This window comes from Micromonospora trifolii, assembly GCF_022229005.1.
In the GTDB taxonomy this organism is placed as follows: Bacteria; Actinomycetota; Actinomycetes; order Mycobacteriales; family Micromonosporaceae; genus Micromonospora; species Micromonospora trifolii.
The window spans coordinates 1-57,671 of sequence record NZ_JAKKFD010000028.1; the positions used below are offsets into that span (position 1 = coordinate 1).

51 protein-coding genes (1 of these 51 running past the window's edge) are annotated in these 57,671 nt (G+C 71.8%); 40 read left to right on the plus strand and 11 right to left on the minus strand.

Translation table 11 applies throughout. The annotated features are described in order from the left end of the window. The coding region (locus NIE79_RS18650; RefSeq protein WP_238679786.1) for a TetR/AcrR family transcriptional regulator at nucleotides 1-570 on the plus strand (570 nt) is incomplete at its 5' end. A 46-nt stretch (nucleotides 571-616) separates the two neighbouring features. On the opposite strand, the gene NIE79_RS18655 is transcribed toward NIE79_RS18650, so the two are convergent. The 3 genes from NIE79_RS18655 to NIE79_RS18665 form a co-directional block, all read right to left on the minus strand. Next, nucleotides 617-2,536 (minus strand): helix-turn-helix domain-containing protein, encoded by a 1,920-nt coding sequence (locus tag NIE79_RS18655; RefSeq protein ID WP_145795539.1) that lies wholly within the window; start codon nucleotides 2,534-2,536, stop codon nucleotides 617-619. A 14-nt stretch (nucleotides 2,537-2,550) separates the two neighbouring features. Beyond that, on the minus strand, nucleotides 2,551-3,333 hold the full coding sequence (locus NIE79_RS18660; protein ID WP_238679787.1) for a 3-hydroxybutyrate dehydrogenase: 783 nt from the start codon (nucleotides 3,331-3,333) through the stop codon (nucleotides 2,551-2,553). A gap of 320 nt (nucleotides 3,334-3,653) precedes the next feature. Further along, nucleotides 3,654-3,884: a hypothetical protein gene (locus NIE79_RS18665; protein ID WP_238679788.1), complete on the minus strand. Its 231-nt coding sequence runs from the start codon at nucleotides 3,882-3,884 to the stop codon at nucleotides 3,654-3,656. A gap of 31 nt (nucleotides 3,885-3,915) precedes the next feature. On the opposite strand from NIE79_RS18665, the gene ruvC reads away from it, so the two are divergent. The 8 genes from ruvC (at nucleotide 3,916) to NIE79_RS18705 (ending at nucleotide 13,367) form a co-directional block, all read left to right on the plus strand. After that, nucleotides 3,916-4,443 (plus strand): crossover junction endodeoxyribonuclease RuvC, encoded by a 528-nt coding sequence (gene ruvC / locus NIE79_RS18670; protein ID WP_112584546.1) that lies wholly within the window; start codon nucleotides 3,916-3,918, stop codon nucleotides 4,441-4,443. Continuing rightward, nucleotides 4,440-5,042 (plus strand): Holliday junction branch migration protein RuvA, encoded by a 603-nt coding sequence (ruvA, locus tag NIE79_RS18675; protein ID WP_091401818.1) that lies wholly within the window; start codon nucleotides 4,440-4,442, stop codon nucleotides 5,040-5,042. Before ruvC ends, ruvA begins: the two co-directional genes overlap by 4 nt. A gap of 34 nt (nucleotides 5,043-5,076) precedes the next feature. Next, entirely contained in the window at nucleotides 5,077-6,144 is a 1,068-nt protein-coding gene (ruvB, locus tag NIE79_RS18680) for a Holliday junction branch migration DNA helicase RuvB (protein ID WP_238679789.1), read from the plus strand. Between the two features lie 121 nt (nucleotides 6,145-6,265). Beyond that, the gene (yajC, locus tag NIE79_RS18685; RefSeq protein WP_238679790.1) at nucleotides 6,266-6,622 is read left to right on the plus strand and encodes a preprotein translocase subunit YajC; all 357 of its coding nucleotides are present in this window, start codon (nucleotides 6,266-6,268) and stop codon (nucleotides 6,620-6,622) included. Nucleotides 6,623-6,899: 277 nt separating this feature from the next. Beyond that, nucleotides 6,900-8,801 carry a protein translocase subunit SecD gene (secD, locus tag NIE79_RS18690; protein ID WP_238679791.1) on the plus strand — a complete coding sequence of 634 codons (1,902 nt, stop codon included), beginning with the start codon at nucleotides 6,900-6,902 and terminating at the stop codon, nucleotides 8,799-8,801. A gap of 1 nt (nucleotide 8,802) precedes the next feature. Beyond that, nucleotides 8,803-10,002 (plus strand): protein translocase subunit SecF, encoded by a 1,200-nt coding sequence (gene secF / locus NIE79_RS18695; RefSeq protein WP_238679792.1) that lies wholly within the window; start codon nucleotides 8,803-8,805, stop codon nucleotides 10,000-10,002. Nucleotides 10,003-10,080: 78 nt separating this feature from the next. After that, a complete protein-coding gene (locus tag NIE79_RS18700; protein WP_238679793.1) occupies nucleotides 10,081-10,647 on the plus strand; it encodes an adenine phosphoribosyltransferase in 567 nt (188 codons plus the stop codon). A gap of 197 nt (nucleotides 10,648-10,844) precedes the next feature. Continuing rightward, nucleotides 10,845-13,367, plus strand: a complete 2,523-nt coding sequence (locus tag NIE79_RS18705; protein ID WP_238679794.1) for a RelA/SpoT family protein — start codon at nucleotides 10,845-10,847, stop codon at nucleotides 13,365-13,367. Nucleotides 13,368-13,464: 97 nt separating this feature from the next. Here the strand turns inward: NIE79_RS18705 and NIE79_RS18710 are convergent, their stop codons facing one another. Together NIE79_RS18710 and NIE79_RS18715 are read right to left on the minus strand one after the other, a co-directional pair. Continuing rightward, complete coding sequence (locus NIE79_RS18710; protein WP_238679795.1) at nucleotides 13,465-14,307, minus strand: peptidylprolyl isomerase; 843 nt, start codon at nucleotides 14,305-14,307, stop codon at nucleotides 13,465-13,467. 57 nt (nucleotides 14,308-14,364) lie between these two features. After that, the gene (locus NIE79_RS18715; RefSeq protein ID WP_238679796.1) at nucleotides 14,365-15,249 is read right to left on the minus strand and encodes a peptidylprolyl isomerase; all 885 of its coding nucleotides are present in this window, start codon (nucleotides 15,247-15,249) and stop codon (nucleotides 14,365-14,367) included. Between the two features lie 270 nt (nucleotides 15,250-15,519). On the opposite strand from NIE79_RS18715, the gene NIE79_RS18720 reads away from it, so the two are divergent. From NIE79_RS18720 to NIE79_RS18730, 3 genes are all read left to right on the plus strand, one after another. Next, on the plus strand, nucleotides 15,520-16,230 hold the full coding sequence (locus NIE79_RS18720) for an MBL fold metallo-hydrolase (protein WP_030488361.1): 711 nt from the start codon (nucleotides 15,520-15,522) through the stop codon (nucleotides 16,228-16,230). 73 nt (nucleotides 16,231-16,303) lie between these two features. After that, nucleotides 16,304-17,632: a histidine--tRNA ligase gene (gene hisS / locus NIE79_RS18725; protein ID WP_238679797.1), complete on the plus strand. Its 1,329-nt coding sequence runs from the start codon at nucleotides 16,304-16,306 to the stop codon at nucleotides 17,630-17,632. A gap of 71 nt (nucleotides 17,633-17,703) precedes the next feature. Then, complete coding sequence (locus tag NIE79_RS18730; RefSeq protein WP_238679798.1) at nucleotides 17,704-18,645, plus strand: acyl-ACP desaturase; 942 nt, start codon at nucleotides 17,704-17,706, stop codon at nucleotides 18,643-18,645. A gap of 122 nt (nucleotides 18,646-18,767) precedes the next feature. On the opposite strand, the gene NIE79_RS18735 is transcribed toward NIE79_RS18730, so the two are convergent. Then, complete coding sequence (locus tag NIE79_RS18735) at nucleotides 18,768-19,274, minus strand: PaaI family thioesterase (RefSeq protein ID WP_238679799.1); 507 nt, start codon at nucleotides 19,272-19,274, stop codon at nucleotides 18,768-18,770. Nucleotides 19,275-19,329: 55 nt separating this feature from the next. On the opposite strand from NIE79_RS18735, the gene NIE79_RS18740 reads away from it, so the two are divergent. After that, nucleotides 19,330-19,806 (plus strand): winged helix-turn-helix transcriptional regulator, encoded by a 477-nt coding sequence (locus tag NIE79_RS18740; RefSeq protein ID WP_112677957.1) that lies wholly within the window; start codon nucleotides 19,330-19,332, stop codon nucleotides 19,804-19,806. A gap of 370 nt (nucleotides 19,807-20,176) precedes the next feature. Continuing rightward, nucleotides 20,177-21,223, plus strand: a complete 1,047-nt coding sequence (locus NIE79_RS18745) for a S1 family peptidase (RefSeq protein ID WP_238679800.1) — start codon at nucleotides 20,177-20,179, stop codon at nucleotides 21,221-21,223. A gap of 96 nt (nucleotides 21,224-21,319) precedes the next feature. Here the strand turns inward: NIE79_RS18745 and NIE79_RS18750 are convergent, their stop codons facing one another. Together NIE79_RS18750 and NIE79_RS18755 are read right to left on the minus strand one after the other, a co-directional pair. Beyond that, the gene (locus tag NIE79_RS18750; RefSeq protein WP_238679801.1) at nucleotides 21,320-21,943 is read right to left on the minus strand and encodes a DUF998 domain-containing protein; all 624 of its coding nucleotides are present in this window, start codon (nucleotides 21,941-21,943) and stop codon (nucleotides 21,320-21,322) included. Nucleotides 21,944-22,067: 124 nt separating this feature from the next. After that, nucleotides 22,068-22,799 (minus strand): DUF998 domain-containing protein, encoded by a 732-nt coding sequence (locus NIE79_RS18755; RefSeq protein ID WP_238679802.1) that lies wholly within the window; start codon nucleotides 22,797-22,799, stop codon nucleotides 22,068-22,070. A gap of 154 nt (nucleotides 22,800-22,953) precedes the next feature. Between NIE79_RS18755 and aspS the strand changes: the two genes are divergently transcribed. From aspS to NIE79_RS18775, 4 genes are all read left to right on the plus strand, one after another. After that, entirely contained in the window at nucleotides 22,954-24,759 is a 1,806-nt protein-coding gene (aspS, locus tag NIE79_RS18760) for an aspartate--tRNA ligase (RefSeq protein ID WP_238679803.1), read from the plus strand. A gap of 107 nt (nucleotides 24,760-24,866) precedes the next feature. After that, a complete protein-coding gene (locus tag NIE79_RS18765) occupies nucleotides 24,867-25,730 on the plus strand; it encodes an SDR family oxidoreductase (protein ID WP_238679804.1) in 864 nt (287 codons plus the stop codon). 98 nt (nucleotides 25,731-25,828) lie between these two features. Further along, a complete protein-coding gene (locus tag NIE79_RS18770; protein WP_238679805.1) occupies nucleotides 25,829-26,425 on the plus strand; it encodes an ArsR/SmtB family transcription factor in 597 nt (198 codons plus the stop codon). After that, nucleotides 26,422-27,717: an MFS transporter gene (locus tag NIE79_RS18775; RefSeq protein ID WP_372471655.1), complete on the plus strand. Its 1,296-nt coding sequence runs from the start codon at nucleotides 26,422-26,424 to the stop codon at nucleotides 27,715-27,717. Before NIE79_RS18770 ends, NIE79_RS18775 begins: the two co-directional genes overlap by 4 nt. A 4-nt stretch (nucleotides 27,718-27,721) precedes the next feature. Here NIE79_RS18775 and NIE79_RS18780 read toward each other — a convergent pair whose 3' ends face one another. After that, nucleotides 27,722-28,462, minus strand: coding sequence for a GNAT family N-acetyltransferase (locus NIE79_RS18780; protein ID WP_238679806.1), 741 nt, complete (start codon nucleotides 28,460-28,462; stop codon nucleotides 27,722-27,724). 141 nt (nucleotides 28,463-28,603) lie between these two features. Between NIE79_RS18780 and NIE79_RS18785 the strand changes: the two genes are divergently transcribed. The 8 genes from NIE79_RS18785 (at nucleotide 28,604) to mltG (ending at nucleotide 38,992) form a co-directional block, all read left to right on the plus strand. Then, the gene (locus tag NIE79_RS18785) at nucleotides 28,604-28,825 is read left to right on the plus strand and encodes a hypothetical protein (protein ID WP_030335598.1); all 222 of its coding nucleotides are present in this window, start codon (nucleotides 28,604-28,606) and stop codon (nucleotides 28,823-28,825) included. A gap of 74 nt (nucleotides 28,826-28,899) precedes the next feature. Beyond that, entirely contained in the window at nucleotides 28,900-30,438 is a 1,539-nt protein-coding gene (locus tag NIE79_RS18790) for a replication-associated recombination protein A (RefSeq protein WP_238679807.1), read from the plus strand. Between the two features lie 2,501 nt (nucleotides 30,439-32,939). After that, nucleotides 32,940-33,635: a hypothetical protein gene (locus NIE79_RS18795; RefSeq protein WP_238679842.1), complete on the plus strand. Its 696-nt coding sequence runs from the start codon at nucleotides 32,940-32,942 to the stop codon at nucleotides 33,633-33,635. A gap of 149 nt (nucleotides 33,636-33,784) precedes the next feature. After that, nucleotides 33,785-34,249, plus strand: coding sequence for a DUF948 domain-containing protein (locus NIE79_RS18800; RefSeq protein ID WP_238679808.1), 465 nt, complete (start codon nucleotides 33,785-33,787; stop codon nucleotides 34,247-34,249). Between the two features lie 29 nt (nucleotides 34,250-34,278). Further along, on the plus strand, nucleotides 34,279-34,584 hold the full coding sequence (locus NIE79_RS18805; RefSeq protein WP_091401860.1) for a hypothetical protein: 306 nt from the start codon (nucleotides 34,279-34,281) through the stop codon (nucleotides 34,582-34,584). Beyond that, nucleotides 34,581-37,259, plus strand: a complete 2,679-nt coding sequence (gene alaS, locus NIE79_RS18810; RefSeq protein WP_238679809.1) for an alanine--tRNA ligase — start codon at nucleotides 34,581-34,583, stop codon at nucleotides 37,257-37,259. The genes NIE79_RS18805 and alaS overlap by 4 nt, the downstream gene beginning before the upstream one ends. A 72-nt stretch (nucleotides 37,260-37,331) precedes the next feature. Further along, the gene (ruvX, locus tag NIE79_RS18815; protein WP_238679810.1) at nucleotides 37,332-37,790 is read left to right on the plus strand and encodes a Holliday junction resolvase RuvX; all 459 of its coding nucleotides are present in this window, start codon (nucleotides 37,332-37,334) and stop codon (nucleotides 37,788-37,790) included. Further along, the gene (gene mltG, locus NIE79_RS18820) at nucleotides 37,790-38,992 is read left to right on the plus strand and encodes an endolytic transglycosylase MltG (protein WP_238679811.1); all 1,203 of its coding nucleotides are present in this window, start codon (nucleotides 37,790-37,792) and stop codon (nucleotides 38,990-38,992) included. Before ruvX ends, mltG begins: the two co-directional genes overlap by 1 nt. 111 nt (nucleotides 38,993-39,103) lie before the next feature. On the opposite strand, the gene NIE79_RS18825 is transcribed toward mltG, so the two are convergent. Next, nucleotides 39,104-39,535: a peptidoglycan-binding domain-containing protein gene (locus NIE79_RS18825; RefSeq protein WP_238679812.1), complete on the minus strand. Its 432-nt coding sequence runs from the start codon at nucleotides 39,533-39,535 to the stop codon at nucleotides 39,104-39,106. A 231-nt stretch (nucleotides 39,536-39,766) separates the two neighbouring features. On the opposite strand from NIE79_RS18825, the gene NIE79_RS18830 reads away from it, so the two are divergent. The 14 genes from NIE79_RS18830 (at nucleotide 39,767) to NIE79_RS18895 (ending at nucleotide 56,882) form a co-directional block, all read left to right on the plus strand. Beyond that, the gene (locus NIE79_RS18830) at nucleotides 39,767-40,612 is read left to right on the plus strand and encodes a shikimate dehydrogenase (protein WP_238679813.1); all 846 of its coding nucleotides are present in this window, start codon (nucleotides 39,767-39,769) and stop codon (nucleotides 40,610-40,612) included. Between the two features lie 940 nt (nucleotides 40,613-41,552). Continuing rightward, complete coding sequence (locus NIE79_RS18835; RefSeq protein ID WP_238679814.1) at nucleotides 41,553-43,259, plus strand: glycosyl hydrolase; 1,707 nt, start codon at nucleotides 41,553-41,555, stop codon at nucleotides 43,257-43,259. A gap of 222 nt (nucleotides 43,260-43,481) precedes the next feature. Further along, on the plus strand, nucleotides 43,482-45,419 hold the full coding sequence (locus NIE79_RS18840) for a hypothetical protein (RefSeq protein WP_238679815.1): 1,938 nt from the start codon (nucleotides 43,482-43,484) through the stop codon (nucleotides 45,417-45,419). Nucleotides 45,420-45,546: 127 nt separating this feature from the next. Continuing rightward, nucleotides 45,547-46,065, plus strand: coding sequence for an acyltransferase (locus tag NIE79_RS18845; RefSeq protein WP_181518689.1), 519 nt, complete (start codon nucleotides 45,547-45,549; stop codon nucleotides 46,063-46,065). Next, nucleotides 46,058-47,656: a lipopolysaccharide biosynthesis protein gene (locus tag NIE79_RS18850; RefSeq protein ID WP_238679816.1), complete on the plus strand. Its 1,599-nt coding sequence runs from the start codon at nucleotides 46,058-46,060 to the stop codon at nucleotides 47,654-47,656. Before NIE79_RS18845 ends, NIE79_RS18850 begins: the two co-directional genes overlap by 8 nt. Nucleotides 47,657-47,724: 68 nt before the next feature. After that, nucleotides 47,725-49,017 carry an O-antigen ligase family protein gene (locus NIE79_RS18855; protein ID WP_238679843.1) on the plus strand — a complete coding sequence of 431 codons (1,293 nt, stop codon included), beginning with the start codon at nucleotides 47,725-47,727 and terminating at the stop codon, nucleotides 49,015-49,017. 56 nt (nucleotides 49,018-49,073) lie between these two features. Next, nucleotides 49,074-50,651: a lipopolysaccharide biosynthesis protein gene (locus NIE79_RS18860; protein WP_238679844.1), complete on the plus strand. Its 1,578-nt coding sequence runs from the start codon at nucleotides 49,074-49,076 to the stop codon at nucleotides 50,649-50,651. Between the two features lie 8 nt (nucleotides 50,652-50,659). Continuing rightward, the gene (locus tag NIE79_RS18865; RefSeq protein ID WP_238679845.1) at nucleotides 50,660-51,562 is read left to right on the plus strand and encodes a sulfotransferase domain-containing protein; all 903 of its coding nucleotides are present in this window, start codon (nucleotides 50,660-50,662) and stop codon (nucleotides 51,560-51,562) included. Further along, a complete protein-coding gene (locus tag NIE79_RS18870; protein ID WP_238679817.1) occupies nucleotides 51,559-52,821 on the plus strand; it encodes a hypothetical protein in 1,263 nt (420 codons plus the stop codon). The genes NIE79_RS18865 and NIE79_RS18870 overlap by 4 nt, the downstream gene beginning before the upstream one ends. A gap of 214 nt (nucleotides 52,822-53,035) precedes the next feature. Then, entirely contained in the window at nucleotides 53,036-53,515 is a 480-nt protein-coding gene (locus tag NIE79_RS18875) for a glycosyltransferase family 28 protein (RefSeq protein WP_238679818.1), read from the plus strand. Next, nucleotides 53,512-54,186 (plus strand): glycosyltransferase, encoded by a 675-nt coding sequence (locus NIE79_RS18880; protein ID WP_238679819.1) that lies wholly within the window; start codon nucleotides 53,512-53,514, stop codon nucleotides 54,184-54,186. Before NIE79_RS18875 ends, NIE79_RS18880 begins: the two co-directional genes overlap by 4 nt. Next, on the plus strand, nucleotides 54,183-55,106 hold the full coding sequence (locus tag NIE79_RS18885) for a glycosyltransferase family 2 protein (protein ID WP_238679820.1): 924 nt from the start codon (nucleotides 54,183-54,185) through the stop codon (nucleotides 55,104-55,106). The genes NIE79_RS18880 and NIE79_RS18885 overlap by 4 nt, the downstream gene beginning before the upstream one ends. Nucleotides 55,107-55,200: 94 nt before the next feature. Next, entirely contained in the window at nucleotides 55,201-56,379 is a 1,179-nt protein-coding gene (aroC, locus tag NIE79_RS18890; RefSeq protein ID WP_091401884.1) for a chorismate synthase, read from the plus strand. Continuing rightward, on the plus strand, nucleotides 56,379-56,882 hold the full coding sequence (locus NIE79_RS18895) for a shikimate kinase (RefSeq protein WP_238679821.1): 504 nt from the start codon (nucleotides 56,379-56,381) through the stop codon (nucleotides 56,880-56,882). Before aroC ends, NIE79_RS18895 begins: the two co-directional genes overlap by 1 nt. Nucleotides 56,883-56,984: 102 nt before the next feature. Here the strand turns inward: NIE79_RS18895 and NIE79_RS18900 are convergent, their stop codons facing one another. Next, nucleotides 56,985-57,671 carry the 3' portion of an alpha/beta fold hydrolase gene (locus NIE79_RS18900; RefSeq protein WP_238679822.1) on the minus strand. 42 nt of this gene lie beyond the right edge of the window, so only the last 687 of its 729 coding nucleotides appear in the window; its start codon lies off the right edge, out of view — the gene reads right to left on this strand; the stop codon is at nucleotides 56,985-56,987.

Here is a 57,671-nt window from a genome sequence, read left to right on the forward strand (position 1 = left end):
CCCGGGCGACCGCGGAGCATCCGCGCCGACGAGGCGATCATCGAGGCCACCCTCGACCTGCTCGCCGAGGGCAGCACCATCGAGGCGCTCTCGATCGAGGCGATCGCCACCCGCGCCGGGGTCGGCAAGGCCACCATCTACCGGCGCTGGGCCGGCAAGGACGCGTTGCTGCTGGACGCGTTGCGCCGCCTCAAGGGCGTCATGGCGCAGCCCGCGGGCCACTCCGTCCGCGACGACCTGGTGCTGCTGGTCGGCGCGATCGGCAAGAACGTCGACCCGCGGGCGGCCAAGATCATGCCCTGCCTGGCGCCCGCTGTGAACCGCAGCGCCGACCAGTTCCAGCTCTACCAGAACATCATCTCGCCGAGGCGGCAGCTGATGCGCGAGGTGCTGCGGCGCGGCATCGACGAGGGGGTGCTCCGCGCCGACATCGACGTCGAGGTGACGATGGCGCTGCTCACCGGGCCGATGCTGATCCAGCGGGTGCTCCAGTGGAATCCGGACCTGGACGAGCAGTCCCTGCCCGAACGGGTCGTCGACGCCGTGCTGGAGGGCATCCGGTCCCGCTGACGCCGAGCGCTCGGCCAGCGGCCCTCGTGCCGCTGGCCGGCGTCGGTCAGCCGGCCGGTGCGCGCAGTCGGTGCAGGCGCAACGCGAGCTGCACCTCCAGCGCCCGCTCGGGTCGCTGCCAGTCGACGCCGAGCAGCTGCCCGACCCGCTCCAACCGCTGGGTCACAGTGTTGACGTGCACGTGCAGTTGCTCGGCGGCCCGGGCCAGGCTGCCACCCACCCCGAAGTACGCCTCCAGCGTCTTCACCAGAGCCGTGCCGCGCCGCGCGTCGTAGTCGAGCACCGGCCCGACGGTGGCGCTGAGGAACTCGGTCACGTCCTTCTCGCCCCGGTCACCGACAGTGCCCAGCAACAAACCGACGAAGCCCAACTCCACTGTGCTCGCACCCTGCCCGGCGCGGCCCAGCGCGCCCAGCGCCGTCAGGCACCGGTCCGCCTCCTGAAACGTCCCGGCCAGCGCCGCCGGCGTGTTCGACGGGCCACTCGCCCCGGCGGTCACCGGACGACCGGTCACCCGGGACAGGTCCCGGGCCACCGCGCGGGCGCTGCCGCCCGCGTCCAACCCCGGCAGCATCAGCACCACCCGGCCGTCGCGCGCCGCGGCCAGTCCACCACGCGCCGAGGCGTACGTGGTGGCCCAGGAGAGCACCCGCTGGCGCGCCGAGCCGGTCGCGGCGATCGCGTCGTCGCCCACCGCCACCAGCACGTGCGGGGCGTCCAGGTCCACCCCGAGCCGACGGGCCCGACTGCGCAGCGCGTCGGTGTCGCGCAGCGGGCGGGCGATCAGGTCGTCCAGCAACTCGCCACGCACCCGCCCCTCCGCCTCCGCTACCGTCCGGCGGAACAGCAGCAGCAGTGCGGTCACCAACGCGGCCCGCTCCAGGATGCGCTGGTCGGCGTCGACCAACTCGTCGTCCGGGCGCAGCACCAGAGCGCCCAGGTTCTCCGCGCCGGCCACCACCGCCGCGTACCAGAGCGGACCCCGGCGCACGCTGCGCCCCTCGGTCCGGGACGCGGCCACCGCCTCGACGATGTCCGCGCGGTCCGGCTCCTCGATCTCACCCACCCGGGCCAGCAGGCGGCCCTCGGCGTCCAGCGCCAGCAGCGCGCCGCCCAGCACCTCGGTCACCGCCGCCGCCACGTCCTCCACACCGCCGCCGCGCAGCACCAGCGCCGTCATCCGGTCGTGTGCCGCAGCGGCCCGCTCGACCGAGCTGCTGTGCGCCCGGATGGTGGTGTTCGCCGCCGACAACTCGGCCAACGCCGAACGGGTCTCGGTCAGCAGCCGGGCCGTGTCGATCGCCACCGCGGCGTGCGCGGCCAGTGACACCAGCAGCGCCACCTCCTCCCGGACGAACGGCCGGGCCGAACGGTTGGCCGCGTAGAGCACGCCGATCGACGTCGAGCCGAGCCGCAGCGGCACCCCCAGGATCGCCACCAGCCCCTCCTCGCCCACCCCGGCGTCGATCTCGCCGGTGTGGTGGAAGCGCGCGTCCTCGCCGTAGTTCGCTGTGACGTACGGGGCGCCGGACTGTGCCACCAGGCCACCGAGGCCGGCGCCCATCGGCAGGCGCAGCCGCTGGAAACGCGCCGAGACCGACCCGTCGGTCACCCGCATGTACGTGTCGCCCCGCTCGTCGTCGTTGAGCGTCATGTACGCCACGTCCGCGCCGAGCAGATGACGGGCCCTGTGCACGATCGCCCGCAACACGTCGTCCAGGTCGCGCAACCCGGCCAGGTCGCTGACAGTGTCGTACAGGCCGGACAGCTCGCTCTCCCGGCGGCGCCGGCGCTCCAGCAGCGCGCGCACCCGCAACGCCACCGACTTGGCCTGCTCCAGCTCGGCCAGCCGGTCCGGCGGCAGCCCGGCGGCCCGCGCGGCCACCAGCGGTCCCTCGAACTCGACCGCCGCGGCCTCTCGGGCGAGCAGCTCCAGGAACTCCACCGGCGAAGACATGGTCGACATTGTGCTCAGCCCCACTAGTTGGCCGTCCAGCCCCCGTCGAGGGCGATCGACGCCCCGGTGATGAACGCCGCCGGCGGCGAGCAGAGGTACGCCAGCAGCTCGGCCACCTCCTCCGGCTCGATCAACCGTTTGATCGCGGCCCGGGCCAGCATGATCTTCTCGATCACCTCGGCCTCGTCGATGCCGTGACTGGCCGCCTGGTCGGCGATCTGGCTCTCCACCAGGGCGGTACGCACGTACGCCGGGTTGATGCAGTTGGCGGTGACCCCGTGCGCGGCGCCCTCCAACGCGACAACCTTCGACAACCCCTCCAGCGCGTGCTTGGCCGAGACGTAGGCCGCCTTGTACGGCGAGGCGCGCAACCCGTGCACCGAGGAGATGTTGACGATCCGCCCCCAGCCCCGGGCGTACATGTGCGGCAGCGCCCGGCGGATCAGCAGGAACGGCGCCTCCACCATCACCCGCTGGATGTACTCGAACCGCTCGATCGGAAAGTCCTGCAACGGCGCGACGTGCTGGAGCCCGGCGTTGTTCACCACGATGTCCACGTCGACGTCGAGCGAATCCACCGCCGCGGCGTCGGACAGGTCCACGCCCTCGGCCCGGCCACCGGCCTCGGCGGCCACCGCCTTGGCCGCCTCCAGGTTGCGGTCCACCACGATCACCTTGGCGCCGGCCGCGCCCAGCCGCAGGGCACACGCCCGCCCGATACCGCCGCCGCCCCCGGTGACCAGGGCGGTCCGACCGGAGAGGTCGACCTGCACGACGTGGGGGACCACCACGGGTTCTGCCGTCATGGCGCAAGAAGTTACGAGCTGTGTGCTCCCCGGCACATGGGCCAGCGACACATACTCCGTACCAAAGCTGTGTGGTCCCACCCGCCCCTCCCGCCCGTTCCCACCCCGCCGCCGCCCCGCCGCACCCTGCCTCGTGCGTCGCCGGCGCCGCGTGCCGCGCCTCGCGCCGCGTGCCGCGCCGCGTGCCGCAAGATCGCGCAACATCCTGGATGTAGTGGCATCCCGACTCGTCGTGGCCACTACATCCAGGATCGAGCGTGACCATGACGGCAGTGGGCGCCCCGAAGGCCGCTCCCGGTCGGTCGGCACGGTGGTCGTCGTCAAGATCCGCGCAATATCAGGGATGTTGCTGTCTCTCGCGTGTCGGAGGCAGCAACATCCGGGAAGTTGCGCAGATCTTGGGCGAGGGCGAGGGCGAGGGCGAGGGCGAGGGCGAGGGCGAGGGCGAGGGCGAGGGCGAGGGCGAGGGCGAGGGCGAGGGCGAGGGCGAGGATGCGGAAGGCGTGTCCCGTGGGGCTGGTGGGAAGGGCGCCGGTTAGGGTGTCGAACACACGTACTGCTGACGGCTGGGGAGGGGGCGGCGTGCGCGTGCTCGGTGTGGACCCGGGGTTGACCCGATGTGGGGTGGGCGTGGTCGAGGGTGTGCCCGGCCGGCCCTGCACCCTGGTCGCCTACTACGTGGTCTACACCGACCCGGCCGACGACCTGGCGCTGCGCCTGCTGCACCTGGACCGGTCGCTGAACAAACTGGTCGCCGAGCATCAACCGGAGAGCGTCGCCGTCGAGCGGGTGTTCAGCCAGCACAACGTTCGTACCGTGATGGGCACCGCGCAGGCCAGTGGCATCGCCGTGCTGGCCGGAGCGCGGGCCGGGCTGCCGGTGCAGACGTACACCCCGAGTGAGGTGAAGGCGGCCGTGACCGGGTCCGGTCAAGCCGACAAGGCGCAGATGACAGCGATGGTGACCCGGCTGTTGCGGCTGGCCGAGCCGCCGAAGCCGGCGGACGCCGCCGACGCGCTGGCCCTGGCCATCTGCCACGTGTGGCGCGGCGGGACCCGTTCCAAGCTGGCCGCCGCGGCCGACCGGGCACGACGAGGAGGAGCACGATGATCGCCAGCGTGCGCGGCACGGTGACCGCGACGGGCCCGGACCAGGCGGTGATCGAGGTCGGTGGGGTCGGGCTCGCCGTGCACTGCGCCCCGGGGACCCTCGCGGAGCTGCGGGTCGGCCAGGTCGCCCGGCTCGCCACCAGCCTGATCGTGCGGGAAGATTCGCTGACTCTCTACGGCTTCGCCGACGACGACGCCAAGTCGCTGTTCGAGCTGCTCCAGACCGCCAGTGGGGTCGGCCCGCGACTGGCCCAGGCGGTGCTGGCGGTGCACACCCCGGACGCGGTCCGCAAGGCGATCGCCAACGCCGACACGGCTGCCCTGACCCGCGTACCCGGGATTGGTAAGAAGGGTGCGGAACGTCTGGTGCTGGAGCTGCGTGACCGGATCGGCCCGGTGCCGATCGGTGCCGACGGGGTGGCCGGGGTGACCCGCGGCAGCTGGCCCGACCAGGTCCGCCAGGCGTTGGTGGGGCTGGGCTGGACGGCCGGTCAGGCCGATCAGGCGGTGGCTGCGGTGGCGGAGTCGATCGAGGGTGAGACGCCGCCGGTGCCGGTCCTGCTCAAGCAGGCCATCCGACTGCTGGGCCGCACCCGATGACCGTCCGGGCCGCCCGGGCGACGCGGGCCGCGCGATGAGCGAGACCGAGGGGCTGGTCTCGGCGTACGTCAGCGACGCCGACCGGGACGCGGAGGCCACGGTACGGCCGAGGCGGCTGGCCGAGTTCATCGCCCAGGACCGGGTGCGCGACCAGCTCGACCTGTTGTTGCAGGGCGCCATGCGGCGGGGGTCGCCGCCGGATCACATTCTGCTCTCCGGTCCACCCGGGTTGGGCAAGACGAGTCTTGCCAACATCGTCGCCGCCGAGTTGGGCGCGGGTATTCGGGTGACCAGCGGCCCGGCGATCGAGCGTTCCGGGGATCTGGCGGCGATCCTGACCAGCCTCGCCGAGGGCGACGTGCTCTTCATCGACGAGATCCATCGGATCGCGCGGCCGGCCGAGGAGCTGCTGTACAGCGCGATGGAGGACTTCCGGGTCGACGTGGTGGTGGGTAAGGGGCCGGGGGCGACGGCGATTCCGCTGGACGTCGAGCCGTTCACACTGGTCGGGGCGACGACGCGTTCGGGCCTGTTGACCGGGCCGATGCGGGACCGGTTCGGCTTCGTCGCGCACCTCGACTTCTACGCGCCGGCGGATCTGGAGACGCTGCTGCACCGTTCGGCGCGGATCCTGGGGGTGCCGATCACTCCGGAGGGCGCGATCGAGATCGCCGGTCGGTCCCGGGGCACGCCGCGGATCGCGAACCGGCTGCTGCGCCGGGTCCGCGACTACGCCGAGGTCCGGGCGAACGGGGTGGTCGATCTCGACACCGCCCGCGCGGCCCTGGTCGTGTACGACGTGGACGCGTTGGGCCTGGACCGGTTGGACCGTGCGGTGTTGAGCGCGTTGGTCGACTCGTTCCGGGGCGGCCCGGTCGGGTTGTCCACCCTGGCCGTGGCGGTGGGGGAGCAGCCGGACACGGTCGAGGAGGTCTGCGAGCCGTTCCTGGTGCGGGCTGGGCTGTTGGCCCGTACGCCCAGGGGTCGGGTGGCGACCGAGGCCGCCTGGCGGCATCTGGGGCGCACACCGCCGAATGGTACATTTGGTATGGATAGTCCACCTGTGCCCGACTTGTTCTCCTTGGATGTCGATCAGCCGTGATGTGAACGTGATCTGTGCCGCATTCGGCGTTCTCAGGTGCAGGGTTTAGACTTCGCCGCGGTCTGTACAGGACGTGAGAATCCGCCTCCGCTCCGGCACCCACGTGCCGGGCAGGTGGCCAATGGGAAGGTCAGTAACCGTGCATTTGGCAGCAGCGGGTGGCGGGGCCGGCGGTTTCACGCCGATCCTGATGATCGCCCTGCTCTTTGGCGTCATGTACTTCATGATGATCCGGCCCCAGCAGAAGCGCCGCAAAGAGGCGGAGTCGATGCAGTCCAATCTCGGCCCCGGCGACGAGGTCGTGACCATCGGTGGGCTCTACGGCACGGTCACCGGCATCGAGGACGACACCGTCCTGATCGAGGTCGCCCCGGGCGTGCAGACCCGCTACGCCCGCCCGGCCATCGCGCGGGTGGTCACCCGCGCGGAGCTGCCGAGCGAGCCGGTCACCGAGGACGCGGACACCGTCAAGGACTGACCCCTCCCCTCGGGAGCGGCGAGTCCGGCGTACGGCCGGTCGGCCGGCTTCCGGGTCGTGGCGCCCCGACGGGGCAGCGGACGAGACGTGAAAACTGGATAGTTGGGTCGACGCCGGGCGTCGGCACGTTCCCGTGACCGTCGGCGTTCCGCGCCGGGGTGCCTGGTCCTCGTGTCGACATTCCGTCGGCTCAAGGCAGACCCGTCGGGCGGGACCCCCGGCCCGACACCGCCGCCGCTGCGACAGCGGCGCGACCGTACAGGGAGACAGGACAGCCGTGGCACCACCTCAGGGACAGATGCGCCCCGGGCGGCAGCTCGCCGTGCTCGGGTTCATCTTCGTGGTCCTCTATCTTTTGGTGTTCTTCGCCGGCGCCAGCGGCAGCTGGAAGGACCGGCTCGAGCCCAAGCTCGGCCTGGACCTCATCGGCGGCACGCGGGTGACACTGGAGGCGACCAACAGCGTCGACGGCAAGCCCCCGACGGCGGAGAACCTCGAGGAGGCCCGCGAGATCATCGAGAGCCGGGTCAACGCGTTCGGCGTTGCCGAGGCCGAGGTGGTCACCGAGGGCAACCGCAACATCGTCATCTCCCTGCCCGGTGAGAACCGGAACCTCGACGACGTGGGCGAAGCGGCCGAGCTGCGCTTCCGCAAGGTGCTCAAGGGCGCCGACGGCAGCGGGACGGCCGCCGTGCCGCCCGCCGCCACGCCGGCCCCGTCCGGTAGCGCCGCCCCGACCGGCGCCGCGACCCCGACCCCGACGGGCAGCGCGTCGCCGAAGGTGACCTCGTCGCCCAGCGGCGGTCAGGGCGGAATGGCCCCGGCGTCGCCCAGCGCCACGCCGACCCCCTCCGCGTCCGCCACGGCCTCGCCGAGCGCCGCCGCGCCCAGCGCCAGCGCCGAGCCGGTGCCGGCCAGCATCGAGGAGCAGCGCAAGGCCATCGAGCAGAAGATCGGCGCCGCCGCGTGGCAGGCCGCCAACGGGCTGCAGGCCCCGGCCGACCTGACCGCCGACCCGTCGCTGGCCGAGAAGCTCAAGCCGTTCGGCACGCTGTCTCCGCAGGAGGTCGCGGTGCTGCCGGCGCAGATGCAGTTCAACGTGCCGACGATCGGCTGCACGCAGCTCGACCAGCGCCCCCCGGCATCGATCTCCGACCCGAAGCAGCAGGTGGTCTCCTGCGAGGACGGGGCGTCGAAGTACCTGCTCGACCAGGCCAAGGTCGAGGGCACCGACGTGTCCGACGCCGACGCGGTGCTCGACCAGACCAACGCCTGGGTGGTCAGCCTGGACTTCACCGGCGACGGCCAGGGCAAGTGGACCTCGCTGACCCGTGAGGCGTTCAACAACGAGGGCCAGGCCTGCGACGCGACCGCGCTGGGTCAGGACGGCAAGTGCCGGGTGGCCGTCGTGCTGGACAACAAGATCGTCTCCTCCCCGGAGATCCAGGGCGTGCTGACCGGCAACTCCCAGATCACCGGCACCTTCACCCAGAAGGACGCCAGCACCCTCGCCGGTCAGCTCCGCTACGGTGCGCTGCCGGTGACCTTCGAGCAGCAGGAGGCGCAGAACGTCACCGCCACGCTGGGTGCCAGCCACCTGCGCGCCGGTCTGCTCGCGGCCGGCATCGGCATGCTGCTGGTCATCATCTACGCGTTCTTCTACTACCGGCTGCTCGGCTCGGTGATCTTCCTGAGCCTCATCCTCTCCGCGCTGCTGGTCTTCGGCGCGCTGGTGGTGCTCGGCCGGCAGATCGGCTTCACGCTCACCCTCGCCGGCATCGCCGGAATGATCGTCTCGCTCGGTGTGGCGGCGGACTCGTTCGTCATCTACTTCGAACGACTGAAAGACGAGATCCGGGAGGGTCGCAGCCCGCGTAGCGCGGTGCCCCGCGCCTGGATCCGGGCCCGTCGGACGATCATCTCGGCCAACGCGATCACCCTGCTCTCCGCTGTGGTGCTCTACGTGGTCTCGGTCGGCACGGTCAAGGGCTTCGCGTTCGCGCTCGGCCTGGCCACAGTGCTGGACCTGGTGGTGGTCTTCCTCTTCCGCCACCCGATCATGACGATGTTCGCCCGGACCCAGGCGTTCCTGTCCCCGCGGGTCAGCGGTCTGGGCCGGGCACTGCCGGCCCGCAACCAGCCGACTCAGCCCCGCAACCCGCGCGCCAAGGAGGCCTGAGATGGCTGAAAACGGTCTGGCGAGCCGCCTCTACAACGGCGAAGCCGGTCTCAACATCGTCGGTCGGCGCAAGCTCTGGTTCGGCGTCGCCGGGATCCTGGTCCTGATCGCGATCCTCAGCTTCTCGATCCGTGGGTTCAGCCTGGGCATCGAGTTCGCCGGCGGCAACTCGTTCCAGGTGCCGGCCAGCGTCGGCACCCTGGACGACGCCGAGCGGGAGGTCAACTCGGCCCTCGCCGCCGAGAACACCGGCGTCACTGTGGCCACCACGCAGAAGGTCGGCGGCCCGGGCGGCGACTCCTACGAGCTGCGCACGCCGCAGCTCACCGCCGAGCAGGCCACCGCCGTCAAGGCCCAGATCGCCGAGGACCTCGGCATCAACGTCGACCAGATCAGCGACAACCAGGTCAGTGAGGCCTGGGGCAGCCAGGTGACCGAACGGGCCGTGCTCGGTCTGGTCATCTTCATCGCGCTGGTGATGGTCTACCTGATCCTGCGCTTCGAGTGGCGGATGGCCGTGGCCGCGGTCGCCTCGCTGATCACGAACCTGATCCTCACCGCCGGCATCTACTCGCTTGTCGGCTTCGAGGTCACCCCGTCGACGATCATCGGCTTCCTCACCATCCTGGGCTTCGCGCTCTACGACGTGGTGGTGGTCTTCGACAAGGTCCAGGAGAACACCCGGGGCATCACGGCCAACAACAACCAGACGTACAGCGAGGCGTCCAACCTGGCCATCAACCAGAGCCTGATGCGGTCGTTGAACACCTCGGTGGTCGCCCTGCTGCCGGTCGGTGGTCTGCTCTTCATCGGTGCCGGCCTGCTCGGCGCCGGCACGCTGAAGGACCTCGGTCTGGTGTTGTTCGTCGGCATGGCGGTGGCCTTCCTGACCTCCATCCTGGTGGCCACCCCGCTGCTGGCGCTGCTGAAGAACTACGACCCGCGGATCCAGGCGCACAACAAGCGCGTCCTGACCCGGCGGGGCGGGCTCGCCCGTGGCGAGGTCACCGGTAAGGGTGCCGCCGCGAGCTCGGCAGCCCAGGCCGACGTGACCGACGAGCCGGTCGACCAGGACGCCGCCGAGTTGGCCGGTGCCGCCCCCAAGGTGGGCGCTCGGCCGGCGGGCAAGCGGCCCACCGGTGCCCGGGGCGGTCGCCCGGGTGGCGGCGGTAACCGGCCGGGTGGCGCCAAGCGGCGCTGACCCGACAGGAAACACCCGAGCGGCGTCCGGCATGCTGTTGCCGGACGCCGTTCGTCGTCGAAGGAGAGCGAAGAAGCCGTGACGGAGACCCACAGCGCCGCAGCGCACGGGGACAGTGGTCCGGAGGTCGCCCGACTGGTCGCCAGTCGGGTGCTGGACGTGCCCGACTTTCCCAAGCCCGGCGTCATGTTCAAGGACCTGATGCCACTGTTCGCCGACGGCAAGGTCTTCCGTGAGGTGATCGACGAAATCGTCGCGTACCACGGGCGGGACACCTTCGACGTGGTGGTCGGCATCGAGGCGCGCGGGTTCGTCGTCGCGGCGGCCATCGCGTACGCGACAGGGGTGGGCGTGGTGCCGGTGCGCAAGGCCGGCAAGCTGCCCCGCCCGGCGCACTCGGTGTCCTACGAGTTGGAGTACGGCGAGGCGACCCTCGAAGTGCACGAGGACGCCTTCACCGCCGGGCACCGGGTGCTGGTGGTCGACGACGTGCTGGCCACCGGTGGCACCGCCGAGGCGACACTGGACCTGGTCGAGCGGGCTGGCGGCACCGTCAGCGGCTTCACAGTGCTGCTGGAGCTCGGTTTCCTGGGTGGGCGTGAGCGACTGGCGCCGCGTCCCGTCCACGCCCTGTTGACCGTTTGAACCGGTCGATACTCTGCTGACCGTTTGATCCCGGAGCCGTCGGATGGACCCGGCGCCGACCGTCCGGCGGAGCGGCAGGGGGCCGTCCGTGCGGGTAGCATTGCCCTTTGCTGACGCCGGCGGTAACCCGTCCGGCGGGCGAGACCAGGTCGGCCGATCTTCGGCCGGCGTGTTTCCGGCGAGCGGTGAGGAGGCCGGTGTCCCACGATGTCGTCCCTCCGGCGGAGGGCACGGTGCACCCGACAGGCGACGCTGACGGCTCGGTGACCGACCGGACAGGCGACGCGCCGGCCCGGGTGACGGGCACCGGCAACGGCTCCGGCAGGGCTTCCGGCGAGAGCGCGGTGCGTCCTACCAGTGGCCCGCCGAGCGCCGAGGCGTCCCCCGGCGCCGATGGCGTCGTGGTGCCGTTCCCGACCGACGCCGGCATCGACCCGTCGCCCAGCGGTGGCTTCGGCTTGTCCAACGCGCCCACCGGTCGGCGGGTCCGGGCCCGGCTGGCCCGGTTCAACGCGCCCTGGCAGACCTCCCAGGTCAGCGAGGTGCTGGAGCCGCTCATCGCCAGCCACCGGGACAACCACCCCAAGGCGGACGCCCGGCTGCTCCAGCGCGCCTTCGACACTGCGGCGCGGTGGCACTCCGGGCAGTACCGCAAGTCCGGCGACCCCTACATCACCCACCCGCTCGCGGTGGCGACGATCCTCGGCAACCTGGGGATGGACACCACCACGCTGGTCGCCGCGCTGCTGCACGACACCATCGAGGACACCGAGTACACCCTCGACCAGATGCGGGCCGACTTCGGTGGCGAGGTCGCCCTGCTGGTCGACGGCGTCACCAAGCTCGACAAGGTCAAGCTGGGCGACGCGGCGAAGGCCGAGACGATCCGCAAGATGGTCGTGGCCATGGCCAAGGACCCGCGGGTGCTGGTGATCAAGCTGGCCGACCGGCTGCACAACATGCGCACCCTGACCTTCCTGCCCCGCCCCAAGCAGGAGCAGAAGGCGAAGGAGACGCTGGAGATCCTGGCGCCGCTGGCGCACCGGCTCGGTATGAACACGATCAAGTGGGAGCTGGAGGATCTGTCCTTCGGCACGCTCTTCCCGAAGCGCTACGAGGAGATCAACCGGCTGATCGGGGAGCACCAGCCGCAGCGCGAGTCGCTGCTGCGGCAGGTGACGCAGAAGGTCGGCACCGACCTGAAGGCCGCCAAGATCAAGGCGGAGACCACCGGGCGGCCGAAGCACCTCTACTCGATCTACCAGAAGATGATCGTGCGGGGTCGCGACTTCAACGACATCTACGACCTGGTCGGCGTGCGGATCCTGGTCGACACGGTTCGCGACTGCTACGCGGCGCTGGGAGTCATCCACGCCAACTGGCAGCCGGTCCCGGGCCGGTTCAAGGACTACATCGCGATGCCCAAGTTCAACATGTACCAGTCGTTGCACACGACTGTCATCGGGCCCACCGGCAAGCCGGTGGAGATGCAGATCCGCACGTACGCGATGCACCGCACCGCGGAGTTCGGCATCGCCGCGCACTGGAAGTACAAGGAGCACAAGGGCACCCAGATCGTCGGCCCGCCCGCGCACATCGACGAGATGACCTGGCTGCGGCAGCTGCTCGACTGGCAGCGTGAGGCCGCCGACCCGAGCGAGTTCCTGGACGCGCTGCGCTTCGACCTGTCCAGCCAGGAGGTGTACGTCTTCACCCCCAAGGGTGACGTCATCCCGCTGCCGACCGGGTCGACCCCCGTGGACTTCGCGTACGCGGTGCACACCGAGGTCGGGCACAAGTGCATCGGCGCGCGGGTCAACGGCAAGCTGGTGCCCCTCGAGTCGACGCTGTCCAACGGCGATGTGATCGAGATCTTCACGTCGAAGTCCGAGACGGCCGGCCCCACGCAGGACTGGCTGGGCTTCGTCAAGAGCCCCCGCGCCCGGACGAAGATCCGGCAGTACTTCAACAAGGAGCGGCGCGAGGAGGCGATCGAGGCCGGCAAGGACGCGATCGTCAAGGCGATGCGCAAGCAGGGCATGCCCCTGCAGCGGATGCTCACCTCCGACGCGCTCATGTCGATCGCCCGCGACCTGCACCTGGCCGACGTGGCGTCGCTCTACGCGGCGGTCGGCGACAGCCAGGTCTCCGCGCAGTCCGTGGTGCAGAAGCTGATGGCCGCGTACGGCGGCGAGGAGGGCGCGGCGGAGGACATCGCCGAGACCGCCGTCGCCACCCGGCCGCCGCGCAGCCGGCAGAGCAGCAGCGACCCGGGCGTGGTGGTCCGGGGCGTCAGCGACGTCTGGATCAAGCTGGCCCGCTGCTGCACCCCGGTCCCACCGGACTCGGTGTTCGGCTTCGTCACCCGCTCCGGTGGGGTGAGCGTGCACCGCGACGACTGCGCCAACGCCGAGGACCTGCGCGCGCAGGCCGAGCGGGTCGTCGAGGTGAGTTGGAAGCTCACCTCGGCCTCGACGTTCCTGGTCGCCATCCAGGTCGAGGCACTGGACCGGCACAAGCTGCTGGCCGACGTCACCCGGGTGCTCTCCGACGAGCGGGTCAACATCCTCTCCGCCACCGTCACCACCACCCGCGACCGGGTGGCGGTGAGCCGGTTCAGCTTCGAGATGGCCGACCCGAAGCACCTGGGCCACCTGCTGGCCACGGTCCGCAAGGTCGACGGTGTCTTCGACGCCTACCGGGTCACCTCCGGGGCCTGACCACCCACCTGATCGATACCCGGGGCTCGACGCGTACCCGAGAACACGACAGCGCCCGCCGGCTCAGCCGGCGGGCGCTTCGTCGTGCGCGCGGGGGTCAGCCCTGCGGGTTGCTCATCGCGAGGTCCTTGATGATGACCTCCTTCTTCGGGTGGCCGCCACCGGCCTGCTGGGCGAAAGCCCCGTCGTCGCCGGCCTTGGCCACGTCCTTGACCAGGTCCAGGCCGCCGGTGATGGTGCCCAGCACCGTGTACGCCGGGTCCAACGGCGAGTCGCCGTAGACGATGAAGAACTGGCTGCCGGTGCTGCCCGGCTGGCCGGAGTTGGCCATCGCGATGACACCCTCCGGGTACGGCGGGCGCTTGTCGGTGGGCAGGTTCTCCTCGGGCAGGCGGTAGCTCGGGCCACCCTGGCCGTCGGTGGGACGCCAGCCGTTGCCGGTGGCGCTGGGGTCACCGCACTGCAACACCTTGATGCCCTCGGTCACCAGGCGGTGGCACTTGGTGTTGTCGAAGAAGTTCTTCTCCGCGAGGTAGGTGAAGCTGCCCGCCGTGCACGGCACCAACGACCTGTCGACCTTGGCGGTGATCGGGCCGAGGTTGGTGTCGATCGTCATGGTCTGCACGCCCTTGCCGGACTGCTCGTTGCTCGGCCGCCCCACATCCTTGATCTGCGGGGGCCGCTGCTCCGTGGGCAGCGCGTTGTACACGCACTCCGACGCACCGGGCGCCGCGGCGGTGGTGTCCGGCTTGTCGTCGTCGCCGCCGAGGCTCACCGCCAGCCAGACGGTGCCGGCGACCACGAGCACCAGCGCGGCACCCGCACTGATGATCGCCGTCGTCTGCCGGCGCTTGCGGGCCTTGGCCGCGCGCTCGGCCATCTCCTTCTCAAGCCGGGCGCGTCGTGCCGCCGCTTGCTGCCGCTCTCTGGTGGACGTCACGCCTGGATCCTCCTGCTATCTGCTGCTGGGTGCCGCGTGAATGGGTAGGGCGACCGGTCAGCCGGCGCTCGGGCTGCTGGCCGGGGTGCCGGAGGCCGACGGTGCCGGCGCGGCACCGGTGACCGGCTCAGCGACCGTGAGGCTCTGGATCGTCACATCGGTGCTGGGCTTGACCTTCGCCCCGGTCCCATTGTCCACGGTCGGGAGGGCGCCGATCTTCTCCACCACGTCCAGCCCGCCGGTGACCCGGCCGATGACCGGGTACTTCGGGTCGGCGGTGGTGAAGTCCTTGAAGAAGACCAGGAACTGGCTGCCGTTGCTGCCCGGCGGGTTGGAGACCATCGCCACAGTGCCCTTCGGGTACGTCGGCGGCTGGCCGGGGGCCGGGGTGGCCGACGGCGATGCCGACGGGACGGTCGGCAACTCCTCGTCGTAGAACGAGTAGGTCGGCCCACCAAGACCCGTGCCGCTGGGGTCGCCGCAGCGCAGCGCGCCCTCGGCGGTGATCTCGTGGCACTTGGTGTTGTCGTAGAACGACCGGCTCGCCAGGTGGGCGATGCTCGCCGCCGCGCACGGGGAGTTGGTCAGGTTCAGCTCCGCGGTGATCGGCGCGCCCTGGTTGGTGGTCACCGTCATCGCCCGGGTGCCGTCGGTGGGCAGATCCTTGGTGGCCGGCGTGCCGACGTCCTTGAGGTTGGTGTTGGCCGTCGCGTCCTGCGGCGTCCAGAGGCAGGTGTCCTCCGCGGCCGTGTTCTGCTTCGGGTCGGAGTCGAACGCACCGAGCGCCCAGGCTGAGCCGGCCACTACCAACACGAGGATCAGAGCGGCGCCAACTCCGGCCTGGATCTGCCGTCGGCGCCGCGTAGAGGCGGCCCGGCGAGCCAACTGCCGGTCGAGCTTGGCCCGCGCCAGTTTGCGCTGCCGGTCCCTGCTGGAAGCCACCCGTGCTCCCCTTTCCTCTACCTGGTCGTCGCCGGCGGCCGGTCGCACCGGCCCGTCCGGGCGTCACGTGTGCCGCGCCACACGCCCGCCAGAGTGTACGGCTAGTGACTGGGAATGTGGTGTACGAGGTCCACCCCGTCCCGAGCAGCGCTTATCGGAGGTTGTCACTGTGCCTTACGGGGCGCCTGGGACGGACGCGGCAAACTCGCTCGGCCCGCCCGATAGGCTGCGGTGCAGGACGACAGCTGCTCGACGGAAAGGACAGCGCCCGTGCTCGTGGCCGGCTTTCCCGCGGACGCCTTCGGCACCAACTGCTACGTGGTTGCCACCGCGCCGGGGGAGCAGTGCGTGGTGGTCGACCCCGGCATCGGGGTGCTCGACCAGCTCGACGCGCTGCTCGCCGAGCACCGCCTGCATCCGGCCGCCGTGCTGCTCACCCACGGCCACCTCGACCACACCTTCTCGGTCGCGCCGGTCTGCGGTGCGCGCGGCATCACCGCGTACGTGCACCCCGGTGACCGGGAGATGCTTGCCGACCCGTCCAAGGGCCTCTCGACCGACCTGACGTCGCTCTTCGGCGGCCGGCTGAGCTACACCGAGCCGGAGGACGTGGCGGAGTTGACCGACGGCGCCACCCTCACGCTCGCCGGCCTGGAGATCGCCGTCGACCACGCCCCGGGCCATACCGGCGGGTCGGTGCTGTTCCGGCTGCCGGGCGCCGGGTCGAGCTGGGAGGCTGACGAGCTGTGCCTCTCCGGCGACGTCCTCTTCGCCGGGTCGATCGGCCGCACCGACCTGCCGGGCGGAAGCATGCCGGCCATGCTCACCAGCCTGCGCGACAAGATCCTTCCGCTGGCCGACGACACCGTCGTGCTGCCCGGCCACGGCCCCAGCACCACCATCGGCCGCGAGCGCGCCAGCAACCCGTACCTCATCGAGGTGGCTGGCACGTCGCCGGCCGCTCCCACCCGGGGCCTCTAGATCTTCTGTCCGCGCCGCGCGCGGACCCACGACACCACCGCGCCACCGGCGCGGAACCGCAAGGAGTACGCCGATGAGCAAGCCCACGCCCATCTCCGGCTTCCCGGAGTGGACCCCCGGCCAGCGGATGATCGAGCAGTTCGTGCTCGACAAGATCCGGGCCACCTTCGAGTTGTACGGCTTCGCGCCGCTGGAGACCCGCGCCGTGGAGCCGCTGGACCAGTTGCTGCGCAAGGGCGAGACCTCGAAGGAGGTCTACGTGATCCGGCGGCTGCACGCCGACGCCGAGGGTGCCGGTGGTGACGACCAGCTCGGCCTGCACTTCGACCTGACCGTGCCGTTCGCCAGGTACGTGTTGGAAAACGCCGGCAAGTTGAGCTTCCCGTTCCGCCGCTACCAGATCCAGAAGGTGTGGCGGGGCGAGCGGCCGCAGGAGGGCCGCTACCGGGAGTTCGTCCAGGCCGACATCGACATCGTCGACCGGGACACCCTGGCCGCGCACCACGAGGCGGAGATGCCGCTCGTCATCGGGGACGCGCTGCGCTCGTTGCCGATCCCACCGGTGACCATCCAGGTCAACAACCGCAAGATCTGTGAGGGTTTCTACCGGGGCATCGGGCTGACCGACCCGGAGGCGGCGCTGCGCGCCGTGGACAAGCTCGACAAGATCGGCCCGGCGAAGGTGGCCGAGCTGCTGGCCCAGACCGCCGGGGCGAGCGAGGCGCAGGCCAAGGCGTGCCTGGCGCTGGCCGAGATCTCCGCACCGGACGCCTCGTTCGCCGACGCCGTCCGGGCGCTCGGTGTGAGCGACCCGCTGCTCGACGAGGGCATCGAGGAGCTGGTCCGGGTGGTGGACACCGCCGCCGAGCACTCACCCGGCCTCTGCGTGGCGGACCTGCGCATCGCCCGTGGCCTGGATTACTACACAGGCACCGTCTACGAGACCCAGCTGCGCGGCTACGAGCGCTTCGGCTCGATCTGCTCCGGCGGCCGGTACGACAACCTGGTCAGCGCCGGCGCTGTCTCGTACCCGGGGGTGGGGATCTCGATCGGGGTGACCCGGCTGCTCGGTCTGCTCTTCGGCGCGGGGGAGCTGTCGGTCTCGCGGGAGGTGCCGACCGCCGTGCTCGTCGCGGTGACCAGCGAGGAGCAGCGCACGGCCAGCAACCGGGTGGCCGAGGCGCTGCGGCGGCGCGGGGTGCCGACCGAGGTGTCGCCGAGCGCGGCGAAGTTCGGCAAGCAGATCCGCTACGCCGAGCGGCGCGGCATCCCGTACGTCTGGTTCCCCGGTGCCGAGGGAGCGCCGGACGAGGTGAAGGACATCCGCTCCGGTGAGCAGGTCACGGCAGGTGCGGGGGAGTGGACGCCACCCCCGGGAGACCTCAAACCCACTGTCGGCTGAGTGTCTCCACTGGCGCTGACGGCCGCGGGGACCTACGGTAGCGTAAGTTACGCCACCGTAGGGAGTTTCTCGTGACCGTCAGCACCACAGTGAGCCAGACCGCGCTGCTCGTCGAGTTGGAGCCGGTTGTCGCCCGCAACCTGGACCGCCACCTCTCGCTCGCCAAGGAGTGGTTCCCGCACGAGTACGTGCCGTGGAGCGAAGGGCGGACCTTCGACGGGCCGCTCGGCGGCGAGGCGTGGTCACCGACCGACTCCACCATCCCGGACGTGGCCCGCACCGCGCTGATCGTGAACCTGCTGACCGAGGACAACCTGCCCTCGTACCACCACGAGATCGCCACCCTGTTCGGTCGCGACGGCGCGTGGGGCACCTGGGTGCACCGGTGGACCGCCGAGGAGGGTCGGCACGGCGTCGCGATCCGCGACTACCTGACCGTCAGCCGGGCTGTCGACCCGGTGGCGTTGGAGCGGGCCCGGATGACGCACATGTCGGAGGGCTACACCAACGCCCACGGCGACGAGGTGCTGCACTCGCTGGCGTACGTCTCGTTCCAGGAGCTGGCCACCCGGATCTCGCACCGCAACACCGGCAAGGCCACCGGCGACCCCACCTGCGAGGCGCTGCTGGCCCGGGTGGCCGCCGACGAGAACCTGCACATGGTCTTCTACCGCAACCTGCTCGCGGCCGCCTTCGAACTGGCCCCGAGCCAGGCCATGCGGGCCGTCGCCGACGTGGTGGCCGACTTCCAGATGCCGGGCAGCGGCATCGACGGGTTCGCCCGCAAGTCGGTGGCGATCGCCCTGGCCGGCATCTACGACCTGCGCCAGCACCGCGACGAGGTGTTGCAGCCGGTCCTGCGCCAGTGGGACGTCTTCAACGTGACCGGCCTCAACGCCGACGGCGAGGCCGCCCGCGAGCAGCTCGCCGCCCAGATGGAGAACCTGGACCGCGCCGCGAGCCGCTTCGAGGAAAAGCGCGACGCCCGAGCCGCCCGCCTAGCCCTCCGCTAAACCCCACCCCCTGCACCCGCCCCAACCCTCACCTCGTTGATCATGAAGTTATTGCCACTCGCGTCGGCGTGTCGGGGCAATAACTTCATGATCAACCCAGAGGGGTGTGGGGGTTAGGGGGGTTAGGGGAGGGGGAGTAGGAGGCAGGTGCTGGTGGCGTGGGCTATCAGGCGGTCGGCGGCGTCGGTGATGCGGGCCTCGGCCAGGGCCGTACGGCGGCCGCGTTGCAGCACAGTGCCCTCGCAGCGCAGGGTGCCACTGTCGACGGTGACCGGGCGGAGGAACTTCACGTTGAGGTCCAGCGAGGTGTAGCCGACGCCGGCGGGCAGTGTGGTGTGCACGGCGCACCCCGCGGCGGTGTCCAGCAGGGTCGAGAGCACGCCACCGTGGACGCTGCCGAGCGGGTTGTAGTGGAACTCCTGCGGGACCAGCTCGACGACGACCCGGCCCTCGTCGGCTTCCATCCGGGCCATGTCGAGAAGGTGCATCACCGGCGGCGCTGCCAACTCGCCGGCGATCATCGCCCGGAGCATGTCCAGGCCGCTGCGTCGACCGACCTGGGCGGCGTTGACCGACGGGTCCGCCCAGGTGAAGGTACGGCTGCGCACTGGTTCCTGCGTCTGCGTCATGGACGCAGCCTGGCAGCAGGTTGCTGAGTCTGTCAACGAGATCTAGCCTGGTCCGATGCGACCCGCGGCTCTGGACTGGTCAGTGGAGAACTGCACCATCGCCCGCGCGATGGAGGTCCTCGGCGAGCGGTGGACGCTGGTGGTGCTCCGCGAGGTGTTCACCGGCGTACGCCGCTTCGACGACATGCGGGTGCGCACCGGCATTCCGCGCCAGGTGCTGACCAACCGCCTCGCCAGCCTGGTGGAGCAGGGCGTGCTGAGTCGCGAGCCGTACCGGGAGCCCGGCAGTCGGCTGCGCCACGAGTATCGGCTCACGGAGAAGGGCCTGGATCTGTGGCCGGTGCTGGTCGCCGTCCTCGGTTGGGGCGACCGGTACCTCGCCGACGCGGAGGGCCCGCCGCTCAGCGTCACGCACCGCGACTGCGGCGCCGAGGTGCGCGCCGAACTGCGCTGCGCCGACGGGCACGACGTGGGCCGGCCCCGGGACGTGGTGCCCAGTCCGGGTCCCGGCGCCCGTCGCCGTACCCCCTGACCTGAGCCCGCCGCACTTCTGCCGCCCATCGCCCGCGCACCCTGACACCCGATTCCCGTCGCGCGGCGCCAGTGCCGTCCCGGCGCGCGGTGGACCCGACGCCCGGCGCGGGAAGACATCGATGATTGTGCGCACCAAAAGTGGGTCGGATGTCGGTGGGGTGTGACGGTGGTTGTTCGCCAGCGTGTCGGGGGTGTTGCGGCCGTGCGACCAACCGGGATCGGTGAATCCGGGTGAATGCAAGCCTTGTTAATGATCTTAAGTATGTGAATACTTCAGTCTCATCCGGCCGGTTTCCCCAGATCGGCCGGGTTGCCCTCGGGTCAGCTACCCCCGGCAGACCCGCTCCCCCGCCCAGGAGGTTTGTTACATGCGACCCACGAGGTCCTCATTCCGCGTTGCGGCCACAGTCGCCGTTTCCGGAACCCTGGTCGTCGGCTCGCTCATCGGCGCGCCCGCCCAGGCCGCTCCTGCCGCGTCGCCCGACGCCGCCGCCGCGATCTCCGCGGAACTCGGCGACCGCTCCGCCGGCTCGTACATCGACGCCAGCGGCAAATCCGTCGTCACAGTGACCGACGCGGCCGCCGCCAGCAAGGCGAGCAAGGCCGGCGCCGTCGTCCGCTACGTCACCCGCGGCGCCGCCGAGCTCAACCGGGCCACGGCCGAGCTGGAGCGCTCCGCCAAGATCCCGGGCACCGCCTGGTGGAGTGACCCGGTCACCAACCAGGTCGTCGTCTCCGTCGACAGCACCGTCACCGGCGCCAAGCTGGAGCGGGTCAAGGCCGCCGCCGCGCGGGCCAACGGCGCGGTCCGGGTCGAGGCCGAGGCGGGCGTGCTGAGCACCCGGATCTCCGGTGGCCAGGCCATCTACGCCGGCGGGGGCGGGCGTTGCTCGCTCGGCTTCAACGTGCGCAGTGGCAGCACCTACTCCTTCGTGACGGCCGGGCACTGCACCAACATCTCGGCCAGCTGGTACTCGAACTCCGCCCAGACCTCGCTTCTCGGCACCCGTACCGGCACCAGCTTCCCGGGCAACGACTACGGCATCGTTCGGCACAGCAACTCGGCCAACGCCGCCGGCAACGTCTCCCTCTACAACGGCAGCTTCCGGGACATCACCGGTGCCGGCAACGCCTCCGTCGGCCAGTCGGTGCAGCGCTCCGGCAGCACCACCGGCCTGCGCAGCGGCACTGTGAACGCGACCAACGCCACTGTGAACTACGCCGAGGGTTCGGTCTCCGGTCTGATCCGCACCAACGTCTGCGCCGAGCCGGGCGACAGCGGCGGCTCGCTCTTCGCCAACACCACCGCCCTGGGCATGACCTCCGGCGGCAGTGGCAACTGCCGCACCGGTGGCACGACCTTCTTCCAGCCGGTCACCGAGGCGCTCAGCCGCTACGGCGTCAGCGTCTTCTGATCCACGCACCGCTCGCGGGCCGCCGGAACACTCCGGCGGCCCGCGTCGCGTTGACGGCCGCCGAACCCCGCCGACAGCTGGCGAACGCGGCGGCGCTCAGCCGGGCCCGGACGGTCGCGGCCGCCGCCGGGCCGCCAGCACGGCGGCCAGCGGCACGCCCGCCTCGGCGGCGGCCGCCAGCCGCTCCGTCAGCCCGATCCACGCCCCGTCGGTGAAGAGCTCGACGGCGAACCAGCCGACCAGCCCGAGGAGGACCAGCGCCGCCGCGAGCGCCACCCGGTGTACGGGGGCCGGCGGGTGGCGGCGCTCCCGGTCGAGCGACGGCGCCGCTCGACGGGGCACCGCCAGGGCCGGCCAGACGGCCAACGCCCCGAACGCCACCCCGGCGGCCACGGCATGCGTCGTCGAGTCACCGTCCGGGTTCTGCGGGAACGCGACCAGCACCAGGGTCGCCAGCCCACCCAACGCCAGCAGCGCTCGGCCCGTCGGCGCGGCGCTGACCAGGCCGAGCGCGGTCGCCAGGTGACAGAGGCCCAGCCCGGCCAGCCCGATCGTCATGATCCAGCGATGGTCCGCGCCCGCGGCGGCAAGCGCGCTGATGGTCTGCCGCACCGGGTCGAAGCCGTCGGGCTGGGCGGCCTGCGCCAGCGTCCAGCCGCCGACGAGGAACAGCGGTGCGCCACCGGCCGACAGCAGTGCCCAACGGGGAACGGCGGACATCGGGCGATCGTAGCGGTGCGACCGGCGGAGTTCCGGGCCACGCGCCAGGGGTCGACGCGCCGACGGCGCGGACGCCGGAGCAGGCGAGGACGACGAGGCCAGATCAGGCGCGGGCGACGACTCCTTACAGCCGGTCGGGTCGCCCAGGGGTGGGCCCGCTCGGTGGTCCGAGGGGATCCGGGGGTACGACGCCGATGGTCGGCAGGTCCGGGCCGACGCGTACGGTGCCGGCGGTCGACCAGGCGAGGTGCGCCCGCCGGGCGGAGAGGACCGCCAGCAGCGGCCACAGGGAGACCGCCACCGCCGTCACTCGCTCGGCCAGCCCGGTGCGGGACCCACTGGTCACCTCGAACGCGCACCAGCCGAAGAGCGCGAGCAGCACGAGCGTGGCGCTCAACCCCACCGCCCGGCGGAACGCCCAGGGCGGTTCCGGTCGGGTGGGGTGCTCGGTGTCGTGGCCACGCGGCAGCCGCAGCGCCGAGCCGGCCGGCCAGAGCACCAGGGCGAGGACGGCCACCGTCGCCGCGATGCCGTGGCTGAGGGAGCCACCGACCGGCGGTCGGGGAAAGGCGACCAGCGCGATGGTGGCCACGCCACCGACTGCGAGCAGGAAGCGGCTGGGCAGCCCGGCCGCGTGCAGGACGGCGGCGACCGACAGGTAGCAGCAACCGAGCAGCACCAGGGCCACCACCATGATCCAGGCGTCGGTGGCGTCCTGTCCTGCCAGCTCGCTGATGGTGTCCCGGACCGGGTCGTACCCGACGGGCTGTCGGGCCTGCGCCACCGTCCAACCGGCCACCAGCAGCACGGGTGCCGTCGCCGCCGTGGCGACGGCCCAGTTCGGTACGGGCCGCATTTCGCCACGTTAACCGGCGCGGCCGCCGGGGGAGTCGGGTTCGCCGGTCCACCCCACCAGCGAATCGTGCCGGCCTGGCGGGTGCCCGGAGGCGGGGCTGCCACCCCTGACAGAATGCGGGTGAGGACTGTTCCACGATGAGGAGTTGCCAGCCGTGATCCGTACCCACAATGCCGGAAGCCTGCGCGCCGCGGACGCCGGCTCGACGGTGACGCTCGCCGGCTGGGTGGCCCGCCGCCGCGACCACGGCGGGGTCATCTTCGTCGACCTGCGCGACGGTTCCGGTGTTGTCCAGGTGGTGTTCCGCGAGGAGGATGCGCACGCGCTGCGCAACGAGTTCTGCGTGAAGGTCGTCGGCGAGGTGACCCGCCGCCCGGCCGGCAACGAGAACCCGGAGCTGCCCACCGGCGAGGTCGAGGTGACAGTCGTCGACCTGGAGGTGCTCTCCGAGGCGGCGCCGCTGCCGCTGCCCGTGGACGACCAGATCGAGGCCGGCGACGACATCCGACTCCGGTACCGCTACCTGGACCTGCGCCGCAGCGGCCCGGCGAACGCGCTGCGGCTGCGCTCCCGCGCCAGCCAGCTCGCCCGGGGCGTGCTGCACGAGCGGGACTTCCTGGAGATCGAGACGCCCACGCTGACCCGCTCGACGCCGGAGGGCGCCCGCGACTTCCTGGTGCCGGTGCGGCTTCAGCCCGGCAGCTGGTACGCGCTGCCGCAGTCGCCGCAGCTGTTCAAGCAGCTGCTGATGGTCGGCGGCATGGAGCGGTACTACCAGATCGCCCGCTGCTACCGCGACGAGGACTTCCGCGCCGACCGGCAGCCGGAGTTCACCCAGCTCGACATCGAGATGTCGTTCGTCACCGAGGACGACGTGATCGACCTCGGCGAGGCGATCGTCTCGACGCTGTGGAAGGACCTGGCCGGGCACGAGATCACCCGACCGATCCCCCGGATCACCTGGCACGACGCCATGGCCCGGTACGGCTCGGACAAGCCGGACCTGCGCTACGGCGTCGAACTGACCGAGCTGACCGGGTACCTGCGCGGCACCGAGTTCCGGGTCTTCGCCGGGGCGATCGACGCGGGCGGTTACGTCGGCGCGGTGGTGATGCCGGGTGGCGCGGCGCAGAGCCGTAAGGAACTGGACGGCTGGCAGGACTGGGCGAAGGCGCGTGGCGCGCGCGGCCTGGCGTACGTGGTGCTGGACGCCGAGACCGGCGAGGCGCGCGGTCCGGTGGCGAAGAACCTCTCCGCCGAGCACCTGGGTGGGCTCGCCGACGCGGTCGGCGCCAAGCCGGGTGACGCGGTCTTCTTCGCCGCGAGCGCCACCACACGGGAGGCGCAGGAGCTGCTCGGGGCGGCCCGCGTCGAGATCGCCAAGCGGTCCGGCCTGATCGACGAGAACGCCTGGGCGTTCTGCTGGGTGGTCGACGCGCCGATGTTCGAGCGCACGGACGAGGGCGGTTGGACGGCCGTGCACCACCCGTTCACCTCGCCGAACTCCGAGTGGGTCGACCGGTTCGAGGAGGCTCCCGACCGGGCTCTGGCGTACGCGTACGACATCGTCTGCAACGGCAACGAGATCGGCGGCGGGTCGATCCGTATCCACCGGGGTGACGTGCAGAAGCGGGTCTTCGACCTGCTCGGCATCACTCCCGAGGAGGCGCAGGACAAGTTCGGCTTCCTGTTGGAGGCGTTCAAGTACGGCGCCCCGCCGCACGGCGGCATCGCCTTCGGCTGGGACCGGGTCTGCATGCTGCTCGCCGGTGCCGACTCCATCCGTGAGGTCATCGCCTTCCCGAAGACCCGGGGTGGCTTCGACCCGCTGACCAGTGCCCCCACCCCGATCACCGCCCAGCAGCGCACCGAGGCCGGCATCGACGCCAAGCCCAAGCCCGCCGCAACGGCCCACACGGGAACGGCCGGCCCCGCAGCTCCGGTAGCAGACCCGGTCTGACCCGCATCTCCTCTCCTTCGCCTCGTTGATCATGGGGTTGGCGGGCCCACGCGTCGGCGTGTCGCTCGTTAACCTCATGATCGACCTAGGTGGGGGAGTGGGCTGGGATGCGGGTGCTTGTTGTTGGGGGTAGTGGGTTACTCGGGCGGTCGGTTTGTCGGCGGGGCGTCCGCGCCGGGTGGTCGGTTGTGGGGACCTTTCACTCCGGTGAGATCGCGGTGCCGGGAGTCGCGGCACGGCGGCTGGACGTGACCGACCGGTCCGCCGTGCGCGCGCTGATCGCCGAGGTGCGGCCGGACGCCGTGGTCGGAACCCCCTATCGGTACGGGGACTGGGCGGTCACCGCCGACGGGGCAGCGCACGTGGCGCTCGCCGCCGCCGAGGTGGGTGCCCGACTGGTGCACGTGTCCAGCGACGCGCTGCACGCCGGACGACCCCTGCCGTACGCCGACGACGAAGCACCCACGCCGGTGCACGCGTACGGTGCCGCGAAGGCCGCGGCCGAGACCGCCGTGCGGGCGATCGACCCGGGCGCGGCGCTGGTGCGAACCTCCCTGATCGTGGGGGAGGGCAGCAAGCAGATCCAGCTCTGCCGGGACGCGCTCGCCGGCCGGGCCACCCTGTTCAGCGACGAGCTGCGCTGCCCGATCGACGTCACCGACCTGGCCGAGGCCGTGCTGGAGCTGGTCGCCTCGACGTACGCCGGCCTGCTGAACGTGGCCGGCCCGGACGCGGTCAGCCGGGCGGAGCTGGGCCTGCTGGTCGCCGAGCGGTACGGCCTGGACGCGACCGGGTTGAAGACCACCACCAGCGCGGCCACCGGCCTGGTCCGCCCCCTGGACGTACGCCTCGACTCCGCGCGCGCCACCGCCCTGCTGCGCACCCGGCTACGCGGAGTGCGCGAACTCCTCACCCCCCGCGATCTTGCACTTTCTGTTGGGACAGATCGGGATAAAAACGGCAAAAGCTAGTTCCAAAGTGCAAGATCGGCGGGAGGTGTGGCGGTTTCGAGCACACTTTCTTTGCACAACAACTATGCAGAATAGTTGTGCAGAGATAGTGTGCGAGTATGACCTCTGGATCCGACGGCTCGGCTGAGCCGAGGCGTGTTCATCTGGACAGTCGCCAGGTCCGCACCCTGGCTCACCCGCTGCGGATGCGACTGCTCGGATCGCTGCGCATCGACGGTCCCGCGACAGCGACAGCGCTCGCTGAGAAGTTGGGCACCAACAGCGGCGCGACCAGCTATCACCTGCGCCAGCTCGCCGAGGTGGGGCTGGTGACCGAGGACCCCGGCCGGGGCAGCAGCCGGCAGCGCTGGTGGCAGGCCGCGCACGACATGAGCGACTTCGAACCCACGGACTTCGACGACGACCCGGATGCCCGCGCGGCCGTTCAGTGGATCCAGGGCGACCAGGTCCGGCTGATGGCCGACCTGGCCGAGCGGTGGATGGCCGTCGAACACCACCAGTCCCCGGCCTGGCGCGACGCCGCCGGGATGAGCGACCTGGTGCTGCCGCTCGACCCGGACCGGCTACGTGCTCTCAGCGACGACCTCTGGGCGGTGCTGATGCGTTACCGCGACGAAGCCGCGACCGATGCCCCGGATGTCAAGCCCGTGCACGTGTTTCTGGCCGGTTTCCCGCGTCTGGACGAGCGCTGGTGAGCGCGCTGACCGTACGCCAGGTTCGGCGTCGTTACCTCACTCTCTACGGCCTGCGTTGGCTGCCCACGGGTCTGATGATCCCGGTGATGATCCTGCTGATGCAGGAGCGCGGCCTGTCGCTGCCGCAGATCGGCCTGGTCGGCACGGCGCAGGGGCTGTTGGTGTTGGCGCTGGAGTTGCCCACCGGCGGGCTCGCCGACGCCCTCGGTCGTCGACCGGTGCTGCTCGCCGCCGGGGTGCTGAACCTCGCCTCGCTGGCGCTGTTCGCGGTGGCCGACTCGTTCTGGCTGTTCTTCGTGGTCTGGGCGTTGCAGGGCGTCTACCGGGCGTTGGACAGCGGCCCGTTGGAGTCCTGGTACGTCGATGCCACCCTGGCCGCCGACCCGGAGGCCGAGTACGAGCGCGGCCTCGGCTACGCCGGCACTGTCGTCGGCGGGGCCATCGGCGGTGGCGCGCTGCTCAGTGGTGGCCTCATCGCGCTCGGCCCGATCGGGCCGGTCACCGCGCTCACGGTGCCGGTGTTGGCCGCGATCGTCGCGCAGGCGGCGGCGCTGGTCGCGCTGGTCGTGCTGCTGGTCGAGGAGCGGCCGGCCACCGGGGTCGCGGCGCTGCGGGCCTCGGTGGTCCAGGCGCCCCGGATGATCGGCCAGGCCGTCGGGCTGCTGCGTCGCTCCCGGGTGCTGCTGGCGTTGGTGGCCGTCGAGCTGTTCTGGGGCTTCGGGATGGTCACCTTCGAGTCGCTGCTGCCGGTCCGGCTCGCCGAGGTGATCGGCGACCCGGAACGCGCCGCGGTGCTGCTCGGGCCGGCGAACTCGGCCGCCTGGCTCGCCTCGGCCGCCGGCGCGGCACTGACCCCACTGCTGCTGCGCTGGTTCGGCGCCGCGCCGGGTGCGGCCCTCCTGCGCATCCTTCAGGGCGTCACGGTGGTCGGGATGGGGTTGTTCGCCGGGCCGGTCGGCGTGCTGGTGGCCTACCTGGCCTGCTATGCCGTGCATGGCGCGTCCAACCCGTTGCACAGTGGGCTGCTGCACCGGCAGGTCGACGGCCCCTACCGGACCAGCGTGCTCTCGCTGAACTCGATGATGGCGGCACCGGCCGCCGCGCTCGGCGGGGTGGTCCTGACCGCGATCGCCGCCGCTGCCAGCGTCAGCACCGCGATGGTGGTCGGCGCTGTGGTGTTGGCCGTGGCCGCACCGCTCTACCTGCCCGCCTGGCTGGCCGGCCGTCGGGCCGCCCCCGCCACCGAGCCGGCCGCTGTCCTCGCACCCGCCGAGCAGCAAGCCGCCCGTTAGGACCTCAGGCGAGGCGGAGCGTGCTGATCGGATGGGTGTTGGTGAAGCCGAGCCGACGGTAGAGCCGTACCGCCCCGACATTGCTCGGGTAGACGCCGAGCCCGACGGTGTCGAATCGGGCCAGCAGCGCCCGGGTCATTCCGGCGGTCAAGGCCGCGCCCAACCCCTGACCCCGCTGCTCAGGGCCGACGGTCAGGCCGGCGAGAAAGCCGATGTCGCCCCGACTTCGGTCCGCGCCGCAGGCCACCAGACGACCGCCGGCCCAGATCCCGTACCAGTCGACCACCCTGGGGTCGCCCGGTCGGGAGGTGCTGCTCGGAAACGCCTTGTCGATCAGCGCCGCCAGCGCCGGGTGATCGGCTTCGGTCAACCGAACGACCCGTTCCTCGTCGGGCTGGACCGGCGGTGCCGTGCCGGTCCAGTGGAAGTCCCAGTCGGCGTGCTCGACCACTGCCAGTCGCTGCGACACCACACCGCACTCCAGCCGCGGCAGGTGCAGTGCCTGCCCGGTGCTCAGCACCCCGTCGGCGGCCAGCGCGACGCAGATCTCCAGCGCCGTCCCGGCCGGGCCGATCGCACCGCCTGCGGGGACGTGCTCGGGCGGCAACAGCCAGAGCACCGCGTCATCGCGCTGGTAGGCGCGCGCGGGCACCCCACGCCAGAGCATGTGCCGGACAAACGGGTGCTGGCCGGTAACGGCCAGGACGGCGGCCCGGTCCGGGAGCACCTGATCGTCGATGATCATGGCGTCGAGCCTAGGAGACCGGAGCCGGACAGCCGCACCGGGCTGGGCGCTCGGGCACTGGATCCACCGTGGAGATTGGCGAGTCGACCGATTGGGTACATCACGCGCCGACCTACTGGGAACCCCCACCGGAGGACCGACATGCTCGCCATTCTCGCGGCCATCGTCTTTGGCTTTGCCCTGCTGCTCGATCTGCTCGACACCAACTTCGGCGCACCCGACCTGTTCAACTGGAACACCCTCGTACTCATCGGGTTGCTCCTCCTCTCGCTCTACCTGGCCGGCGTGGGCAGCGGCCCGCGCGGCGGCGGCGGTGGCGGCGGTGGCCGTTGGTACCGGGGCCGTCGCCCCGGGCGTGGCTGACCGGAACCGATCACCGGTGGCGGGCCCGCGGCGCGATTCCGGCGTCGTGGGCCCGGCCCGGTACTGTCTTCGTGATGGAGTCCGACGCCCTCTTCTCCCTCGGTGAACCCGCCGGGTCGCGCAGCGCGCCCGACGGACCCGCCGGTGTCGACGGCTTCACCGCGGTGGCCGACGATTCGCCCCTGCCCGTCCGGATGCGCCCGGTGACCCTCGACGAGCTGGTCGGGCAGGAGCACCTGCTCGCTCCCGGCGCACCCCTGCGGCAACTGGTCTCCGGCGGTGCTCCGATGTCGGTGATCCTCTGGGGCCCGCCGGGCAGCGGCAAGACCACCATCGCGCACCTGGTGGCCGGGGCGACCGATCGCCGCTTCGTCGCCATGTCGGCGCTCTCCGCCGGTGTGAAGGACGTCCGGGCGGTGATCGAGGCGGCGCGCCGCCAGCGGCGTTCCGGCGGCCCGCAGACAGTGCTCTTCATCGACGAGGTGCACCGGTTCAGCAAGACCCAACAGGATTCCCTGCTCGCCGCCGTCGAGGACCGCACTGTCACCCTGCTGGCGGCGACCACCGAGAACCCGTACTTCTCGATCATCTCACCGCTGCTGTCGCGGTGCGTGCTGCTCACCCTGCAACCGTTGGACGACGAGGCGGTGCGGGGCCTGCTGCGCCGCGCGGTCGCCGACAAGCGTGGCCTGGACGGCGCACTGTCCCTGACCACCGAGGCCGAGGATCACCTGGTCCGGCTGGCCGCCGGTGACGTCCGTAAGGCACTCACCGCCCTGGAGGCGGCGGCGGCCTCCGCCACGGCCCTCGGCGGCGGGCGGATCGACCTCGCCACCGCCGAGCAGGCGGTCGACGTGGCGGCGGTGCGCTACGACCGCGACGGCGACGCCCACTACGACGTGGTCAGCGCCTTCATCAAGAGCATGCGCGGCTCGGACGTGGACGCGGCGGTGCACTGGCTGGCCCGCATGCTGGTCGCCGGTGAGGACGCCCGGTTCATCGCCCGTCGTCTGGTCATCTTCGCCAGCGAGGACGTGGGCATGGCCGATCCCGGGGCGCTGAGCGTGGCGACCGCCGCCGCGCACGCGGTCGAGTACGTCGGGCTGCCCGAAGCGCAGCTCAACCTCGCCCAGGCGGTGATCCACCTGGCCACCGCGCCCAAGTCGAACTCGGCCACCACCGCCATCGGCGCCGCCATCGCCGACGTCCGGGCCGGTCGCGGCGGCCCGGTGCCGCGAGGGCTGCGCGACGCGCACTACGCCGGCGCCCGAGGGTTGGGCCACGGGACCGGCTACCGCTACCCGCACGACGACCAACGCGGCGTGGTCACCCAGCAGTACGTCCCGGACGACCTGGTGGGCACCGACTACTACCAGCCCAGCCCGCACGGCGCGGAGCGGTCGGTGGCCAGCCGCCTGCCGCTGCTGCGCCGGATCGTGCGTGGTCTGCCGGCCCCAGCCGCCCGCCCGGAGACGCGGACAGCCGAGCCGTCCGTAACGGCGCAGACCGCGCCAGCGCTATCCCCGGGGGCCGCCCGTCCGACGACGGGCACGGCTGCCCCCGGCACGATGCAGGACAGCGGCACCGACGCCGCAGGAGAGGGTCAACAGTGAGATCGCGTGGTGGGGACCGCCCGGACGAGGGCCCGGACGAGCGGCGCGATCCCCGCGCCAAGACCCGCCGTTGGGGTCGCGGCCGAGCGGCTGAGCCCGAGCCGGAGGAGCCGGTAGCCGGCGAGGAGTTCGGCTGGATCGACGACCTGCGTTCGGCGAAGCAGCAACGCACCGAGCTGGGCCCGGACGGTGCACCGGCGGAGCCGAACCGGCCCCGTGGGGGCATGCCGCCGGCCGACCCGGCCGGACCGCCGGCACAAGCCACCCCGCGTACACCGGCAGAGCCGGCCGGTGCGCGCGGCAGCGGGCCGGAGTCCGCAGCGCCGCCGGCCCCGCGCCAGAGTGAACCCGGCGGCACCGCCGCCCGTCGGCCGGTCGACGGGCCCTGGCCCGGGGAGACGCCACCAGCGGGTCGTCGCCCGGATGACCGGCCCCCCGCCGCCGGCCCCGGCGCGCCGGGGCAACCGCCGCGCCGCGGCGTACAGCCGGTGCCCGGCGCCCGCGCTGCCGTGCCCCCGTCGCCACCCACCGCCCGCCCGGGCGGGGATGACCCGGCCGGCCCGCAGGGGCCTCGCCCGGCACCCGGCGGCCCGGCCCGTGCTCGCGGTGCTGCGGCCCCTCCTGGCCCACCCGTGGGCCCACCGACCTCAGGCCCACCGGCCGGCCGCCGTCCGGAGGCCGCCGCTGCGCCGGGCCGTCGTCCGGACGCCGCTGTTCCGCCGGGCCGTCATCAGGACCCCGCAGCGCCCGGCGGTCATCCCGACGCCATGCCGCCACTGCGCCGTCCGGACGCTGGCACGCCGACCCACCGACCCGGCCCGGAGCAGCCGGTCGAGCCTGGCCGCGCCCGGCTCCCCGCCGACGGCGCCCCCGTCGGTCGACGCGCCGTCGGCCCGACCTCCGACCCGGCGCGGGCCGCCGGAGCAGCAGCCGCCCCCGGGCCGGCCCGCTTCGACGGCGCACCGGCTGGCGTCGTGCCGCCGACCACTGATGGCCTGCGGCCCGACCCCGCCATTGACGCTGACCCGCGTACCGCCCGGCGTCGTCCCGGCCCGGCCGACCCCGGCGCACCCGAGCCCACCGGGCGGCGCGCCGCCGAGGCTCCCCGTCCGGCAGCGGGCGGGCGTCGCCGCGCCGCGGAACCCGACGAGCCGGTGGTGCCCCGCTCCGGCAACGCGCCGCCCGTGCCCCGCTCGGGGAACGCGTCGGCGGTGCCCCAGGCGACCGGCGCGCACAGTGGCGCCCTGCCCACTACCGGCCCCGCCGACGGCACCGGTCGCCGGCGGGTCGTCTCCGGTGAACCGGAACGCCGAACGCCGCCCGGCGGCGAACCCCGCCTGGACCGGCCGGAGCGACCCGCGGACTGGCTCCGCCAGGCCGGCCGACTGCCACACACCGACCCTGGCCTGCCGGTGGTCAATCGCCGAGACGGCAGCCCGCCAGCGGGGGATCGGCGTCCGGCGCCGCCCATCGGACCGGGAGACCTCACCGATCAGGCGTCCGGTCGGCTCGCCGTGCCCGACCCGGCCGCCGAGCGCACCGCCGCCCGCCGGCCCGCCGGTCCGCCGGTCGACCCGGGCGCGGACGCGCCGGCCGGTCGGCGCGCCGTCCGGCCCGACGCGTCGGGATCCACCGGAGAGCAGGCGCTGACCTACCCGACGCCGCCCGGTGACCGGCCCGCCCGTGGGCGGGGCGCTGCGGCGGTACCCACACCAGACCCCACCGGCCAGCGCGGCCGTGCCGTGGCGGGGCCCGGCGCGGACGCGCCGCCCGCCCCGGACCCGACCGGCCGACGACGTCGTCCACCGGCCGAGCAGGGCCCCGACGGTACGGCTGTCCCCGGTCGGCCCGGGCCCGCGAGCGACCACGGCGACGACCCCTACGCCGGTGGTCGGCCCGGCGCCGGTCCCGCGGCGCGGGGCGCCGCCCGCTCCGCCCCACCCGGCCGGGCCCGTCCCATCCCCGGCGACGCGCCGGCACCCGGCGCCGGACGCCGCGGCGCCGACGGGCCGCTGCGCCCCGGCCCGGGCGGCGAGGCGGCACCTCGGGACGCGAACCGTCCGGACGGTCCGGCTCGTGCGGCGGTGCCGCCGGGTGTGGATGGTCCGCCACGTTCGCGTCCAGATGGTCCGGCTCGTGCGGCGGTGCCGCCGGGTGTGGATGGTCCGCCACGTTCGCGCCCGGACGGTCCGGCTCGTGCCGCCGTCCGCCCACCCGGCGGACCGCTGCCCACCGACGACCGGACGACCGGTGACCCGGGGCCGGCCGGACCGGCCCGTGGGGCTGCGCCGGCCGGCCGACCAGCGCCGGCCGACCGTGCCGCCGGACGTGCCCTGCCTCCGAATCGGGAGCCCGGTCGTGCCGAGCCGAGCGGTGTCGCGCCCGTGCCGCCGCCCGGACGCGCCGGCGAGCCCGTCGGCGTGGCCCGCGCCGCCGCCGTGGTGCCCTCCGTCTCCGGGCCGGTGGACCGGCCGGAACCGGAGCCCTCCGACGGGCCGGCGCTGCGCTCGGCCGGTCAGGACGCGCCGGACGACGACGCCGCAACGGGTGCCCGTTCCGAGGAACGCCGGCAGACCCGTGAACGACGCCGACTTCGCGCGGCGGTGTTGGCTCTGGTCAGCGTGGTGCTGCTCGGCGCGGTGCCGCTCTTCTTCGGGATCCGGACGCTGAGCCGTGACCCGGTCTTCGACAACCTGGACCAGCTCGGTGTGCCCGCCTGGGCGGCTGCGAAGACTGTCGACGACGTCAGCGGCAGCCGCTGGTGCCTGCTCGACTGCCGGCTGCGTGAGCGCACCGTGACCTCGGAGAAGGCGCCCAAGGAGACGGCGCAGGTCTACGAGGACGCGCTGCGCCGCGACGGGTGGCAGCCGTGGAAGGTGAGCCGCTGCCCGGAGCAGCAGACGAAGGGCAGCTACACCTGCTGGCGTCGCGACGAGTTGACCCTCGACCTGTGGGTCCGCGAGCCGACCTGTGTGCCGCCGCCGGTGGACGGCGAGCCGGCAGTCGTGCCGTCCGCCGACCCGTCGGCCGCTGCGACCGAGTGCACCGGCTCGTTGGTGTCGGTGAAGGTGCGCAACGCGATCGACGACGAGCGGACCAGGCCGCAGCCGACCACCGACCCGTCACTGACCGGTGAGGATCCGTTCCCGACGGTCAGCGCGGATCCGCTGGGCGAGCTGACACCCTCACCGTCCTGAGCCGGTCTCCATCACGGACGGTAGGGTCTGGGGCTGGCGGGCACGCCCGCTACCGGTGACCGTCGACGGCTCGGCGGCCGGTACGGGTGGCATGGTTGTGCGTTCCGGGGACGTCGGGTCCTGCGGAACTCTGCTTGAGGAGGACAGGCGTGGGCGACATTGGAGCGATCGCGGCGCTGATCGCGGCATCCGCGTTCGCGGTGCTGGTGCTCATCCTGACGCTGCCCATCCTGCGGCTGCGGCACACGGTTGACGCCACCACTCGCATGATCAACGATTTGAACGATCGGACCGGACCGCTGCTCGGTGACGTGAACACCACTGTGAAGAACGTCAACACCGCCTTGGAGCAGGTGCAGACCTCGCTCGACGGTGTGAACCTCCAGCTGGCGAAGGTCGACACCATGACCAGCCACGCACAGAACGTCACCGCCAACGTCGCCAACCTGGCCACCGTCGTCTCCGCCGCAGCCGCCAACCCCCTGGTCAAGGTGGCCGCGTTCGGCTACGGCGTGCGTAAGGCCGCCGCCGGCCGCCGGCACGCCGAGACCGAGCGCGAGGTACGCGACACCATCAAGCAGCAGCGACGGGCCGCGCGACGCGGCAACAGCTGATCGCCCGGCGCACCAGGAGGTAGCGGGACATGAGGCGCTTGTTCTGGCTCGGCATCGGGGTGGCCGTCGGTGTGATCGTGGTCCGCAAGGCGACCCGGACCGCGCAGGCGTACACGCCGGCGGGCATCGCCAGCTCGCTGACGGAATCCGCTGGCGGGCTCGTCGAGTCGCTGCGTAGTTTCGTGGAGGACGTCCGGGTCGGGATGGCCGAACGCGAGCAGGAGATCCACCACGCGTTCGCCCAGGGCGAGGCGTTCGACGACAAGTTCGCCGACCTGCGGGAAGACCCGCGGATCGGCGATCGAGAAATCTTTCCGGAGGAACACCAGCGATGAAGACGGCGGAGATCAAGCGGCGGTACCTCGCGCACTTCGAGGCGAATGGCCACACCGTGGTGCCGTCCGCTCCGCTGCCCGCCATCAGCGACCCGAACCTGCTGTTCGTCAACGCCGGCATGGTGCAGTTCGTCCCGTACTTCCTGGGTCAGCAGACGCCCGCGTACCAGCGGGCGGTCAGCGTGCAGAAGTGCCTGCGCACCCCGGACATCGACGAGGTCGGTAAGACCAGCCGGCACGGCACGTTCTTCCAGATGAACGGCAACTTCTCCTTCGGTGACTACTTCAAGGCCGGCGCGATCCCGCTGGCCTGGGAGTTGTCCACGAAGCCGATCGCCGAGGGTGGTTACGGGCTGGATCCGGAGCGGATCTGGCCGACGATCTACCTCGACGACGACGAGGCGTACGAGATCTGGCGGTCGGTTGGTGTGCCCGCCGAGCGGATCGTGCGCCGGGGCAAGGCGGACAACTTCTGGTCGATGGGCATTCCCGGGCCGTGTGGTCCGTCGTCGGAGCTGTTCTACGACCGGGGCCCGGAGTACGGCCGCGAGGGCGGCCCGGCGGTCGACGAGGACCGGTACATGGAGTATTGGAACCTCGTCTTCATGCAGTTCGAGCGGGGTCCGGGCACGACCAAGGAGGACTACCCGATCCTGGGTGACCTGCCGGCGAAGAACATCGACACCGGCATGGGCCTGGAGCGGATGGCCTCGATCCTGCAGGGTGTGGACAACCTGTACGAGATCGACGAGGTCCGGCCGATCCTGGCCCGGGCGGCCGAGCTGACCGGTAAGCGCTACGGCGCGCACTCCGGGCACGTGGCCAGCGAGTCGCACCCGGACGACGTCCGGCTGCGGGTGATCGCGGATCACGTGCGCACGGCGCTGATGCTGATCGGCGACGGTGTCACCCCGTCGAACGAGGGTCGCGGGTACGTGCTGCGCCGGATCATGCGCCGGGCGATCCGGTCGATCCGGCTGCTGGGCTGGCAGGACCGGGCGCTGCCCGAGCTGCTGCCGGTGGCCCGGGACTGCATGGCGCCGTCGTACCCGGAGCTGGCGACCGACTTCGACCGGATCGCGGATTACGCGTACGCGGAGGAGGAGGCGTTCCTGTCCACCCTGCGGGCCGGCACCACGATCCTGGACACCGCGATCGCGGAGACCCGCACGGCGGGCGGCTCCGCGCTGTCCGGGGCGAAGGCGTTCCAGCTGCACGACACCTACGGCTTCCCGATCGATCTGACCCTGGAGATCGCCGCGGAGCAGGGCCTCACTGTCGACGACGAGGGGTTCCGGCGGCTGATGGCCGACCAGCGGACCCGGGCGAAGGCGGACGCGCAGGCCCGCAAGACGGGGCACGTCGACCTGTCGGCGTACCGGTCGGTGCTCGACGCGGGTGGCCCGGTGACGTTCACCGGGTACAGCGAGGTGTCCCGCGAGTCGACGGTGCGGGCGCTGCTCGGCGCCGACGGTCCGCGCCAGGCGGCGACCGAGGGCGACACCATCGAGCTGGTGCTGGACACCACCCCGTTCTACGCCGAGGGCGGTGGGCAGCAGCCCGACCAGGGCATGATCACGGTTGGTGGCGGGCAGGTCGAGGTGCTCGACGTGCAGCAGCCGGTGCCGGGCCTGATCGTGCACCGCGCCCGGGTGATCCGGGGCGAGGTACGCGCCGGTGAGGCCGGCTTCGCCGAGATCGACACGACCCGGCGTCGGGCGATCTCCCGGTCGCACACCGCCACGCACCTGGTGCACCAGACCATGCGCAACTTCCTCGGTGAGTCGGCCACGCAGGCGGGGTCGCTGAACGCCCCCGGTCGGCTCCGGTTCGACTTCAACACCCCGACCGGGGTGTCGCCGAGCGTCCTGCGCGACGTGGAGCAGCAGGTCAACGAGGTGTTGCTGGCCGACCTGGAGGTGCACGCCTTCATCACCTCGTTGGAGGAGGCGCGGCGCATCGGCGCGATGGCGCTCTTCGGCGAGAAGTACGGCGAGGAGGTGCGGGTCGTCGAGGTGGGTGACTACGCCCGGGAGCTGTGTGGCGGCACGCACGTGGCCCGCTCGGCCCAGCTCGGCCTCGTGAAGATCCTCTCCGAGTCGTCGATCGGCTCCGGTGTCCGCCGGGTCGAGGCGCTGGTCGGCATGGACGCCTTCGGCTTCCTGGCCAAGGAGCACCTGTTGGTCTCCCGGCTGGCCGAGCTGTACCGGGTGCCCAACGATCAGGTCGCCGACCGGGTGGAACAGACCGTCACCCAGCTTCGGGACGCCGAGAAGGAGCTGGAGAAGCTGCGTGCCCAGCTGGTGCTGGGTGGCGCGGCGGCGCTCGCGGCGCAGGCGAAGGACGTGCGCGGAGTCGCGTACGTGGGCACCGAGGCGCCGGAGGGCGCGGCCGGCAACGATGTGCGCACCCTGGCCCAGGAGATCCGCGGCAAGATCGACCCGGCGCGGCCGGCGGTCGTGGCGGTGGCGGCGCGGTCGAACGGCAAGGCGTCCCTGGTGGTGGCGGTCAACGCGGCGGCGCGCAGCCGGGGCCTGGCCGCGTCGGATCTGGTGAAGGCGGCGTTCTCCGGGCGCGGCGGTGGCAGCCCCGATCTGGCTCAGGGCGGCGGTCTGCCGGCGGCCGAGGCGCCGAACCTGCTGCTCACCGTCGAGAAGGCGATCACTGAAGCGTGATAGATCATTACTCTGAGTCAGGGCGGGCCGTTCGGTCCGCCCTGGTTCGTACCCGGCCAGCGGTGACCGTCGGTGGCTGAGCTGACGCGCGGTGTGCGGATCGGCGTGGATGTCGGTCAGGTGCGGGTGGGCGTGTCCCGCTCGGATCCGGACGGGATCCTGGCAACGCCGCTGGTCACCCTGGCCCGCGACAACACGGCGGCGCCGGACGCGGTGCCGAGCGACCTCGCCGAGCTGGCCGCGTTGGTGGCCGAGCACGAGGCCGTCGGGGTTGTCGTCGGCCTTCCGGTCAATCTCGCCGGCAAGCACGGTCCTGCGGCCGTCCATGTGAAGGCGTACGCTGACCGACTGGTCGATGTGATAGCGCCTGTCCCGGTAACGCTCACTGACGAGAGGATGTCGACCGTGGTCGCTTCTCGTAGGCTTGCCGAGCGTGGCGTCCGAGGTAAACGTCAACGTGCGGTTGTCGATCAGGCGGCCGCGGTGGAGATCCTGCAGAGCTGGCTGGATGCGCAGCGGAGGCGGACGTAATGATCGACGATCTGGACCTTGGGTTCGACGAGCCGGAGCGGGGGGAGAAGGGTCGGCACCGGCGCGGCTTCCGCAAGGGCAAGGGCAAGGGCGGGTCCGGCGGCGGCCGGGGCAAGACCTTCCTGGCTCTGCTGATGGCCCTGCTCCTGTTGGGCGGCATCGGCGGCGGCGCGTTCTACGGCTTCGACCGCATCCAGAACTACTTCGTCACCCCCGACTACGACGGCAGCGGGGCCGGTGAGATCACCGTCGAGATCAAGAACGGCGCGTTGCTCGCCGACATGGCCGACGCCCTCGTGGCAGCCGACGTGGTGAAGAGCCAGAAGGCTTTCATCGAGGCGGCCGAGGCCAACACACGCAGCAAGAACATCCAGCCGGGCACGTACAAGCTGCGCAAGCAGATGAGCGGCGCGAGCGCCGTGACGGCGATGCTCGACCTGAAGAACAAGATCGTCAACGGGCTGACCATCCCCGAGGGCCGCACGAGCTTCAACATCTACAAGCTGCTCTCCGAGAAGACCAAGATCCCGGTCAAGGACTTCCAGGCCGCCGCGAAGGACCCCGAAGGGCTCGGCGTCCCGGACTGGTGGTTCAAGCGCGCCGACGGCAAGAAGAGCGTCAAGTCCATCGAAGGATTCCTCTTCCCGGACACGTACGAGATCCCGCCGAAGTCCACTGCCGAGAGCGTCCTCAAGCTGATGGTGAACCGCTTCCTCTCGGTGAGCGGGGAGATGAAGTTCGCCGACCGAGTGCAGGAGGAGCGGGGCGGCGTCAGCCCGTACGAGGCGCTGATCGTGGCATCGCTGGCCCAGGCCGAGGCGGGCAACAAGGACGACCTGGGCAAGGTCGCCCGGGTGGCCTACAACCGGGCGTACGGCGAGTTCCCGTGCAACTGCCTGGAGATGGACGTCACCGTCAACTACTACCTGGAGTCGATCGGCAAGCCGACCAAGTCGTCCAAGCAGATGACCGAGGCCGAGCTGAACGACCAGAAGAACCCGTACAACCGCAAGCTGCGGGGCATGATCCCCACCCCGATCAACAACCCCGGCAAGGAGGCCCTGGAAGGAGCGATGAACCCGCCGCCGGGCAAGTGGCTCTTCTTCGTGGCGATCGACAAGCAGGGCCACTCGGAGTTCGCCGAGACGCCGGAGCAGCACGAGCGCAACAAGGACAAGGCCCGGGAGGCCGGCATCATCTGACCGGCCGGGTCATTCCATAAAGGCTCCCTTCCCATTGCGACCACAATTATGGTCGCTGTTGGGAAGGGAGCCTTTATGTGTCAGCTCTGACACGCAATTACCGCGTCATTGTCAGTGACTCGTTCCGGTCCAGGTGCCGGTGCGCGGGTTGAGGAACGTCCACACGCCGTTGCTGTTCTGCTTGCGCAGACCGAACGTGCGGTTGTAGCCGTAGTAGAAGTACCCGGTCTGGGTGCTCGTGTCGAACCCGGTGTTGCGGTTGACCGCGCCGTACGCCTCACCCCAGGTCTGCGGCCCGACCGACCCGTCGATGCCGACGTTCATCACGTCCTGCCAGGTCCGGGTCTTGGCGGCGGTGTTGGAGCCGAACTCACCGTCGATGAAGCTGCTGCCGACGGTGCCGCTCAGATCGTCGGCCCAGACGATGGCCTGCCAGAGCCGCACGATGTTGCCGCTACGGACGCAGGAGCTGGACTGGCACAGCTGGTGGTTGTCGGACCAGCTGCCCGCTGCGGCGTCCGCCCTCGCGGGTGCTGCGGTCATCAGCGAAAGACTGAAAACCGCGGCAATCGCGATAAGGGCACGGAGAATGCTTTTGTTCAAGGTTTCCCCTTTTCCGATCGGCGCTTCCGTCCCCGGAATGCTTTCACCAACGTCGATGTGGGTCAAGCGATAACCCGGTCACCTGGGGCGGCCGCAGGGCCGGTTCTCTGGTGCCCGGGCCGGGGTTCTGGGTACTGTCGATCCCGACGTGCGGGGGAGGGCGGGGACGTGATGTCGACAGTGACCGGGCCGCCGGCTGCCACCCGTAGGGCTGCGGTGCTGGGCAAGCCGATCGCGCACTCCCTCTCCCCGGTGATCCACACCGCGGGTTACGTCGCCGCCGGCCTGACCCTGTGGTCGTACACCCGGATCGAGTGCGCGGCGGCGGAGCTGCCGGATCTCGTCGCCGGCCTGGGCCCGGAGTGGGCCGGGTTGTCGGTGACCATGCCAGGCAAGGAGGCGGCGCTCGCCGTGGCCGACGCCGCGTCGCCGGTCGCCGCCGCCGTCGGCGCGGCCAACACGTTGGTACGCCGTCCGGACGGCTCCTGGTACGCGGACAACACCGACGTCGCCGGAATGGTGCGGGTGCTGACCGACGCCGGCGTGACCGCCGGTGGCGCCGTGACGGTGCTCGGAGCCGGCGGGACGGCCCGCGCCGCGGTCGCGGCTGCCGCCCAGCTGGCCTGTTCGTCGGTGACGGTGGTGGCCCGCCGGGCCGAGGCGGTCGAAGGCCTCCGCCCTGTGGCAGACGCTTTGGGTATCGCGCTGAGCGCCGGATCCTGGGCCGACGCGCCCCGGCACTTGGCCGCCGAGGTGGTCGTATCCACCGTGCCGAGAGGCGTCGCCGATCCGTTGGCCAAAGTGGCTGTCTGGTCGCCGGACGCGGTCTTCTTCGACGCGCTCTATGATCCGTGGCCGACGCCTCTGGCCGTCGCTGCTGTCGCGGCGAACCTGCGGGTGGTGTCCGGACTGGACCTGCTGCTGGCCCAGGCTGTCGGTCAGTTCGAGCAGTTCACCGGAGTTGTCGCACCCCGCCCGGCGATGGCCGCCGCGCTCGCGGCGGCCATCGCCAACTGACGAACCAAAATCGCGCAGTCTTAAGCATCTGGCGACAGCCCTCACGTAATTTCGTGCGCTGCGTGATTTATCTGTCGCCGGACATCATTCGACTGGCTACCTCCCGCAGGTTGGCGAATTCATGATTCGGATTTTGTCCACGATCTCACCACGGATGTGCGCGTTGCCTCTGTTCGGGGGGAGGCAATACTCGTACCCGTTGGTGTAATGGAGGAGAGCTCCATCATCATTTCGGGTGTTGTAGACGGAGAAGGAACCCTCGCTGCTGGAGCCGAGGTCCTGGTAACCGGTCGTGATGTCTTGGTACGAGGCTGTGGGGTTGTTGGCGAGCGAACGCGCTTCGGTCAGGTAGAAGCAGACGCGCGGATAGGTGCAGCCTCTCGCGGAACCTGCGCTGGCAACAGATGTGTCCACCGCGACTATGCCAGCAGTTGCGGCCGTCGTCGCTAGTGCTGCAGCTAATAGAGCTCGAATCCTCACAGTTCTCCCTCGTGATTATCAGGGCACCTGTAGCCCGTGTTGTTTATGAACACTACTGAGCCAGGCATCCATGGTCAACACTGCGAACTGGAAGGAATCGCAAGGGTTGAACGGTCTGAGGGTGGCGACCGCGCCGGGATTGAGACCGCCGGCCGGAACGGGGCACGCGTCCCGCCTGCCCACTGCCGCAGCGCTTGCCTGCCTCTGGATCGCGGATGTCGGTGCGGCTCGTTTTTGGGTAGTGTCCGGTTTGGACCTCCTGCTGGCTCAGACGGTGGGCCAGTCCGATCCGTTCGACGTCGTTCGGCAGGGGCGGTGCGGGACGCGCTGAGGCAGGTAGCCGAAGGAGGCTTTCTTAGCTGACGGTTAAGACGCGCTTACGGAAAACTGTCCTACCTGCCACATGTCCTGGTCATCGATACGCTGCTCACCGTTACGGACGCAGACACAGGGAGTTTCCTTGACCAGGCACGGTATGCACCGCATCACCCGGTTCCGCTCCGGACCCCGGCGTAAGGCGATTGCCATCGGCGTGGTCGGCGGTTCGGTGGTGGCCGGCATCGTGGCGACCATGATGCCGCTGCTGGCCAGCGACGACCTGTCGATCCGGGCGGCGGCCGACACCACCGCCACCGCGGTGTCGCAGGACGGTGACAACGCGGCCAAGTCGACGCTGGCCACCTGCGCGGCGCGCTGCGACGGCAACCCGCGCGGTGGCCGCGAGGCGGTCATCGAGTTCGCTGTGACCACGGTGCCGTCCACAGCGGTCAACATCCGGGCGACGCTGCGGGTGCACGCCTGGCAGCAGTTCGCCGCCACTGTGACGGCGCACGCGTCGCCGCTGAGCGCCCGCGAGTCGCGGCCGCCGCTGACGTCGGCGGGTGCCGCACTGGACAGCGTGACCGGTGTGTCCAAGGGCGTCAACGAGTGGGACGTCTCCAAACTGGTCACCGGCAACGGCACCTGGACGGTCTCGTTGGCGCAGAGCGGCCTGGAGAGCCGGATCTACTGGGCGTCGGTCGAGAACCGCAACCCGGACCTGCGACCCAGTCTGCTGATCAGCTACGACCTCGGGGCCCGGCCGTCGCCGGTGACGACCACCCGGCCGGCACCGCCGCCGTCGCCGAGCGCGTCGCCGACCACCGCCGCGCCGAGGCCGTCGCCGACCGTCGCCCCGACCCGGACGGCGACCCCGAGCGCCAGTGGCACCCTGCCGTCCGGCAAGTGTGGGTCCGTCTCGGACAAGCTCGTCCCGTCCTGCGGCGCCTGGTGGGGCATGTACTCGCCCGCCGGCGCGGCCGGCGGCTGGGACCACGGCAAGGCCGTCACCGACGTGGAGACGCAGGTCGGGCGCAAGTTCGACATCGTGCACCGCTACCACGACTTCTCCAACGCCGGCAGCAACGGCGCCTTCCCCGACGTGTACGAGTCGCAGCAGATGCGCGAAGGCCGGTTGATGTTCTTCGCCTGGGAGTCCCGTGACTTCTCCGCCGGCACGACCCTCAAGTGGTCGGACGTCTACGGCGGCAAGCAGGACGACACCATCGACGCTGTCGCGGGCCGGATCCGCGCCGCCGGCGTGCCGGTCTTCATCGGCTTCGACCACGAACCGGAGGACGAGCCGAACAAGGGCAGCGACGCCGACTTCGTCCGGGCCTGGCGTTACGTCCACGAGAGGTTCGCCAACGCGGGCGCGACCAACGCGGTCTGGGTCTGGACGATGATGGGTTGGTCCGGGCACTACTCCCGGTACGCCGGCCTGTACCCCGGCGACCAGTACGTCGACTGGGTGGCCTACGACCCGTACAACTTCCACGTCTGCAACGGCAGCACTGTGTGGAAGAGCCCGAGCACGACTGTCAGTGGCTTCTACCGGTGGTTGGACGACAACGGCATCGGCGCGGGCAAGCCCCGGATGCTCGCCGAGTTCGGCACCAACTTCAACTCCGCCGACCCGGGCGCCAAGCAGCGCTGGTTCCAGGAGTTCCCGGCGGCACTGAAGGCGCACCCGAAGATCAAGGCGGCGATCTACTTCAACTCGGCCGGTATGACCAGCCGCACGTCGACCTGCGACATGACGATGAATCACGACGCGTCGGCGGTGGCCGGCTTCACGCAGGCCGGGCAGGACCCCTACCTGCGGCAACCCACCGGAGGTAACCGCTGACGTTCGAAACAGGCTGACCGGACGGCGTTCGCCGGGGGGTCGGACAACCGATCCTCCGGCGTTCTGTCGGCTTGCGGATTCATGCACCGCCCAATCGGCGGATTTTGTTAACCAGGCTGGACGAGGCACGCTACCTCGGGTTCTCATCCAATCTGGAGGCGCAGCGTGCCCAAACTCTCGCACTTGTGGCGTTTTGCAGGACGACGTCGTACTCGGGCGGGGATGGTCGCGTTGGCGATCATCGCCGCAGCTCTGGGCGTGCCCACGAACGCGTCGGCCGCTGTGGTGCCGGTCCCGGCCACGGCGACCCTGGTGTCGGCGAACCCCGCCGACGCGACCCCGCACGCCCGAGACGGTGAGACCCGTGCCTTCGCGCAGGTGGGCAACACGGTCTTCGTCGGCGGCAGCTTCACCCAGCTCCGGCAGACCGCCAGTTCCGCGTGGATCACGCAGCGCTACCTCTTCGCGTACGACCGGACCACCGGCACCATGTCGACCACCTTCCTGCCGGTGCTCGACGGCGCGGTCAACACGCTGCTCGCCGGCCCCGGCGGCACGCTGATCGTCGGCGGCACCTTCAAGAACGTCAACGGCGTCTCCCGCAAGAACCTGGTGGCGCTCAACCCGTCCACCGGCGCGATCATCAGCAGCTGGGTCGGGCGCTCCGACGGCGGCACGGTCCGTGACCTGGCGCTGCACGGCAACTGGCTGTACGTTGCTGGCGCGTTCAACTGGCTCAACGGCACCGCGCACTCCGGTCTCGGCCGGCTCAACGCGACCAGCGGCGCGATCGACCCGAGTTTCAGCATCGACGCCACGGTGGGACGGCACGACACCACGTCGTACGTCTGGACCATCGACGTCGCGCCGGACGGCGGCACCCTGGTCGTCGGTGGCAACTTCACGCTCGTGAACGACCTGCCGCGCAACCAGATGGCGTTGGTGGACGTCTCCGGGACTCCCACTGTGCTCGACTGGAGCACCGACAAGTTCGTCCCGCCGTGCGCGGCGCCGACGACCTTCGTGCACTACGTGCAGGACGTGAAGTTCGGTGGCGACGGCAGCTGGTTCGTGGTCGGCACCAACGGCGGCGCCGGCTGGCCGGCCGCGTACTGCGACGCCCTGGTCCGTTTCGAGACCGCCGCGCGGGGCTCTGCACTGCTCGCCACCTGGGTCGACTACACCGGTAACGACACGATCACCTCGGTCGAGGTGGCGGACAACGTCATCTACCTGGGCGGGCACTTCCGCTGGGTCAACAACCCGAACGCCAGCGACAACGCCGGCCCGGGCGCTGTCGACCGCCTCGGCATCGCCGCCGTCACCCCGGCGACCGGCATGCCGGTGAACTGGAACCCGCGCCGTAGCGGCAGCGCCTCGATGCCGTCGGGCACCAGCAGCTGGGGTTCGTCGGTGCCGGTGCTCTGGCGCGGCTCGGACGGCCTCTACTTCGGGCACAACTCCGACGGCATGGGCGAGGAGTACCACGGCCGGCTCGGCATGTTCCCGCTCGCCGGAGGACGCACCTTCACGGCGAAGAACCCGCCGTCGGCCACCACCGGCAACCTCTACCTCGGCACCGCCTCGGGCACCGTGGCGAAGGTGCCGTTCAACGGCACCGCGCTGGGCACCGCGACCAGCGTCAGCCAGCCCACGTACACGGGGGCCGGCGCGACCTGGCGGGTGGACGACCGGATCTACTGGTCGCACACGGTGGCCGGCACGCCCACCGGCAGTCGGATCGACATCTCGCTCTTCAACGGAGGCGCGATCGGCTCGCCGTGGGAGGCGTCCGGCTACAACGACTGGTACAACCCGGCGTTGCTGACCGGCGCCTTCTTCCTCGACGGCCGGCTCTACTACACCCGTACCGGGGCGAACAGCCTCTACTACCGCTACTTCGAGATCGACGGCAACTACCTGGGTGCCACCGAGTTCGCCCTGCCGACCACGGGTGTGACCTGGTCCGCGGTGCGGGGCATGGCGTGGGTGGACGGACGGATCGTCTACGGCTCCACCGACGGCGCGCTGCGGAGCGTGCCGTTCGACCCGACGGCCGCGCCGAGCGCGGTGGTCGCCGGCGCCACGGCGACCGTCATCAGCAGCGCGACGCCCGAGTTGTCCTGGTCTACCCCATCGACATTCTTCTCCGTACAGTAAGGGTCAACCGTTCGTAACGGAGCATCGGTAGATTGTTCACGTTGGGCCGGTGGCGGTAGCACCGCCGCCGGCCCGCGACGGTGGGGGAGGGTCGTTGCTCGGCGCCGCTGGCATCCGAACGAGACGCGTGGTGCGTCTGGTCTTCGCGGTCAAACGCGGCTGGTATCAGCTCCGTTACCGACGGTTGACGCTCGGTCGGGACGTGGAGATCCGTGGCCGGATCCGGCTGCGTCGCGGTGTGCGGGTGACCATCGGTGACCGCACCCGGTTGAACAAACTCGTCCGCTTCGCCGGCCCCGGCGAGGTGCGCGTCGGCGCGGACTGTCTGCTCAACGCCACCTGGATCGGCACCTGGACGTCGGTGACAGTGGGGGACCGGTGCCTCCTGTCGGACTGCGAGCTGCTCGACAACGACTTCCACAACCTGCCCCCCGAGCAGCGGCACGCACCGCCCGGCCCGCTCACCCGTGCCCCGATCGTTCTCGAGGACAACGTCTGGGTCGGTGCGCACGCACTGGTCCTGAAGGGCGTGCGGGTCGGTCGGGACAGCGTCGTCGGCGCGGCGACGGTGGTCCGCACCGACGTACCACCCGGCGTCGTGGTCGTCGGTAATCCTCAACAGACGGTGAAGAAGTTCCATGACTGATGCAGCGCCCGCCCCATGGCCCACGGACGGCCCGTCCTCCGGCACCTCACGTGCCGTGACACTGACCGACCTGCTGCGGGTGCCGATGCACCGGTTGCGGTTGGTGGCGGCGGTCGCCATGGTCGGTCTGCTCGCCGCGCTCGGCTACGTGCTGCTGGTGCCGGCGGCGCTGTCCGCGAGCGCCGTGGTCGCGGTCCGGCCGGTGGTGACCGACGCCTTCACCCCCAGCGGCGCGGGCGCCGACCGGGCGGTCAACATGAACGTGGAGAGCGGCATCGCCACCGGCACCGAGGTGGTGCAGCGGCTCGCCGACTCCGCCGGCGGCGACCCGCGGGACATCCGTGACGCGCTCGAGGTCGAGGTGCCCACCGGCGGGCAGATCCTGCGCTTCACCTACCAGGCGCGCGAGTCGCACCAGGCCGTGCAGAGCGCCAACATGGCCGCCGAGGCCTATCTGAGCGTGCGCCGGGCCATGTACGAGCAGCAGCGCGCGGAGATGCTGCGCTCCTACGACGCCAGCATCACCAAGGTCGCCGCCCAGCAGACAGCGTTGCAGAAGCGGGCGAACACCGCCAAGGACACCGCCGCCGGTGACGCGCTGGTGGCCGAGCTGGCCGGGATCAACAACCAGCTCACCCAGCTCAACGCCGCCCGTACCGAGATCGCGGCGGTCGATGTCAACCCCGGCTGGGTCACCCAGACCGCCGAGAAGGCGCTGGTCACCTCCGCCGGGCACCGGCCGCTCTACCTGGTCGCCGGCCTGCTCGGTGGCGCGCTGATCGGCATCGTGCTGGCGTACCTCTGGGAGTCGACCGACCGGCGGGTCCGCTCGGTCGCCGACGGCCGGGAGGCCTCCGGCCTTCCGCTGCTCGGCACTGTGCGCCGGCCGGCGTTCCGGGGTAGCCCCCGGGCGGTCGACGCGGACATCCGGTACGTGGCGATGGCGGTCGCCGAGCGGGTCCGGCAGCCGGCCCGGGTGGCGCTGGTCACCGCCCGGGAGGACGCCACCGCGCTCACCGCCGGGCTCGCCGTGGCGCTCGCCGTGGACGGCCGGGAGGTCTTCGTCGCCGACGACAGCGGACGGATCGAGCGGCTACGGGCCATCGTGCTCGCCGACCGGGGGCGGCTGCCCATCGACCCGTCCCGACCGTTGGTGCCCAAGCCCCGGCCGGCCGGCAGCACACCGCCCGCCGCTGCCGGCACGGAGAGCACGCCCGCCCGCCGGCCCTCCCCGCACCCGCCTGGCGCCCGCCCGTCCACCGACCCCGACGCCACCCTGACGCTGCCGCGGGTGTCGTCCGCCCGTCCGGAGAACAGTCGCGTCGTCACCCCCGACGAGGTTGCCGTGGGTGTGGGCAGTGTCCGGTTCGGCACCTGGCGGCAGGGTGCGGACCACGGCCTGGTCCTGTTCAACGCCCCGCCGGCCGAGTCCGACGAGCGTGGCGTGGCCGTGGCCCGGCAGGGCGGCGCGGTGGTGGTCGTGGAACGGGACCGCACCCGGCAGAGCGACCTGCGACGCCTGGTGGAGCGGCTGCGCGCCGCCGGGGTCACCCCGCTGGGCTTCGTGCTCACCCGGAACGGCCGGGCCTGAGCGTGTCGGTGACCCGCGCCCCGGCGACCGAACCACCACCCGGAGGCGCTCCGCAGGAGGCCGCGCCGGTGCCGCCGCCCACGCCGCCGCAACTGCCGCTCTGGCCGCTGTCGATGATGTTCGGCCTGGTGCCGCTGTGGTGGCTGTTCGGTGCGTTCTACCTCGGCTGGCCGCTGCTGGGTGCGCTGCTGTTCGCGTTGCTGCTCACCCGGGGGCGCGTGCCGCTGCCGCCGGCGGCCGGCATCTGGCTGCTCTTCCTCGCCATCGTGGTGGTCAGCGCCACCCAACTGTCGTCGCCCGCCTCGCTGCTCACGTTCGCCCTGCGACTGGCCTTCTACCTGACCGCGCTGGTGGTCGGCGTCTACGTCTACGCGGCCGCCCGGGAACGCGCCAGCCTGGTGGCCGTGCTCACCCCGCTCTGCGCGTTCTGGTTCGGGCTGGTGGCGCTGGGCTGGCTCGGGGTGTTGATGCCCCGGCTGGCGATGACCACCCCGATGGAGGTGCTGCTGCCCGGCGGGGTGGCCAGCACCCCGTTCATCCAGGACATGGTGCACCTGACCACCGCTGAGTACAGCGCCCGTTCGCTCAACCCGATCTATCGGCCGGCCGCGCCGTTCGCGTACACCAACAACTACGGCAGCGCGTACGCGATGACCCTGCCCTGCGTGGTGGCCTTCGCGATGCTGCGCCGGCAGGGGCTGCTGCGCTGGGCGCTGCTGGCCTCGCTGCCGCTGTCGCTGGCGCCGGCGTTCCTCACCCTCAACCGGGCGATGTTCCTCAGCCTCGGCGCCGGGCTGGCGGTGCTCGGGGTGCGGGCCAGCCTGCGCGGCAACGTGCGGGTGGCCGCGTCCATCGTCGGTGTGGTGGTGATCGGCGGGTTGGCCACGCTGTTCATCCCGATCACCGAGCTGATCAGCAAACGGGTCGACTCCAGCGACACCAACACCGACCGGCTCTCGCTCTACACCGAGGTGATCCGTCGGGTGCAGGAGTCACCGTGGTTGGGCTACGGCGCTCCGGTGAACGTCGACACCGTGTCGGCGGCCGCGCCGATCGGCACCCAGGGGCAGCTGTGGATGGTGCTGTTCAGCCACGGCGTACCCGCGCTCATCTGCTTCCTGGCGTGGTTCGTCGCCGCCGCGGTGATCTGCGCGCGGGCGACCTCGGCGGCCGGGCAGTGGCTGGCGGTGGTGCCGGTCGTCTGCATCGTGCAGATCCCGTTCTACGGCATGGCCAACCAGAACCTGGCGGTCGCGTTCTTCGCTGTCGCCTTCGCGATGGCGCTGACCGAACGCGAACGGCTGACCCGGTCGGCCGGCTCGTCGCCGACGGCCCTACGGACCGCGCCGGTGCCCGCGTGACCGCCGCGACCCGATCGTCGGCCGGTGCCGACGAGGGCCGGCCCACGCCCGCCCCGGTGGAGGATCAGGCCGCGCCGTCGCCGGCCGGGGACGACGGCTCGGCCGAGACCCGCCGCAGCGCGCGTAGCGGTGTGGCCGGACTGCTCGGCGCGGCCACCAGTGGCTTGTTCGGGTTCGTGCTGGCCGTGGTGATCACCCGAAGCTACGGCCCGGCCGGAGCGGGCGCGTTCTTCGCCGCGATCGGGGTCGTCACGGTGGCCACAGCGATCTGCACGCTCGGCGCGGAGACCGGTCTGATGTGGGCGCTGCCCCGCCGCAGCACCGGCGTGCGCGGTGACGCGGCCCGGGTGCTCCCGGTGGCGCTGATCCCGCCGCTGCTGACCGGGCTGCTGGTCGCCGGCGCGGGCGTGCTGGCCGCCGACGCGCTCGCGCCCCGGCTGCTGCGTGGCTCCGGCGCGAGCGGCGACGCGCTGCTCACCGTCACGTTCGCCGCGGTGCCGGTGGTGGTCACGATGACCCTGCTGCTGGCCGCGCTGCGCTGCGTACGGCCCATCCGGGCGTACGTCGGGGTGCAGTTCCTGCTGCTGCCGGTCGCCCGACCGGTCCTGGTCGGCGCGGCCGCGTTGGCGGGTGGTGGTCTGCTCGCCGGCATGACCGGCTGGTTGGTGCCGGCGGCGCTGGCGCTGCTGGCCTGCCTCACCCTCGTCGCCGGCCCGCTCGGGCTGGGCCGGGGCGCGACGCTGCGTCCGCGCCGCGCCGACTGGTCCACGTTCTGGCGCTTCGCGCTGCCCCGGGCCGCCTCGGCGGCCATCGACGCCGGCAGCATGTGGGTGGGGGTGCTGCTCACCTCGGTGCTGGCCGGGCCGGCGGACGCCGGTGTGTTCGGTGCCGTCGGTCGGTACGTGCTGGCCGGTCAGTTGGCCATGCAGGGGCTGCGGGTGGCGGTGTCGCCGCAGCTGTCCCGGCTGCTCGGGCGGGGCGAGCGGGCCGCGGCGGCGGCCGTGCACCGGCAGTTGACCACCTGGGGCCTGGTGCTGTCCTGGCCGGTTTACCTGTTGCTGGCGGTCTTCGCGCTGGCCTTCCTCCAGCTGTTCGGGCCGGAGTTCACCGCTGGCGTGCCGGCGATGACGGTGCTCGCGCTGGCGATGCTGGTCAACACCGGGGTGGGCAACGTGCAGAGCCTGCTCCTGATGGGTGGGCGCAGCGGGCTGCACCTGGTCGCCACAGTGGCCGGGCTGACGGTGACCGTCTCGCTGGGTCTCTGGCTGATCCCCCACCACGGCGCGACGGGCGCGGCGGTGGCCTGGGCGGCCGGCATCGCCACCGAGAACCTCACCGCCGCCGGGTTCGCCCGGTCGGTCGTTCGTGAGCCGCTGTTCGACGCCGCGATGGTGCGTGCCGCGACGGGCACGATCGCCGGTGTGGGCCTGGCCGCCGGTGCCGGCGTGCTGGTGGGCGGTCGTGGCCTGCCCGGCCTCGCGGTGGCGCTGGCGGTGCTGCTGACCGGCTGCGTCGGCATGTTGACGTTGCCCCGGGTGCGCGCCGGCATCCGGGGGACCATGAGGCAGATCCGTGGAGGGGACAACGCGGCCGCGGCCGCCGAGCCCACCTCGGCATCGACGAGAGGCAGGTGAGGTTCGTCGTGGTGTCCATGCGTGACCGGGTCAAGCAGTTGGTTCCGACCCAGGTGACCACCCGGGTGAAGGAATCGCTTGTCGACTACGGCGTTCGCACCAGCGATCGCCGGCCGCTGCCGGACTTCCTGATCATCGGGACCAAGCGGGGTGGCACCACCTCCCTGTGGAACTACCTCATCCAGCACCCGTTGGTGCCCCGGCTCTTTCCCGCGTGGAACACGAAGTCGGCGCACTACTTCGAGGAGCACTGGGGTCGCGGCGAATCCTGGTACCGCTCGCATTTCCCGACCGAGCGGCAGCGCGAGGCCCTGGCCAAGCGGCACGGCGGGCCGGTCCGGGTCGGCGAGGCCGCCCCGCTGTACATGTTCCACCCGCTGGCCGCGGAGCGGGTCGCCGCGCTGATGCCGACGGTGAAGCTCATCGTGCTGCTGCGGGACCCGGTGGAGCGGGCGTACTCGCACTGGAAGGAACGCCGCACCCACGGCATCGAACCACTGGACTTCGCCGCCGCGCTGGCGGCCGAGCCGGAACGCACGGCGGGGGAGCGGGAGCGGTTGATCGCCGAGCCGCAGTCGTTCAGTGAGCCGTACGACTGGTACACGTACCGGGCCCGGGGGCGTTACCTGGAGCACCTGGAGCCGTGGCTGGAGCGCTTCGACAGGCAGCAGATCCTCTTCCTGCCCAGCGAGGACCTGTACCGCGACTCGCGGGCGACCTACCGGCGCACCCTGGACTTCCTCGGTCTGCCGGCGTACGACCTGCCCAACTTCAAGGTCTACAACGATCGGCGCTCGGCGCCGCTGGAGCCGAGCGTGCGCGCTGAGCTGACCGACTACTACCGGCCGTACAACGACGCGTTGCGTCAACGGCTCGGGCTGGACCTCGACTGGGCGGACCGGGCGGCGTGACGACCCGGGTGGGCCCGGCCGCCGACCCGCGTTCTCGGGTGGACGGCCTGGGTTGGGTGAGCCGCGCGGTCTTCCCGGACGACCGGGTCGGCCTGACCGTGGACGGCGCCCTGCCGGCCGGTCACCAGGCGGTGGCCCGGTACGCGGTGGTGCCGTCGGTCGCCCGGGCCCGGTTCCTGGTGCCGTTGGGCGCGCCCCGGGCCGGGGCGGCGTCCCTGTTGGCGTACAACGCCCTGCGGCCACCGAAGGTGCGCGCGCTGCGGGCGGTGCTCGGCGGGCTGGCCCGGTTCGGTCGGGTGGGGCTCGCGCCCTTTCCCACGTTGACCGTCTCGGTGCCGGCCGGGGTGCCGGCCGCGGAGCTGTTGCTGAGTGAGCGGCTCTCCGCGGACCTGGGTGACACGCCGCTGCTGGCCGCGTTCGGGGTCCGCCCACCCGACCCGAACGGCAAGCCCACCCTGCAACTCTTCAGCGCCGACGGGCGTCCGCGCGGCTACGCGAAGATCGGCTGGAACGACGCGACCCGTGCGCTGGTCAGCGCGGAGGCAGCGGCGCTGCGGGCGTTGCGCGGGGTGGTCGGCGTCGCCGACCACCCGACGCCACCGCGGCTGCTCACCGAGACGTCGTGGGCGGGCCAGGTGGTGGCGGTGATCGAGCCGTTGCCCCCGGCGGTACGCGGGGTGCCGGTGGACGACCCGCCACGGATCGCGGCGCTGCTCGCGGTCGCCAGGCGGGGCGGCCCGGCGGGCACACCTCGACCGCTTGTCGACTCGACCTTCCTGCACCGGCTGGCTGATCAGGCCGGCCGGGCCGCCGCGACCGAGCCGACCGGTGCACGGGCGGTGGCCGCGGTCTCGGCGCTGGCCCGCCGGCATGGCGACACCAGCGTCGAGTTCGGTCACTGGCATGGTGACTGGGTGCCGTGGAACCTGGGCTGGCACGCCGGCCGGTTGGTCGCCTGGGACTGGGAGCACAGCGGGCCGGACGTGCCGGTCGGCTTCGACCTGGCGCACGACGCGTTCCAGCGGGCCCTCGTGCTGCGGGGTGAGCCGGCCGACGCCGCGGCGTCGGCAGTGGACGGGTATCTGAGCCGGCACGGCGAGCGGCTCGGTCTCGACGCGGCGCAACGCCGGCTCGTCGCCGACGCGTACCTGGTGGAGATGTGGTTGCGGACGTGGCGGCTGGCCGACGCGGGCGCGGGCTGGAACGCCGCACTGCATCCCGCACTTCTGGACGTCATCGAGAAAAGACATAGCGGCTGATCTGGAGGAATCGCGGCGGCGACGGCGCGCCGCAGAGTGACGACAAAATCGCAGGTGGTGATGACGATCGATGGACCTCGGACGTTCGGCGTACCGAATCGCCCGCTGTGGAGATCGTCATCTCGGCCGGTCGCGCTATTCAACGACCGGGGAACGTGTGATCTGCTTCTGCCTGGCGTGAACTGAAATTCCAAGCGAACTTGTGGGGAGTCGCGTGGACACGAACAACGACGACAGTGGGGCGCCGGTGCTGCTGCTGGTCGGCTCCAGCGGCGGCCATCTGGCCCAACTACTGGCCCTTCGGCCCTGGTACGAACAGCAGCGGCGCTGCTGGGTCACCTTCGACACCCCGGAGGCGGTGTCGCTGCTGGCCGGCGAGGACCTCGTGCCGGCACACCACCCGACCACCCGCAACGTGCCGAACCTGCTGCGCAACGCGCTGCTGGCCTGGCGGGTGCTGCGGGCCCGACGGGTCGCCGCCGTGGTCACCACCGGTGCCGGGGTGGCGGTGCCGTTCGTGGTGCTGGCCCGGCTGCGGCGCATCCCGACCGTCTACATCGAGGTGTACGACCGGATCGACACCCCGACGTTGACCGCTCGGCTCTGCCGGCCGTTCCTGTCCGCGATGCTCGTGCAGTGGGACGAGCAGCGCCGGCAGTACCCCGAGGCGACAGTCGTCGGGACGCTGCTGTGACCCGGGAGACGGGCACCGCCCGGCGTCCGCAACCCCGACCGGCCACCGAGGCGGCCCGCCTGCCGCGCCAGCGCGACAGCTCGGCGGTCGCCCAGCTCCGACTGCTGGTCGCTGTGGGCACCGACAAGCACCCCTTCGACCGGCTCGTCGACTGGGTGGCGCAGTGGCACGCGCAGGCCGCCGGGCCGATCGGGCTGATCGTGCAGCACGGGCACACCAGCGCGCCCCAGCTGACCGGCGCGGTGCCGTTCCTCGGCCACGACGCGTTGCAACAGGCGATGATCGATGCGGATCTGGTGGTCTGCCACGGTGGTCCGGCGACCATCCTGGAGGCCCGCCGGCACGGCCACCTGCCCATCGTGGTGCCCCGCGATCCGGCGCGCGGTGAGCACGTCGACAACCACCAGCTCCTCTTCGCCCGCCGGCTCGGCGCCGCAGGGTTGGTGGCGCTCTGCGAGACCCGGGAGGCCCTGCACGACGCGTTGGCCGCCGGGGTGGCCGACCCGTCCCGGTACGCGGTGGCCGCCGACCCGGAGGCGCACGAGGCACGACGGGCGGCGGTGGCCCGGGTCGGGCAGATCGTCGACGACCTGGTGGCCCGTTCGACCCCGCGCCCACCCCGGTGGCGGGCCTGGTCCCGGCCGCGCCCGGGTACGGAGGAGATTCGATGACCCAGCAGCCGAGCGTCAGCGTCGTGGTGCCCACCCGGGACCGCCCCGAGCTGCTGCGGGCCGCGGTGCGCGCGACCCTGGCACAGGACTACCCGGGCCTGATCGAGGTCGTCGTGGTGTTCGACCAGTCCGTCCCGGACGAGTCGTTGACCGAGCTGGGAAGCGGCCCGGCCCGCGTGGTGCGGGTGATCCGCAACGCCCGTACTCCCGGGTTGGCAGGTGCGCGCAACAGCGGCACCCTCGCGGCCGAGGGCGAGCTGGTCGCGTTCTGCGACGACGACGACGAGTGGCTGCCCGGCAAGCTGGCCGCCCAGGTCGACGCGCTGGCCGGCGATCCGGCGGCCGAGTTCGTCTGCTGCGGCATCCGGGTCAACTACGACGGGCACACCGTCGACCGGGTGCTCGACAAGGACCGGATCACCCTGGACGACCTGCTGCGCGACCGGATGACGGAGCTGCACCCGTCGACCTTCCTGATCCGCGCCACCGCCTTGCGAAACGGGTTCGGGCTGGTCGACGAGGAGATCCCGGGCAGCTACGCGGAGGACTACGAGTTCCTGTTGCGGGCCGCGCGCAGCGCGCCGCTGATCAACCTGCGGACGCCGTCGGTGCTGGTCCGCTGGCACAAGCGCTCGTACTTCGCGCAGCGCTGGGACACCATCTCCGAGGCGTTGCAGTGGTTGCTGCGGCGCTACCCGGAGTTCGCCAGTCAACCGGCCGGCGAGGCTCGGGTGGCCGGGCAGATCGCGTTCGCCCAGGCCGCCTCCGGCGACCGCCGGGGCGCGCTGCGCTGGGCCCGGCGCACCCTGCGGAGCAATCCCCGCGAGCCGCGCGCCTACCTGGCCCTCGCCGTCGCCGGTCGGGTGGTCCGGGCCGACGCGGTGCTGCGCACCCTGCACAAGCGCGGTCGGGGGATCTGAGCCGCCGCCCGTGTGAGCGGGCGGCGGCGTCCGCTGGGCGGGACGCCCCGGGGAGAGCGCCGCGTCGGTGGCCCGCCGTGACAGACTGACCGCTGTGTTGCGCTGGCTGACTGCAGGTGAATCGCATGGTCCCGCCCTCGTCGCGATGTTGGAGGGGGTGCCGGCCGGTATCGAGGTGACCACCACCGAGATCGCCGACGAGCTGGCCCGTCGACGGCTGGGCTACGGCCGGGGCGCCCGGATGTCGTTCGAGCGGGACGAGGTCGAGCTGCTCGGCGGCCTGCGGCACGGTGTGACCCTGGGCAGCCCGGTGGCGATCCGGGTCGGCAACTCCGAGTGGCCGAAGTGGCAGACAGTGATGGCCGCCGACCCGGTCGACCCCGACGAGCTGGCCCGGCAGGCCCGCAACGCCCCGCTGACCCGCCCCCGGCCGGGCCACGCGGACCTGGCCGGCATGCAGAAGTACGGCCACACCGACGCCCGGCCGATCCTGGAACGCGCCAGCGCACGGGAGACCGCAGCCCGGGTGGCAGTCGGCACTGTCGCCAAGGCGCTGATCCGTCAGGCGCTCGGCATCGAGATCGTCTCGCACGTCGTCGAGCTGGGCCCGGTGGCGGCGAAGCCCGGGTTGCGTCCCACTCCGTCCGACACGGCCCGGATCGACGCCGACCCGCTGCGCTGCCTCGACCCGGAGGCCAGCGCCCTGATGGTCGCCGAGGTCGATGCCGCGAAGAAGGCCGCCGACACCCTCGGCGGTGTGGTCGAGGTGCTGGCGTACGGGGTGCCACCGGGGTTGGGCAGCCACGTGCAGTGGGACCGCAAGCTCGACGCCCGGCTGGCCACCGCGCTGATGTCCATTCAGGCGATCAAGGGCGTGGAGATCGGCGACGGCTGGCAGCAGGCCCGGTCCCGCGGCTCGGAGGCGCACGACGAGATCATCCCGTCGGCCACCGGCGTCCGCCGGGTCACCGACCGGGCCGGCGGGCTGGAGGGTGGCATCACCACCGGCGAGCCGCTGCGGGTCCGCGCCGCGATGAAGCCGATCTCCTCGCTGAACCGGGCGCTGGCCACAGTGGACGTCACCACCGGTGAGCCGGCCACCGCGATCAACCAGCGTTCCGACGTCTGCGCGGTGCCCGCCGCCGCGGTGGTCGCCGAGGCGATGGTGGCGCTGGTGCTGGCCGAGGCGGCCACCGAGAAGTTCGGCGGAGACTCGATCGCCGAGATCCGCCGCAACCTGGCCGGCTACCTCGACGCGCTGGTCATCCGCTGATGGCACCGGTCGTCGTGCTGGTCGGCGCGCCCGGCTGCGGCAAGACCACAGTCGGGCGGGCGCTCGCCGCCACCCTCGGCGTGGAGTTCCGCGACACCGACACCGACATCGAGCAGATGGCCGGGAAGCCGATTCCGGAGATCTTCATCGACGAGGGTGAGGCGCACTTCCGTACCTTGGAACGGGCCGCCGTGGCCGCGGCGCTGGCCGGCGGCACGGGCGTGCTCGCCCTGGGCGGCGGCGCGGTGCTGGCCGAGGAGACCCGGGCGGCCCTGATCGGGCACCGGGTGGTGCACCTCTCGGTCGAGCTGCCCGACGCGGTGCGGCGGGTCGGGCTCGGCGCCGGCCGGCCGCTGCTGGCACTCAACCCACGGGCCACCCTCAAGCACCTGATGGACCAGCGCCGGCCGCTCTACGCCGAGGTGGCCACCGAGACGGTGGTCACCGACGGTCGGGCCCCGGCGCAGGTCGTCGCCGAGGTCGCCGCCCTGCTCCCGCGCTGACGCGGACCTGTCGCGCCGATCTTGCACTTGCTGTCCCGACACAGGGGGCAATCCCCGCATCTCGGCAACCGCAACTGCAAGATCGGCGCAGTGGGGTGGTCCTCAGGCGCGGGCGATCAGGTCTAGGACGTCGGCCAGGGCCTTCGGCTCGCTGAGCATCGGCCAGTGCCCGGTGGGCAGTTCGTGCAGCGGGCCGCCGGCCAGGCCGGTGAAGAACGGGTGCTCCTGTTGGATCATCTGCCGCACCACGCTGAGCGGGAAGGTGCTGGCGACCAGCGCGGTCGGCACCGGGCGACCGCCGGTGCGGTGGACCGGGTCGGTGGCGGCCCGCAGCGGCTGCGGGGTGGCCCGGGTGCGCAGCAGCGCGAGCGTCGGCTCGTCCAGGCCGGCCAGGTTGGTCGGGTCGGCGGCCGGATCCCAGGCCGGCGGCGGCAGCAGGTGCCCGCTGCCGATCGCGGCCCGCAGCCGTTGCTGCTCCTCCGGTGGCAGAGTGTCGAACTGTGCAGTGCCGTCCGGCAACGGCCCACTCTCCACGTAGACGATCCGGGCGATCCGGTCCGGGACGCGGTCCGCCGCCTGGGCGGCCGGCATCCCTCCACCGGAGTGCCCGACCAGCAGTACGTCGCGCAGGTCCTCGACCTCGATCAGCCGGACGATGTCGGTGGTGTGCGTGTCCAGGCTGACCTCCGGCCCGGCGAGGTGGTCGCGTTCGGCCACACCGGTCAGCGTCATCGGATGGACCTCGTGCCCCTGCGACCGCAGCGCGACTGTCACGTCCCGCCACGCCCA

Excerpts from the sequence above, each read along its gene's own strand:
- NIE79_RS18655 (WP_145795539.1), bottom strand. The coding sequence starts at position 2,536 with ATGTCGACCATGTCTTCGCCGGTGGAGTTCCTGGAGCTGCTCGCCCGA.
- NIE79_RS18660 (WP_238679787.1), bottom strand. The coding sequence starts at position 3,333 with ATGACGGCAGAACCCGTGGTGGTCCCCCACGTCGTGCAGGTCGACCTC.
- ruvA (WP_091401818.1), top strand. The coding sequence starts at position 4,440 with ATGATCGCCAGCGTGCGCGGCACGGTGACCGCGACGGGCCCGGACCAG.
- ruvB (WP_238679789.1), top strand. The coding sequence starts at position 5,077 with ATGAGCGAGACCGAGGGGCTGGTCTCGGCGTACGTCAGCGACGCCGAC.
- yajC (WP_238679790.1), top strand. The coding sequence starts at position 6,266 with ATGGGAAGGTCAGTAACCGTGCATTTGGCAGCAGCGGGTGGCGGGGCC.
- secF (WP_238679792.1), top strand. The coding sequence starts at position 8,803 with ATGGCTGAAAACGGTCTGGCGAGCCGCCTCTACAACGGCGAAGCCGGT.
- hisS (WP_238679797.1), top strand. The coding sequence starts at position 16,304 with ATGAGCAAGCCCACGCCCATCTCCGGCTTCCCGGAGTGGACCCCCGGC.
- NIE79_RS18735 (WP_238679799.1), bottom strand. The coding sequence starts at position 19,274 with ATGACGCAGACGCAGGAACCAGTGCGCAGCCGTACCTTCACCTGGGCG.
- NIE79_RS18740 (WP_112677957.1), top strand. The coding sequence starts at position 19,330 with ATGCGACCCGCGGCTCTGGACTGGTCAGTGGAGAACTGCACCATCGCC.
- NIE79_RS18745 (WP_238679800.1), top strand. The coding sequence starts at position 20,177 with ATGCGACCCACGAGGTCCTCATTCCGCGTTGCGGCCACAGTCGCCGTT.
- NIE79_RS18750 (WP_238679801.1), bottom strand. The coding sequence starts at position 21,943 with ATGTCCGCCGTTCCCCGTTGGGCACTGCTGTCGGCCGGTGGCGCACCG.
- NIE79_RS18755 (WP_238679802.1), bottom strand. The coding sequence starts at position 22,799 with ATGCGGCCCGTACCGAACTGGGCCGTCGCCACGGCGGCGACGGCACCC.
- NIE79_RS18765 (WP_238679804.1), top strand. The coding sequence starts at position 24,867 with ATGCGGGTGCTTGTTGTTGGGGGTAGTGGGTTACTCGGGCGGTCGGTT.
- NIE79_RS18770 (WP_238679805.1), top strand. The coding sequence starts at position 25,829 with ATGACCTCTGGATCCGACGGCTCGGCTGAGCCGAGGCGTGTTCATCTG.
- NIE79_RS18780 (WP_238679806.1), bottom strand. The coding sequence starts at position 28,462 with ATGATCATCGACGATCAGGTGCTCCCGGACCGGGCCGCCGTCCTGGCC.
- NIE79_RS18785 (WP_030335598.1), top strand. The coding sequence starts at position 28,604 with ATGCTCGCCATTCTCGCGGCCATCGTCTTTGGCTTTGCCCTGCTGCTC.
- NIE79_RS18790 (WP_238679807.1), top strand. The coding sequence starts at position 28,900 with ATGGAGTCCGACGCCCTCTTCTCCCTCGGTGAACCCGCCGGGTCGCGC.
- NIE79_RS18805 (WP_091401860.1), top strand. The coding sequence starts at position 34,279 with ATGAGGCGCTTGTTCTGGCTCGGCATCGGGGTGGCCGTCGGTGTGATC.
- alaS (WP_238679809.1), top strand. The coding sequence starts at position 34,581 with ATGAAGACGGCGGAGATCAAGCGGCGGTACCTCGCGCACTTCGAGGCG.
- mltG (WP_238679811.1), top strand. The coding sequence starts at position 37,790 with ATGATCGACGATCTGGACCTTGGGTTCGACGAGCCGGAGCGGGGGGAG.
- NIE79_RS18825 (WP_238679812.1), bottom strand. The coding sequence starts at position 39,535 with ATGACCGCAGCACCCGCGAGGGCGGACGCCGCAGCGGGCAGCTGGTCC.
- NIE79_RS18830 (WP_238679813.1), top strand. The coding sequence starts at position 39,767 with ATGTCGACAGTGACCGGGCCGCCGGCTGCCACCCGTAGGGCTGCGGTG.
- NIE79_RS18840 (WP_238679815.1), top strand. The coding sequence starts at position 43,482 with ATGGTCGCGTTGGCGATCATCGCCGCAGCTCTGGGCGTGCCCACGAAC.
- NIE79_RS18850 (WP_238679816.1), top strand. The coding sequence starts at position 46,058 with ATGACTGATGCAGCGCCCGCCCCATGGCCCACGGACGGCCCGTCCTCC.
- NIE79_RS18885 (WP_238679820.1), top strand. The coding sequence starts at position 54,183 with ATGACCCAGCAGCCGAGCGTCAGCGTCGTGGTGCCCACCCGGGACCGC.
- NIE79_RS18895 (WP_238679821.1), top strand. The coding sequence starts at position 56,379 with ATGGCACCGGTCGTCGTGCTGGTCGGCGCGCCCGGCTGCGGCAAGACC.